Source organism: Cobetia sp. PDI-12MA (assembly GCF_059507695.1).
Genome location: NZ_CM183351.1, coordinates 3908113 through 3965783 on the forward strand (window position 1 = coordinate 3908113; position 57671 = coordinate 3965783).

Sequence of the window (57671 nt, forward strand, 5' to 3'; positions counted from 1 at the left end):
GTCGGCAATCTTGTCCGGATGCCCTTCGGACACGGACTCGGATGTGAAGAGTGAGTATTCGCTCATTGGTCCTCGACCCTCTTTTCGGATGCGGGGATGATTCGGCCACTGACGGCAGACTGCGTTGACGACCGAGTAGAAACACGCTTGCGGCGCACGATGAAGCTCAACACGGGCGGTTGAGCCTCGGGGGGGCGAGTTTACACGCCACTTATGTGAGTTCCTAGCGTATTGGGGCGCGTGGGGGCGTCCAATCGAGACCTTTTTGCGACAAGCGCTGCACACAGGGTAATAAGCCATTGCCACCTTTGGACGAGCACACATCCCGGATGCGATTTGCCGCGCCCTGTCATCTCGGTGACAATACCCGCCCGGAGATCACGCTCGGACGCGAGTCCGCGCGTACAAGGTTCACGCGACGCACTGTCCTTTCCGGCGCACTGTTTCAGGCGCACAGTCCTGAAGGAGACCCAGGCAGCAGCATGCCCTGGCTCTCGGGATGCACTGGGCGTCCGGCGCAGCACGCCGTGATTCATTGCCCCACTCTTGACGCCCGCAGGCGAGGAGCTACTGCATGCCTTCCCGTTTAGACCTGGCCAACGCCATCCGTGCACTTTCCATGGACGCCGTTCAGAAGGCCAAGTCCGGCCACCCCGGCGCCCCCATGGGCATGGCCGACATCGCTGAGGTGCTCTGGAACGACCACCTCAAGCACAACCCGGCCAACCCGAACTGGGCCGATCGTGACCGCTTCGTGCTGTCCAACGGCCATGGCTCCATGCTGCTCTACTCCCTGTTGCACCTCTCGGGTTATCAGCTGAGCCTTGAAGACCTGCAGAACTTCCGCCAGCTGCACGCCAAGACCGCCGGCCACCCGGAATACGGCTACGCACCGGGCATCGAGACCACCACCGGCCCGCTGGGTCAGGGTCTGGCCAATGCCGTCGGCATGGCGATCGCCGAGAAGACACTGGCGGCGCAGTTCAACCGTCCGGGCCACACCGTCGTCGACCACACCACCTGGTGCTTCCTGGGTGACGGCTGCATGATGGAAGGCATCTCCCACGAGGTCGGCTCACTGGCCGGTACCCTGGGTCTGGGCAAGCTGATCGCCCTGTATGACGACAACGGCATCTCCATCGATGGCGAAGTCGAAGGCTGGTTCACCGATGACACCGCCAAGCGTTTCGAATCCTACGGCTGGCACGTCGTCTCCAACGTCGACGGCCACAAGCCGGAAGAGATCAGCGCCGCCATCGCCCTGGCCAAGAGCCACGACGACAAGCCGAGCCTGATCATCTGCAAGACCGTGATCGGCTTCGGCTCCCCGAACAAGGAAGGCACCGAGTCCTGCCACGGCGCGCCGCTGGGTGACGACGAAGTCGCCGCCACCCGCGAGAAGCTGGGCTGGGCCCACGCGCCCTTCCACATCCCGGAAGACATCTATCAGGGGTGGGATGCCAGCGAGCGCGGCGCCAAGCTCGAGAGCGACTGGGATACGCGCTTCGCCCGTTACGCCGAAGCACACCCGGAACTGGCCGCCGAGTTCACCCGTCGTCTGGAAGGCAAGCTGCCGCACGCCCTGACCAGCGAGAAGATGATCGAGGATGCCCAGGCCGCCGGCGACAGCCCGGCCTCGCGCAAGGCCTCCTTCGAGTGCCTGAACCAGCTCGGCCCGCAGCTGCCGGAACTGCTCGGCGGCAGTGCCGACCTGGCCCCGTCCAACCTGACCTTCTGGAAGGGCGCCCAGGCGATCACCCGCGAAGACTTCAGCGGCAACTACCTGCATTACGGCGTGCGTGAGTTCGGCATGGGCGCGATCATGAACGGTGCCGGTCTGCACGGCGGCTTCATCCCGTACGGCGCGACCTTCCTGATTTTCATGGAATACATGCGCAACGCCGTTCGCATGGCCGCCCTGATGGGTCAGCAGGCCGTCTATGTCTTCACCCACGACTCCATCGGTCTGGGCGAAGATGGCCCGACGCACCAGCCGATCGAGCAGCTGACCAGCCTGCGCACCACGCCGAACCTGTCCACCTGGCGCCCGGCGGATGCCGTGGAGACCGCGGCGGCATGGGATGCGGCCATCAAGCGTCACTCCGGTCCGACCGCGCTGATCCTGTCGCGTCAGAACCTGCCGCACCAGAACCGCGACAAGGCCCAGCTGGCCAACATCAGCCGTGGTGGTTATGTGCTGAAGGACGCCGCCAACGGCCAGCCGGAAGTGATCCTGATCGCCACCGGCTCCGAAGTCGGCCTGGCGATGGATGCCGCCGCCGAGCTGGAAGCCGCCGGCCGCGCCGTGCGTGTCGTGTCCATGCCGGCCACCGACCTGTTCGATGCGCAGGACGCGGAATACCGCGAATCCGTGCTGCCGTCTTCCGTCACCGCGCGCGTGGCGATCGAAGCCGGTCATCGTGACTACTGGTTCAAGTATGTCGGCCTGAACGGCGACATCATCGGCATGGAGACCTTCGGGGAATCCGCGCCGGCCGGCGACCTGTTCAAGCACTTCGGCTTCACGGTCGAGAACGTGGTCGAACGCGCCAACAAGCTGCTGGGCTGATCACCGCCTGAGCCACCCCGTCGATGACGGGGTGGGATGCAGATCGACGCCGCCGCCTCCCACTGGGAGCGGCGGCGTTTTCGTCTGTGCGACACTCGGGAAGACCTCAAGCGTCACCGGCTGTCGCCTGTAGTCGACGTGGCTCACACGAGTCGCGGTCGTGATGACACGATTCATCCTGCATGAGCGGTCATTCTCCAGCGACCGTACCCATGAAAGACAGCGCAGACGGCGACTACACAACCCCACCAGTTGGGTAGTGTGACTACGTGTCCTTAGACGAAAAAAACCAGAAATCAGGCGCTTGCGCGCCTTTCGCTCCCTCCGCCCAGCAAAGCGATGCGCTACCATGGACCCCCTGAAAAATACTCGGAACACGACATCCTTGAACCACCAGCCGCCTCTGTCCACCGCCGACGCTCCCCAGGGAGACAAGGCGTCCCGACGCCAGGGAAATGCTCCCTTGCGAGTGGCCATCAATGGCTACGGACGCATCGGTCAGTGTGTGCTGAGAGCGCTGGTAGAACGTGAAGCACGCGGTGAGTCACTGCCGTTGGAAGTGGTCGCGATCAACGAGCTGTCAGATCTGGACACCATCACCTACCTGACCCGCTACGACACCACCCACGGCCGCTTCCCCGGCACGGTGGAACAGCGCGACGGCCAGCTGATCGTCAACGGCCATGCGATCAGCATCCTGTCCGAGGCCAATCCAGATTGCCTGCCCTGGCGGGCATTGGGGATTGACCTGGTGCTGGAGTGCTCCGGCAGCTTCAAGGACCGCGCCACCGCCGAGCGGCATCTGGCAGCAGGCGCCGGACGACTGCTGTTCTCCCAGCCCGGCGATACCGACGCCGATGTCGATGCCACCATCGTGTGCGGCATCAACCAGTCGGCGCTGGCCCCCGCCGAGGCGGGGCAGGCAGGCAGCGGCATGCGCATCGTCTCGGCGGCGTCGTGCACCACCAATTGCCTGATTCCGATTCTGACGGTGCTGGAAGAGGCCTTCGGTCTGGAACGCGGCGTCACCACCACGGTGCACTCGGCGATGAACGACCAGCCGGTGATCGACGCCTACCACCAGACGGACCTCCGACTGACGCGCTCGGCGATGAGTTCGATCGTGCCGGTGGACACCGGCCTGGCCAAGGGCATCAACCGCCTGATGCCGCACCTGGAAGGACGCTTCGAATGTCTGCACCTGCGCGTGCCGACCATCAATGTGTCCTGCATGGACATGTCCATCGAGGTGAAGCGCGACGTGAGCGCGGATGAGGTCAATGACCTGCTGCGCGAGGCCTGCACACAACGCCTGCAGGGCCTGATGGGATTGAGCGAGGAGCCGACGGCTTCCATCGACTTCAACCACGATCCGCGCTCGGGTATCGTGGATGCGACCCAGACCCGTGTTGCCGGCGGCCGGCTGATCAAGATGCTGTGCTGGTTCGACAACGAATGGGGCTTTGCCAATCGCATGCTGGACGTCGCCACCCATTGGCACGCCTGCGAGATGACAACGCCTCTGGCGAGGGAAGCTCTCTCCACCGATTCACGACCAAGGAACCCGTCATGAACGTGCAAACGATGACCGCCCTCGACCTGTCCGGAAAGCGTGTGCTGATCCGCGAAGATCTCAACGTGCCGATCCGCGACGGTCAGGTGACCAGCGACGCGCGCATCCGTGCCAGCCTGCCGACCATCAAGGCGGCACGTGACGCCGGCGCACGCGTGATGCTGATGAGTCATCTGGGCCGCCCTACCGAGGGTGAGCCGGAAGATCAGTTCTCGCTGGCACCGGTCGCGGCACATCTGGGCGAGCTGCTGGGCAGCCCGGTGCGCCTGATCAACGACTATCTCGACACGGCACCGGATATCGCCGAAGGCGAGGTCGTGCTGCTGGAGAACGTGCGCTTCAACAAGGGCGAGAAGAAGGACGAGGAATCCCTGTCCCGCGCCTACGCCGCGCTGTGCGATGTCTACGTGATGGATGCCTTCGGCACCGCGCACCGTGCCCAGGCCTCGACCCATGGCGTGGCACGCTTCGCGCCAAACGCCTGCGCCGGCCCGCTGCTGGCCGCCGAGCTGGAAGCCCTCGAGAAGGCAATCGCCGCACCGCGTGCGCCGATGGTCGCCATCGTCGGCGGCTCCAAGGTCTCCACCAAGCTCGACGTGCTCAAGGCGCTGTCCGACAAGTGCCATCAGCTGATCGTCGGTGGCGGCATCGCCAATACCTTCATCGCGGCGGCCGGTTACAACGTCGGCAAGTCCCTCTACGAGGCTGATCTGCTCGATACCGCTCGCGCGCTGATGGACAAGGTCGAGATTCCGCTGCCGACCGACGTCGTCGTCGCCACCGAGTTCTCCGACAAGGCCGAAGCCGTCGTGCGTGCCGTCGCCGATGTCCAGGACGACGAGATGATCTTGGATATCGGTCCGGAGACCGCCTCACGCTTCGGTGCGCTGCTCAAGGATGCCGGCACCATTCTCTGGAACGGCCCGGTCGGCGTGTTCGAGATCGAACAGTTCGCCAACGGCACCGAGCAGCTGGCGATGGCCATCGCCGAGAGCGATGCCTTCTCCATCGCCGGCGGTGGCGACACCCTGGCGGCCATCGACAAGTACGACGTCGAGTCGCGCGTCTCCTACATTTCCACCGGTGGTGGCGCCTTCCTCGAATACGTGGAAGGCAAGGTACTGCCGGCCGTTGCGGCATTGGAAGCCGCAGCAAGCTGAACCCGCCTGTGTCCTCATTGGCGCAGGCTTAGAGTCACGGCCACAAGGTCGCCCCCCGTCAGCTGACGGGGGGCACCTGACGCTTCTCCACTCGATTCCTCAAAAAGACAGGTGATGTCATGGCATTGATCAGCATGCGCCAGATGTTGGACCACGCAGCCGAGTACGGATACGGCATCCCGGCGTTCAACGTCAACAACCTCGAGCAGATGCGCGCCATCATGGAAGCCGCCGACCACACCGATTCTCCGGTGATCGTCCAGGCCTCCGCCGGCGCACGCAAATACGCGGGCGCGCCGTTCCTTCGCCACCTCATCCTGGCTGCGGTGGAAGAATTCCCGCATATCCCGGTGGTCATGCACCAGGATCACGGCACCTCGCCGGCAGTCTGCCAGCGCTCCATCCAGCTGGGCTTCAGCTCGGTGATGATGGACGGCTCGCTGGGCGAAGACGGCAAGACCCCGACCAGCTACGAATACAATGTCGATGTGACCCGTCGCACCGTCGAGATGGCCCACGCCTGTGGCGTGTCCGTCGAAGGCGAGCTGGGTTGCCTCGGCTCGTTGGAAACCGGCATGGCCGGTGAAGAAGACGGCATCGGTGCCGAAGGCAAGCTGGACCACGACCAGATGCTGACTGACCCGGAAGAAGCCGCCGACTTCGTCAAGAAGACCCACGTCGATGCCCTGGCCATCGCCATCGGCACCTCCCACGGCGCCTACAAGTTCACCAAGCCGCCGACGGGTGACACCCTGTCCATCCAGCGCATCAAGGAAATCCACGCCCGCATCCCGGAGACTCACCTGGTGATGCATGGCTCTTCCTCCGTGCCGCAGGACTGGCTGGAAATCATCAACGAATACGGCGGCAAGATTCCGGAAACCTACGGCGTGCCGGTCGACGAGATCGTCGAAGGCATCAAGCACGGCGTGCGCAAGATCAACGTCGACACCGATCTGCGCCTGGCCTCTACCGGTTCCATCCGTCGCTTCATGGCCCAGAACCCGTCTGAATTCGACCCGCGCAAGTACCTGAAGGAATCCGTGAAGGCGATGCGCGACATCTGCATCGCCCGCTACGAAGCCTTCGGTGCCGCCGGTCATGGCAGCAAGATCGACCCGATCAACCTCGAAGCGATGTTCGAGCGTTACAACCGTGGCGAGCTGGACCCGAAGATCAACTGATCGGACGGCCCCCGCCTGCCCCCTACCCGCACGCGGGCAGGCAGGGAAGGAAGAGAAAGGCGACCCTTCGGGGTCGCCTTTTTTATGCGCCTCAGGGTGCCAGCCTCTCGCGCACGCAGGTATCCTTTCGAGATTCCGTTTGGCATTGATCATTCATCACCGTATCGCAGGAGACATCATGGCCTCGCTCAAGGATCAACTGTCCGGGCTTGTCTATTCCACCGAACATGGCGCAACCTGCCCTGAGTGTCGGCGTGCCGAAGCCGAGTGCGAATGTGCCGACCTCGCCGAGCGTGAACGCCTGGCAAGCCTCGATGGCGTGGTGCGTATCCGTCGCGAGACCAGCGGTCGCAAGGGCAAGGGCGTGACCACCGTGAGCGGGATTCCGCTCGCCGAGAAGGAACTCAAGGCCCTGGCCAAGACTCTCAAGCAGCGGTGCGGCACTGGCGGCAGCCTCAAGGATGGCATCGTGGAGATCCAGGGCGATCACCGCGAGACGCTCAAGGCGGAACTCACGCGGATGGGCTATACCGTCAAGCTGGCCGGTGGCTGAACGCCCGCTGCGCGCACCATTGCCTTCCATCTCGCTGCACAAGGGATTTCCATGCTGAACTTCATCACGCCACGCCGGCCTTCGGCTCGCACGCTCTCGCTCTCTGGCCTGCTGCTGGCCACGCTCGGGCTGGGTGGCTGCATGACCGGCCCGGACTTCACGCAGCTGGAGGCGCGCGTGGTGCCACAGCAGGCCTTTACCGCACCGCCGGATGCGATGCTGGAAGTGCGCCTGGTGGATGTCTCCCGCGCCGATGCCGAAGCTGGGCTGATTGCCAGTACCCGCTATGGCGGCCTGCGTGAAGGGCCTTTCCCGGTCAGCCTGCAATACGATCGCAATGCCATCGAGGAAGGCCATCGCTACGCGCTGCAAGCCGATGTGCGCAGCGAAGGGCGTCTTTATTGGATCAATGACAGCGCAGTGCCGGTGCTGGGTGACGGCAGCGTCTCACAGGGCGAGGTCGAGATCCCGCTCACGCCACTGCCGCGTGCGCTGGGCCACTGATGGCGCCTACGCCCGGCCCGATCAGCACGTTCGGCTTGACCTGTACGTTCGGCTTGATCAGCAGGCCCGTCTCTCACCGATAGGACACCCCAATGGATTGGCTGGAATACCTGTTACCTGTCTTCTTCCTTACCCCTCTGGGTGCCATCGCGCTGGTGGTGCTGGGCATGCGCGGCCTGCATGAGCGGCGCATCCAGTCGCCACTGACCCGCCGTCAGCTGCGCGAGCCGGGCCAGAGCCTGCGCGATCGTCTCGATGAGGCCTTCCAGGCGCTGTTTCTCGACGGGGCGCTCGGGCCGCTCATCACCTTGAGCCCGCTGGTCTACGGCATGGGGCGCATGGTGTTCGGTGAAGAGCAGAACTGGCTTGAGTGGGCCGCCTATGGTCTGGCCTGTGCGCTGTTCGTGCTGATCTTCGCGCTGCGCCTGACGCGTCACTTCCAGCGTATCCGCAAGCTCAAGCTGGGGCTGGCCTGCGAGCTGTCCATCGGTCAGGAACTCGACCAGCTCATCCGCCCGGAGCAGCTGACCAGCATGGTCTATCACGACGTGCCTGCCGAGGGCTTCCATATCGATCATCTGGTGGTCACCCCCGCTGGTGCCTACGCCATTCGCACCAAGGCGCGCTCACGGCCGTTGGATGCACTGGGCGCACTCAAGGATGAGGTCAAGCTCAAGGATGGTCGCCTGTACTTCCCGGGCTATCGCGAGCGCAAACCGCTGCGCGAGACACGTACCGCACGCGACTGGACGGCCGCCTGGCTGAAGCGTGAGTGCGGTGTCGAGGTTCCGGTACATGGCATCCTGGCCCTGCCGGGCTGGAAGATCATCCGCGAGGGAACACAGCGTGCCGAAGACCCGGATGTCGTCAATGGCGAGGGCCTGGCCGAGTGGCTGAGCACCCATTGCATGGCTCCCGAAGAGGGTTGCCCGACCCTGGATGACGCCCTCAAGCAGCGCATCAACGAAGCGATTCTCGACCGCGTTCAGGCCGAGCGCCTCGCCATAAACTGATCCTCCGCCATGCTCCGGCCCCTCGGAGCATGGCAGCGCCAGACAAAGGCTTGCCAAGGCGCCCCGCCCGGCGTTAAATACGCGCCGGTCCAGCCTTGGCAACCTTATCGCGCTATCGCAATGATGGCGCTCTTGACGACATATCCCGCATGAAACTCATCACCTTCGACGCTTTTCGTACCCTCGGCATCCCCGGTGTTCGTTATATCAAGCCGGAGCGCATGCTGGATCACCTCGACGAGATCCGCGCCGCCGACATCTTGCTGTTTCCCGAATACTGGCAGATCACCACTCTGGTCTACGGCCTCGGCAAACGCATCTTCCCCAGCCTGCCCAGCTACGCGATCGGCCACGACAAGGTCGAGCAGACGCGCGTCTTTCAGGCCATCTGCCCGGACAATGTGCCGCCGACCGAGATTCGCGGCGCCAGCCGTCAGGCAATCGATGATATCGAGGCGCGCTTCGGCTACCCGCTGATCGTCAAGGAAGTCAAAAGCTCGATGGGTGTCGGTGTGAAGCTGATCCAGTCGCGTGGCGAACTGGAAGCGCATGCGGCGGAGCATCCGGTGCTGTATGCCCAGCCGCGCCTGGAGATCGACCGCGACCTGCGCATCGTGGTGGTAGGTGGCGAAGTCATCACCGCCTACTGGCGCGTCACGCCGCTGGGCGGCTATCGCTCCAATGTCAGTCAGGGTGGCGAGACGGACTACGACAATATTCCGGCCCCCGCCATCGCCCTGGCCCTGCACCTGGCCGAGGCATTGAGTGTTGATCATGCCGGCTTCGATATCGCGATGGTCGATGGCCACCCGATGATCTTCGAGTTCAACCGTCTGTTCGGCAATCAGGGCATCCAGGATAGCTCTCGACGCATCGGTGCCGCCATCGGTCGCTATCTGGCCCTCGACAATGACGACAAGGAACCGACGCCGCCGATCCTCACACCACGCCGCGTGCGCCGCGCGACACTCAAGGAAACCGGCTGACATCTTGCGGGCGCACGCCCCTGCCTGCCCTGAACGACAAGACGCCGCCCAATGGGCGGCGTCTTGTCGTCTGGTACTGGCCGCTCAACTGGCCAGCTGGCTCATCTCCTTACAGGCGCGAGGGGCGGCTGTGCGGGTCGCCTTCGATATGATCCTTGGGCGGGTCCTGCCGCGGCTTGCCTGCTGCCGGCACATCCTCGTCGGGGATTTCCCAGGTGCCTTCTTCGGTCCAGGGGTCATCCGCCGGGAATTCCTCGATATTGATTTCCTTGACCGTGTAATCCGGCTGGTAGCGCAGGTCATAGTGCGCGGCACGCACGATGGAGATGCACAGCATCAAGGCCACTGCCAATAGCGGCACCCCCCCGATGATGGAAGCCGTCTGCAGGGTCTCCAGCCCGCCGATGAACATCAGCACGATGGGCATGAACGACAGGGCGAAGGCCCAGAACAGGCGGTTCCAGCGCATCGGCTCTTCATCGACTTCCTTCTGGACCACAGCGGCCAGAATGTAGGAGATGGAGTCGAAGGTGGTCGCGGTGAAGATCAGCGCCAGCAGCGTGAAGGCGAAGATCACCACGTAGTCCAGCGGCAGCGTGTGCAGCATCGCGAAGATGGCCGCGGTCGGGCTCTGGTCATTGAGGATGGTGACCACGTCCAGCTCACCGGACAGCTGCAGGTAGAGGCCGTAGTTGCCCATCACCATGAAGAACAGGAAGCAGCCCATGGTGCCGAAGAACATCGAACCGGCGACCATGGCGCGGATGGTGCGGCCCCGCGAGATACGCGCGATGAACAGCCCCACGCTGGGCGCGAACACCAGCCACCAGGCCCAGTAGAAGATGGTCCAGTCCTGCGGGAAGTGCGTGTCCTCGAAGCCCTTGAACTCAGCGAACGGCTCAAGCCAGGTGGCCATGTGGATCAGATTGCTCATCACGCGGCCCAGCGCATCCAGACCGGTATTGGCCATGAACAGGGTCGGCCCCACGATGAAGATGAACAGCAACAGGCCGACCGCCAGCCAGAAGTTGATGTCTGACAGCAGCTTGATGCCCTTCTTGAGGCCCACGTAGGCGCTGTAGCCGAACAGGGCGGTACACACCAGCAGCACCACGATCTGCGTGGTCAGCGACTTGGGCACCCCGAACAGCTCGTGCACCCCCTCGTTGATCATCGGTGCCGCCAGCCCCAGGGTGGTCGCGCCGCCGCCCAGCATGCCGAAGACGAAGCTGATATCGATCAGCTTGCCCAGCCAGCCATGTGCCAGCTTTTCGCCCAGCACCGGCATCAGCGCCTCGGAAATCTTCAACACGCTGTGGTGACGCACGTAGTAGAAGTAGGCGATCGGCACGGCGGGGATCAGGTAGATCGCCCATGCCAGCGGGCCCCAGTGGAAGATGCCGTAGGCCGCGGCCCATTCCGCTGCCTCCGGTGTCTGGCCTTCCACATGGAATGGGGGCGACTGGTAGTAGTAGACCCACTCGATCATCGACCAGTACAGGATGGAGGCCCCGATGCCGGCGCAGAACAGCATCGCCGCCCACGACACGATGGAGAATTCAGGCTTCTCCTCGGCATCACCGAGCTTTATCTGACCGATGTCGCTGAAGATGATGTAGATCATGAAGCCGCCGGCCCCCACGCCGAGCAGCAGATAGAGCACACCGAGCTTGCTGGTGACGAAGTTCTTGGCCGCCGATACCCACATCGCGCCCTGCTCGGGGAAGATGACCAGGGGTAGCGTCACTGCCAACAGCAGGAAGATCGAACCGAAGAAGGTCGGCTTGTCGATCATGTCGAAGGGCTTTTCGGGCCGATCCCCCGCCGCCTTGGCGGATACCTTTCGGGTTTCCTTGCTCATATATAAGCCTCATTTATCGTTGTTGCCATGCATGATAACAGCTTATCATGAGTGATTGCGATACACGCATCCCCACTGCGTACAATCCTAGTACAACGATCCAAGCGCCTACGTAAAGATAATTTAACGCAAGCAAGTCATTTATTAGCGCCTGGCAGGCCTTGGCGCTCAGGGCCCAGAGAGGAACAGGAAGCACGACGACAGGGCTGGCAGCGACAGGCAAATCAGCAAGGAAGACACAGTCAGAACAAGCAGCACAGAGGTGGGCAGCCACAGAGGGGGAAGACGCAGAAAAGGCGCAGAGAAGGCAGCAGATGTCAGGCCGGACCGCAGGCATCCACCAGGGAACGGCACATCGCCGCTACCGCTCCCTGGCGGGAAATGATGAGGCTGAAAGTGATGAAGCCTGCAGTGGTCAAGCTTGGGTGAATAGGCATGAAGAGATCAGGCTTGAGATGATCGGGCTGATGGCGCCTCGCTCTCAGTCACCGCGCAGGCGCCCGCCCATCTCCTGGGCGAGGTCCACCGCGAAGTGGTCCGTCATGCCGCCGATGAAGTCGAGCATGCGCCGATAGCTGCGGTAGAGATCCCAATCCTTGGTCGGCGTGTTCTCGCCGATCAATGCCAGCACACGTTGATGCTTGAAGCTGGAACGCCCCGTGGTATGCAGCTCATGCGCAGCGCCGATGAAGGCCTCGAGCAGGATGCCCAGCGTGGTGTAGGCGCCGATCTCCAGCTTGGCCTTGCGCTCGTTACGGAAGATCTTCTGGCGCGCCAGATTCTTGGCTTCCCGCACGCCCCAGCCGAGGTCGGGGTGGCACAGGTCGAGCAGGTCTTCGCTGAGCGTACCGGCCAGCAGTTCCGTCTCGCGCTGGACGAAAGCCTCGGCGACATCATTGACGGCACGCTCCATCGCCGCGCCTCTCAGCGCCGCCACCTTGCGCCGCTGGGAAGTGCCGCGGGCGACCATCTCCTGATATTCGCGCGGCTCGCCACCGCTGATGCCGGTGAGAATCTCGAATACTTCCTCGAATTGCAGGATGCCCATCTCGAGGCCATCTTCCAGGTCCAGCAGCGCATAGCAGATGTCATCGGCGGCCTCGACCAGCCACGCCAGCGGGTGACGGCACCAGCGTCCATCGGCCCGTGCCAGCAGACCGCAACGCTCGGCGACCTGATCCAGCAGCACGCGCTCGCTCTGATAGCAGCCGAACTTGCCGCCCGCCGTGGCGTGCTCCACCGTCCACGGGTACTTGAGCAGCGTGCCCAGCGTCGCTGCCGTCAGGCGCATGCCGCCATGGAACTGGTTGTATTCGATCTGGGTGACGATGCGAAAGCCCTGGGCATTGCCTTCGTAGGTGAGCAGGTCCTCGCGCTCGGCATCGCTCAGCCCGGCCAGCCGACCGTGATCACTGGCGGCCTCGGCGGCGAACCAGTCACGGATGGCGTACTCCCCGGCATGCCCGAAGGGCGGGTTGCCGATGTCATGCCCCAGGCAGCCGGTCTGGACGATGACACCGAGATCCGACGGCGTGATCCAGTCGGGCAACTGCTCCTTGAGCTTCTCGCCGACCATCATGCCCAGCGAGCGGCCGACGCAGCCGACCTCCAGCGAGTGGGTCAGGCGCGTGTGGATGTGGTCGTTGTCGGTCAGCGGATGAACCTGGGTCTTGCGCCCCAGGCGACGGAAGGAACCCGCGAACACGATACGGTCGTGGTCCTTGTGGAAGGGAGTCCGCCCCATCTCACGCGATACGGTGCCCGGTGCGTCATGCAGGCGACTCGGTTCCAGCAGTCGCTCCCAGCTCATTGATGACATCAGGCAACTCCTTGGCAGGCGCCGAGTGCTGGCGCCGGCGAGCAGATAACAGGTGAATGACGCGCATGAAAAAAGAGAACAGGGATTGTGGCACCCTGTTCTCCTTGTCTCCAGCCCGCTCAAGTCATCCTCAGCTCGCCAAGATTGCCCTCGAACCCGCTCAGGCTATCCTCAGTCCTCGGCCAGCGCCGGCAACAGCACCTTGAGCTTGCGGGTCAGGGTGTTGCGCCCCCAGCCCAGCAGCTCGGCGGCTTCGCCCTTGCGACCACCGGTATGCTTGAGGGCCGTCTCGATCAGAATACGCTCGAAGTCGGGCACCGCTTCTTCCAGCAGATGGGTATGACCGGCGGCAAGCGCGCGGTCTGCCCACTCGCGGAAGGCACCACGCCAATCGCCGGAGGCCGCCTCGGTGCCGCTGGCATCTCGCAGCTCCGGCGGCAGGTCCTCGATCATCACTTCACGCCCCGAGGCCATCACCGTCAGCCAGCGACAGGTGTTCTCGAGCTGGCGCACGTTGCCCGGCCAGTCGAAGCGCGTCAGGTGTTTCTCCGCGGCCTCCGTCAGCACCTTGGGCTCGGTCGACAGCTCACGCGCGGCCTCGCCCAGGAAGTGACTCATCAGACGCGGGATGTCTTCGCGGCGCTCCGACAGGCGCGGCAGATGCACGCGAATCACGTTGAGGCGGTGGAAGAGATCCTCACGGAAACGCCCATCCTCGACCAGCTTTTCCAGGTGCTGGTGCGTCGCGGCGATGATGCGCACGTCGACCTTGACCGGCGTGATGCCACCGACACGATAGAACTCGCCATCGGCCAGCACGCGCAGCAGGCGAGTCTGGGTCTCGGCGGGCATGTCACCGATCTCATCGAGGAACAGCGTGCCGCCATCGGCCTGCTCGAAGCGCCCGCGGCGCAGCGCCGTGGCGCCGGTGAAGGCGCCCTTCTCATGGCCGAACAGCTCCGATTCCATCAAGTCCTTGGGAATCGCGGCCATGTTGAGTGCGATGAACGGCTTGGCGGCGCGCGGCGAGTGCTGATGCAGCGCCTGGGCCACGCGTTCCTTGCCGGTACCGGACTCGCCGTTGATCAGGACGGTGATATGCGACTGTGACAGGCGGCCGATGGCGCGAAAGACTTCCTGCATCGCCGGCGCTTCGCCGATGATTTCCTTGGTCAGTCCTTCCGGCACGGCGGCGGGTGCCTTGGATTCACGGGCATGTGCCACGGCGCGCCGTACCAGCGCCAGCGCTTCATCGACATCAAACGGCTTGGGCAGGTATTCGAAGGCGCCGCCCTGATAGGAAGCCACGGCGCTGTCGAGGTCGGAATGCGCCGTCATCACGATGACGGGCAGGTCCGGGTATTTCTCGCGCACGCGCGCCATCAGGTCGAGGCCATCGGTTCCGGGCATGCGGATATCGGTGATCAGGACATCCGGACACTGACGCATGATGCTGGCTTCGGCCTGGTCGGCACGCTCGAAGGTTTCCACCTCGAGGTCGGGTTGTGCCAGAGCGCGCTCCAGCACCCAGCGAATGGCGCGGTCGTCATCGACGATACAGACGCGGGCAGTCTCGCTCATGTGTGATCTCCAGAAGTGCCGGCTAGCGGAATGAGTAAACGGAATTCGGTATGGCCGGGGCGCGAGTCACACTCGATCAGCCCCTGATGCTGGTGCAGGATGCCCTGGGCGATCGACAGCCCGAGCCCTGAGCCTTCGGCGCGCCCCGAGACCATCGGGTAGAACAGCGTCTCGCGCAGGCTCTCCGGGATGCCGGGGCCGTTGTCGATGATCGCCAGCTCGCACACCAGTCGGTGGCGCTCATGGCCCAGCGTGAACTGACGACGAGCGCGGGTCCGCAGCGTGATCTCCCAGGGCGCCTCTTCGCCCTCGTGCGTATCCGGACGGGGCTGCTCGTTGAGCGCCTGGGTCGCGTTGCGTGCGATGTTGAGTACCGCCTGGATCAGCTGTCCTTCATCGCCGATGACCTCCGGGAGGCTCGGGTCATAGTCGGCCGTCAGCTTGATGTGATGCCCTTCCGCCGCCAGCAGGGAGCGCACCCGCTCGGTCACCGAGTGGATGTTGACCGGTGACTGCAGCGGTGGCCGGTTCGGCCCCAGCATGCGGTCGACCAGATCACGCAGGCGGTCCACCTCCTCGATGATGATGCGCGTGAATTCCACCATCTGCGGTTCGGGCAGGTCACGCTCGAGGAGCTGGGCAGCGCCACGAATGCCGCCGAGAGGATTCTTGACCTCATGCGCCAGCCCGCGTGTCAGCACCTTGACCGCCTCCTGGCGGGCGATCAGCGCTTCTTCGCGCGAGATCTGCATCAGGCGGTCACGCGGTTCTATCTCGACCAGCAATTCATCGGCGCTGATGGGCGTCGCGGTGAAATCCACCGTCAGCGCTTCATTGGCCGCGTTGATGATCTCGGCCTCACGCTGAGTGTAGGGATGCTGTTCCTCCAGCGCCTTGCGCAGCACATTGACCAGGGTGTCATCCAATCCGGACATGTTGTCGGGCGTACTGCCCTTCACGCGCACCAGACTCACCGCCAGCAACGTCTCCGCGGCGGGATTCATCCAGACCATCTGCAGTTGTGAGTCCAGCACCACCACGGCAGTGTTGAGGTGTTCGAGCAGTCGTTGATGCATGGGTTTGTTCGCCATCTGCAGTACGTCTCCCTGTTCTGCAATAACCGCGCCAGTCTGGTGCAGGCACCGAGAACACGGCGTCCGATGCTGTGCAACCATTTCGGCCCCCTCATATTGGCACCAAAATGGTGCAGGCGAGAAATCGCGCTCGAGCTCGTGTTGCTTCACTCCGCCATCAGGCAAACCGATATCGACTGGCCCAGACACGAAAAAGCCGCCCGAAGGCGGCCTGTCAGCCAAGGAGAAACGCGAGATGAAAGAAGGCCGCCCAGACGCTGCTAGCCTCCGCCAGCATTGGCAGGATTGTTGGGATTGCGAGGCAGATTGACGCTGGCGCGTTGCACATAGACCACCTTCGGCTCGCTGGTCTGGCGTACGCGGCCGGTGGAATCCAGCAACTCCGCCTGGATGACATGCTTGCCACGCTCCAGCGCCGGCACCATGAAGACGGTACTGTGCATGGCGGATTGAGACGGCGCGCCATCCACGGTCACGCGCACCTTGTCTTCCGGACGCAGCTTGGGCTCGATCCCCAGGCGTACCGCCAGATTGCCCGCCTGCCCGGTCTGCAGCGTTTCCTCGTTGGACGGGCTCTGGATGGTGAAGGTGGTATAGCCACGGAAAGCCACATCCACCGCAGGCGCCCGGGTGCGGGTGCTCTCGCTGGATGAGGAAGAGCTCACGCGCGACGGCGTGCTGCGCCGCGGCGGCAGGGATTCTGTCGACGGCACCACGCTGAGCGGCGTCAGCTGCACCTTGCTGCCGCCCGCAGGCTGATCACTGAAGACCACGTTGCCGTTGGCATCGACGTGGCGATAGACCTGGGCCGCCTGAAGATCGAACGACAGGCTCGTCAGCATCAGCGTCGCTGCCAGCAGCAGGCACTGCAGTGGCTCGGGGCGCGCTGCTGGCAGTGCACGCGAGTCCGTCGCGGGGTTCGCGACGCGCAGGGAGGATACGAAGGGCCACATCCGAAGATTCCTGAAGAGAGTCATGGGAGGCCAGAAGCCGCAGGCAGCTCCAGCGGGATTGGGTCTATCGGCAGGCGATCCTGCTGCCTGATGACAAGGCTAACAAGTTACAAAGCTTACCGCGTTGATGCCAGCATTTGGGGCCCTCGACAAGACGCCTGTGGGCATTGACTGTCACGCAAGGCTACCACCGCGCCCTGCAGGTCTGTCATCAGCATGGCCGATATCAGGGAAAAGGATCAGAGCAAAGAGTCAGAACGAAAAACAGGGCCACACCTGTCGGTATGGCCCTGCTGTCGTCATCGTCCGGGGCTTGCCTCCACCTGGAAGGCACCCCGTCAGATGGCGTGGCTAGCGAATGGCTGCCTCAACCTCTGCAGCGCCTGGACGCTGCTGTACTTAGGCGTTGCAGTGCTTAGACGCTGTAGTACATGTCGAATTCGAGCGGGTGAGTCGCCATGCGCAGGCGCTGGACATCTTCGCCCTTCAGCTCGAGGTAGGCATCGATCATGTCGTCGGTGAAGACGCCGCCCTGGGTCAGGAACTCACGATCGCCGTCCAGCGCGGTCAGGGCCTGTTCGAGGCTCTCGGCCACGGTCGGGATGGACTTGGCTTCTTCGGCCGGCAGGTCGTAGAGATTCTTGTCCATCGCGTCGCCCGGGTGGATCTTGTTCTTGATACCGTCGATACCGGCCATCAGCATCGCGGAGAACGCCAGGTACGGGTTGGCCGTCGGATCCGGGAAACGCGCCTCGACACGCTTGCCTTTCGGGCTGGCAGTGTACGGAATGCGGATGGAAGCGGAACGGTTGCGGGCAGAGTAGGCCAGCATGACCGGCGCTTCGAAGCCCGGCACCAGACGCTTGTAGGAGTTGGTGGACGCATTGGTGAAGGCGTTCAGGGCACGAGCGTGCTTGATGATGCCGCCAATGTAGTAGAGGGCCATTTCGGACAGACCCGCGTACTCGTCACCGGCGAACTGGTTGTCGCCATCCTTCCAGAAGGACTGGTGAACGTGCATGCCGGAACCGTTGTCACCGACCAGCGGCTTGGGCATGAAGGTCGCGGACTTGCCGTAGGCGTGAGCCACGTTGTGGATCACGTACTTGAGTTCCTGAACCTCATCGGCCTTCTTGACCAGGGTATTGAACTTGACGCCGATCTCGTTCTGGCCGGCGTTCGCCACTTCGTGGTGGTGAACTTCGACTTCCTGACCGATGGCTTCCAGGGTGTTGCACATGGCAGCACGGATATCGTGGAAGCTGTCGATCGGCGGGACCGGGAAGTAGCCGCCCTTCAGACGCGGACGGTGACCCAGGTTGCCGCCTTCCGGCGTGGAATCGGTCGCCCAGGCACCTTCTTCGGAAGAGATCTTGAACATGGAACCGTTCATCTCGTTCTTCCAGTGCACTTCGTCGAAGATGAAGAATTCCGGCTCCGGACCGAAGAAGGCGGTGTCGCCCAGACCGGTAGACTTCAGGTATTCCTCGGCGCGCTTGGCGACGGAGCGCGGATCGCGCTCATAGCCCTGCATGGTGGCCGGCTCGATGACGTCGCAGCGCAGCACCAGGGTGGTGTCTTCGGTGAACGGGTCGAGGAAGGCAGTGCCGTCGTCCGGCATCAGGATCATGTCGGATTCGTTGATGCCCTTCCAACCTTCGATGGAGGAACCATCGAACATCTGGCCGTTCTCGAAGAATTCCTCATCCACTGCACGCGCCGGGATGGAGACGTGCTGCTCCTTGCCCTTGGTGTCGGTGAAGCGCAGATCAACCCACTTGACTTCGTGTTCTTCAATCAGGGCAAGTGTCTTCTCAGCCATGGTAATTCTCCGATGGAGCCGGCGGCTCTGGTTACAGTTGGTGTCAGCGTTGTCTGGGGTTATTGCTCTATTTTGTAAGCCTTTTCTCTCATGGTCGGCGTCGTTATGCCAGCCATCAGACAGGATGCTCTAACAATGCAGCGAGCGTGCCAGAATGGCGCACGCCGCATCGTCGATTTCAGTAAGATCATGAATATGCTGAAAAAAAACATCATCATCTTCATGCATGCAGCACGAAAACCCGACCAAGGATGGGCCGACAAGGTGCAAAAATTCTTGCCGCGCAGTGCAGATTCATCATTTGGGTGCACCAAAAAACGTCATTGCTCCACGATGGTGCAAAATACTGGATCTCAAGTATTTCTCCGCTCACACCCGATGATCACGTCAGCATCACATTGCGGTCATTTCTTCCTTTCCTCCTGATGTCGGCCTCGACTCACAAGTTTTTTTCATGCGCGACAGGGGGGCGGAAAAGACTTGAGAGACAATCATTTGGGCACTTCAGACCAATTGAAGGCACTCGCTGACTCGCCTCGTGAATGCACGATGCTGGCAGGAGGCATGCCATGCCCCCTATAATGCGCCCCAAATCACAAGCGCCCGGTACGCGAGCGCCCATTTTCCGCACAGGTTCCCGTCGTGATCGAGAAACTTCGCAACATAGCCATCATCGCCCACGTTGACCACGGTAAAACTACCCTGGTCGACAAGCTCCTGAGTCAGTCCGGCACCCTGGACCGCAAGGCCGAGGGTCAGGAACGCATCATGGATTCCAACGACCAGGAAAAAGAGCGCGGCATCACCATTCTCGCGAAGAACACCGCGATCCAGTGGAACGACTACCACATCAACATCGTGGATACCCCCGGGCACGCTGACTTCGGTGGCGAAGTCGAGCGCGTGATGTCCATGGTCGATTCCGTGCTGCTGCTGGTCGATGCCGTCGATGGCCCGATGCCGCAGACGCGCTTCGTGACCCAGAAGGCATTCGCCCAGGGCCTGAAGCCGATCGTCGTCGTCAACAAGATCGACCGTCCGGGCTCTCGCCCTGACTGGGTCGTTGACCAGATCTTCGATCTGTTCGACAACCTGGGCGCGACTGACGAGCAGCTCGACTTCCCGATCATCTACTGCTCTGCCCTCAACGGCATTGCCGGTATGGACCCGGAAGACCTGAAAGACACCATGGACCCGATGTTCCAGTCCATCGTCGACATCGTCGAGCCGCCCAAGGTCGAGCTGGACGGTCCGTTCCAGATGCAGATCTCCGCACTGGACTACAACAGCTACGTCGGCGTCATCGGTCTGGGCCGCATCAAGCGCGGCGCCGTCAGCCCGGGTCAGCAGGTGTCCATCATCACCAAGGAAGGCGCTGTCCGTAAGGGCAAGATCGGCCAGGTCATGACTCACATGGGCCTGGACCGCGTGCAGACCGACAAGGCGACTGCCGGCGACATCGTCTGCATCACCGGTATCGAGAACCTCGCGATCTCCGACACCATCTGCGACACCGCCACTGTCGAAGCGCTGCCGCCGCTGACCGTCGATGAGCCGACCGTCTCCATGACCTTCCAGGTCAATGATTCTCCGTTCGCCGGTCAGGACGGCAAGTTCGTCACCAGCCGCAACATCCGTGAGCGTCTGGACCAGGAACTGATCCACAACGTCGCACTGCGCGTCGAACAGGGCGAGACTCCGGAGAAGTTCGTCGTCTCCGGGCGTGGTGAGCTTCACCTCTCCGTTCTCATCGAATCCATGCGTCGTGAAGGCTTCGAGCTGGCCGTGGGCCGTCCGGAAGTCATCATCAAGGAAATCGACGGCAAGAAGCAGGAGCCGTACGAAGAAGTCATCATCGACTGTGAAGAGCAGCACCAGGGCTCCATCATGGAAGAGCTGGGCTACCGCAAGGGCGAGCTGACCAACATGAACCCGGATGGCAAGGGTCGTGTGCGTCTGGACTTCATCATCCCGTCTCGCGGTCTGATCGGCTTCCGTGGCCAGTTCCTGACCCTGACCTCCGGTACCGGTATCCTGACCAGCCGCTTCGATCACTACGGTGACCTGAAGGAAGGCGCAGGCGTCGAGCGTCGCAACGGCGTCATGATCTCCATGGTGCCGGGCAAGGCGCTGTCCTACGCCCTGTACACCCTGCAGGAACGTGGCAAGCTGATCATCGGTCACGGTACCGAAGTCTATGAAGGCATGCTGGTCGGTATCCACAACCGCGCCAACGACCTGGTCGTGAACCCGACCAAGGCCAAGAAGCTCGATAACATGCGTTCTACCGGCAACGATGAAAACATCGTGCTGACGCCGCCGATTCGCTTCACCCTGGAACAGGCGATCGAGTTCCTGGATTCCGATGAGCTGGTGGAAGTCACTCCGCTGCACATCCGTATCCGCAAGAAGCACCTGAAAGAGAACGAGCGCAAGCGCGCCAGCAAGTAAGCTGGCCCAGCCCGCCCCCTGTCTGATGGCAGGGGGCATCGTGCTCAAACGCAAAAGACCCGCCAACTCGGCGGGTCTTTTGCGTTTGAGCACTTTTCGCTGTTGCCGCAAAGGGCAGCATGACCATCTCTCTAATACTTATGAATGTCATTGCAGGAAGTGCGTCGCTATTAGGGCTCGCAGAATAAGGCAACTTTGCGCGATACCTTGGCCTGAGGCATCTCTAACACTTAAATGAGGGTTATATGAGGCATATTTGTGTTGTGCATATAGCGTCTTCATCCAGAGCATGCCACACGCGGCCAATGCCACTGCGCAACGTAATGTCTTGATGTATTGATAGTGCGCAATCACACACCACAGAGCGAAGATAAATCGTCAAATTCTAATGATGCGTCGCGTTTGGACGACGCAAAAACGAGACGTCGATGCGCGGTCACTAGGGTCAACGCAACGGAGCAGGTATCTTCTGCCGGAGCTTTCTTCATGCATATCCTGCAGTTAACGAAGACTTGTTCACCACACGCCACCCGGAGCAGGGTCCTCTTACCGATCCTCGTGAGCACTCGCCATGTGTCGCCATTGCCACGCCAGGTGTGTGCAATGCGTCACGAATACGCTCCAGAAGACCCGTATGAAAGGATTCAGCAATGAGCATCAAGCAACGCCTCGAAGTCCTGCCATGGGACACGCTGGCGCGTTACCGCCTGATCGAGATCATCGCCTTGTGGGAGGGGCGCGTCACTTCGCGTCATCTGGGCAACGCCTTCGGTATCGCCAGACAGCAAGCCTCGCGCGTCATGAAGACCTACCGCGAGACGGTCGCCGAGAACAATCTCGAGTATGACCCCGTCATCAAGGGCTACCGTCCGTCGGCGAATTTCTGCCCCATGCTGACGCGGGGTGAGGTCGATGAATACCTGCAATTGCTGGGCAATCACGACAATCTGAATCCGCATTTCACCGGGTTGGGGCTAGGGCAGGCAAATACCGAGGCCCTGCGCCTGCCGTCGCGCAGCGCCAGCCCACCTGTGGTCAGGGCCTTGATCGAGGCCGCCAGTCAGGGCGCGCGTCTCGAGGTGACCTATGCCTCTCTCAACTCCCCCCAGGGGGAGGAGCGCATCCTGTGCCCGCACACGCTGGTCTACGCCGCTGGCCGCTGGCATGTGCGAGCCTTCTGCGAGAAGAACCGCGCTTTTCGCGACTTCGTGCTGTCTCGATTCCGCGCGGTGCCGGAGCTGTTCGGTGAAGCCCTGGAAGGTAGCCAGCGCGAGTGCGATGAAGGCTGGGAGACGCGAGTCACCTTGAAGCTGGGCGCCGACCCACGCCTGACACCCGCCGAGCGCGGCCTGATAGAACAGGACCACGGCATGGTGGATGGTGAGCTGCACTTGCCGACACGCGGTGCACTGGTGCAGTACGTCCTGCGCGAGCTGGGCATCAATCCGGACCATCTGGAAGAGTCTCCGCGCGCCCAGCAGCTGGTCGTGCTCAATCGCGACGAGATCACTGACTGGCTGTTCGTCAGCTCCAGCGCCTGACGCGGGAGTGAGCGGGTCTGCCCCTTGCTCTCTCCTGGCTCTTCCAATGCCCGACCACTGTCCAGCCATAGCTCAGTCATAGCCCTCGCGCTGACCTCAAGTTGCCTGAATGGACTATCCATCGCCGAGCGAAGTTTATATGATGACTTCTGCACACAGTCCTTCGCCCTTCCCGGCGGAGGGCTGTTTTTTTGGTGTCCAGCAAGGCCTTGCTCACAAGGGGCTGACACCACGACTGACAGGAGGTCTCATGGCCACACTTCCCTCGATCATCATCAATCGTCTGGACGCCGAACGCCTCGAGCGCCTGATTGATCGCGTTGCCGCCGCCGACCGTCAGGTGGCAGAACAGCTTGAGGACGAGCTGGAGCGCGGCGAGGTCGTCGAGCCTCACGAGGTGCCCGCCGATATCGTCAGCATGAACAGCCGCGTGGAGTTCACGGACCTGACCCGCCAGCAGACTCTGGTGCGCACGCTGGTCTATCCGCATGCGCTGCCCGGCCAGCAGGATGGCCTGTCGGTGCTGGCGCCACTGGGGGCTGCCCTGCTCGGCCTCAAGGTCGGCAGCCTCATCGAGTGGCGGCTGCCGGATGGCAGCCTGCATGAGGTGCGTATCGAGGCGCTGCATTACCAGCCGGAAAGTGCCGGCGACCTGCACCGCTGAAACGCCTAGCGCATCAGCAGGCGGCGGATAAGACCATGGATGGCGCGCGCTGTCGGCCCGTCGGCATAGGGCGGATACATCAGCCGCGCGCCATTCATGCGCCCCTTGGCGAAGACTCCCTTGGCCTTGCTGAGCGTCTGGAAACCTTCCCTGCCATGATAATGCCCCATCCCGGACGGCCCGATGCCGCCGAACGGCATGTCATCCTGCGCCACATGCAGCAGGGTGTCATTCAGACACATTCCGCCCGCATGCGTGCCCTCGGTGACCCGCTGCTGTTCTTGCTTGTCGTGGCCGAAGTAATACAGTGCCAGCGGCCGGGGCCGGGCGTTCACATAGGCCATCGCGACGGATAGCGTATCCGCCGGTGCATCCAGCAACGTGCCCTTCACGCTCGTCTCGCCTTCCACCTCATTCGAAGCTCCCGGGGCCGACAGGCCGACGATCGGCAGCAGCGGGCCGAAGATCTCTTCCTGCATCACGCGCATCTCATCCGTCACATCGAGCAACGCCAGCGGCGGCATCAGACGCTTCTCGACCAGCTCCGGGTCATCCCAGTCGGGGCTGTCGACCAGAGGCCTGAGTGTCGCCCCCTTCGCCAGGGCATCCTCGAGCACCTCTCGCAAGCGCTGGTACTGACGCTGATTGATGATGCGCGAATAGTCCTGCGTCTCGCAGAAGCGCGGATAGAAGCGCTGGAATGCCTCGCCCAGCGCCGTGACCAGCAGCGGGACCTGGTCCTCACTGCACAGCACATAGTCCGGCGCGACGCAGGTCTGGCCGGCGTTCATGCCCTTGCCGAAGGCCAGCCGCCCCGCCGCCTCACGACGCTGCGCCTCATCCGCCATCAGCTCACGCGACATGATCACCGGCGACTTGCCGCCCAGCTCCAGCGTCACGGGAGTCAGGTTGTCCGCCGCGGCACGCATCACATGCTTGCCGACCGCCGTGCTGCCGGTGAACAGCAGGTGGTCGAAGGGCAAGGCCGAGAAGGCCGCCGCCACATCGGCCTCACCGATCACCACGGCCACCTGCACCTCATCGAAGGCATCGAGCAGCATCACGCGCAGCGCCTCGGCGGTCTCGGGGGTGAACTCGCTCATCTTGATCATCACCCGATTGCCGGCGCTCAGGGCGCTGATCAAGGGGCCGAGCGCCAGATAGAGGGGATAGTTCCAGGGCACGATGATGCCGACCACGCCCAGCGGCTGATAGACGACACGCGCAGAGGCCGGCTGGAAGGCGGCGCTGACATGGCGCTTCGAGGGCTTCATCCAGCCCTTCAGGTGACGGCGCGCATGACGAATGCCTTCGTAGCTCGGCACCAGTTCGGCCAGCCGCGTCTCATGGGCGCTGCGGTGGCCGAAATCGGCGCTGATCGCCGCGACCAAGACCTCCTCGTGCGACTTGAGCGCATCACGCAGCGAAGTCAGCCAGGCCAGGCGCTCGTTGGCGCTGGGCATAGGCGACAGGCCATAGGCGGCGCGCTGGTCTTCCAGCAGCGCCTGCATGCGCGTGATTTCCCGAGTGGCAGCCTCGCTGCTCTCAGTAGACGAGCCAGCAGGCGAGGCAGCAGATTCAGTCGAGGTAGCAGGCTCAGGCGAAGCAGGATCAACAGGGGCGGCAGTCGTCATGAGAACATCCAGTGAGGGCCGGCGGAGCCAGCAGCGAAGGCAGACAGCCACAAGTATGGCGTACCAGCCGATAGCGACCGGCGCGAGGAGGATCGCCGGCGTGGTTCACCCCGTTTTAGAACACTCGTTTGATGACGTCAAAGAAAGTCGCCTGCGCCGCTGCCGCACGCCGCAATGCAAAAAGCCCCCGCACCGTGAGGTACGAGGGCTTTTCGGGTGTCGACCGGCGATGGCGCCGGTGACGGGAATCCGTTGGCGCGCCCAGCAGGATTTGAACCTGCGACCCCTGCCTTCGGAGGGCAGTACTCTATCCAGCTGAGCTATGGGCGCGCATGCCAGGGTTGCAGTGAACCGAGGCGCGCTTATGGTAACGTCTTGATTCTACGATGTCGAGATATCCCGCCAGCCATGCGGTTGCTGCCCCTCCGGCGAGCGCTATACTGGCTCGATACACAGCCCCAAAAGGTGCACGCCATGCAAGCTCGCCGGCCAGCTGCTTTTCCCCTCAAGCGCTCTCCCCTGTCATTCTCATTGAGCGCGATGCTGTTCAGCGTGCTTGTCAGCGCATCCGCACAGGCCGCAGACAACTCCCGCGAGGCGATTGCCGAGCGACTCAAGCCGGTGGGCGAGCTATGCGTGAAGGGCGACGCCTGCGCCGGTGATGCCTCGGCAGCGAGCTCACAGCCGGCGGACAGTGGCGCTGGCGGGCAAGCCAATGCCGCCAGCGCGATAGACGGCGAGAAGGTTTACGGTGGCATCTGCATGGCCTGTCACACCACTGGTGCCGCCGGTGCCCCGCGCCTGGGCGAGGCCGGCGACTGGGAAGGCCGTCTCTCCAAGGGCGACGAGACGCTCTACACCCACGCCATCGAAGGCTTCAATGCCATGCCGGCCAAGGGCGGCAATCCGGCGCTTTCCGATGAGGAAGTGAAGGCCGCGGTGGATTACCTGCTCGATTCCGTGCGCTGAACCTCAGCGCACAGCACCCGACGGTAAACATCAGCCCAGCAACGAACGCAGGCCCGCGATGGCATCCCGCCCGCGGGCCACTTTCTTCTCCTGATCCTGCGGCTTGTCGGCCCGCCCTTCCCACTCGAGGTCTTCCGGCGGCAGCTCGTCCAGGAAGCGGCTCGGCACGCAGTCCATCATCTCGCCGTAGGTCTTGCGCTGGCGCGCCAGCGTCAGCACCAGAGTACGGCGCGCCCGCGTGATGCCCACGTAGGCGAGGCGGCGCTCCTCCTCCACCGTGTCCATCTCGATGGAGTTGCGGTGCGGCAGCAGGTCTTCCTCCAGCCCCAGCACGTAGACATGCGGAAACTCCAGGCCCTTGGAGGCATGCAGCGTCAGCAGCTGCACGCGGTCGGAGTCATCCTCCTCGGCCTGCTGCTCGAGAATGTCGCGCAGCACCAGGCGTGAGATGGCCGCCGCGACATCGCCGGTCTCGGTATCGCCGATCATCGCCTCGCTGCCCTCCAGCTCCTCCACCTCTTCCTGCGGATTGCCGCTGATCGACTTCTCGAGCTGATCGATCAGGATCCAGACGTTGGCCATGCGCCGCTCGGCGATCTTGGGCGCACTGGCGTTCTGATACAGCCAGCCTTCGTAATCCACCTCGCGGAACAGCTCGCGGATCGCGCTGATCGACTGGCCGGCGTCCATCTCGCGGCGCACGCGGTCCAGCGTGTGGGTGAAGCGGCCGAGGCGGTCCAGCGCCCGCTCGCTCAGCTGCTCACGCAGGCCCATCTCGCTGCAGGCGGCGTAGAGCGACACGCCACGCCCGGTGGCGTAGTTGGCCAGCTTCTCCAGCGTGCCCGGCCCGACTTCCCGCCGCGGCACATTGACGATGCGCAGGAAGGCGTTGTCGTCCGCCGGGTTGATCAGCAGACGCAGATAGGCCATCGCGTCCTTGATCTCGTTGCGCCCGAAGAAGGAGGTGCCGCCGGAGAGCTTGTAGGGAATCTGGTAGTGCTGCAGCTTCAGCTCCAGCAGGCGCGCCTGGAAGTTGCCGCGATAGAGCACCGCGAAGTCACGCCATTCGGCGCCTTCCTTGATGCGCCGCGTGAGAATCTCGCCCGCCACGCGCTCGGCCTCGGCCTCTTCGTTGCGATTCATGATGATGCGGATCGGGTCGCCATCGCCCATCTGCGACCACAGCGTCTTGTCGTAGACGTGCGGGTTGTTGGCGATCAGGGTGTTGGCCGCGCGCAGGATGATGCCGGTGGAGCGATAGTTCTGCTCCAGCTTGATCAGGTTCAGGCGCGGGAAGTCCTCGCCGAGAGTGACGAGATTCTCGGGGCGCGCCCCGCGCCAGGCGTAGATCGACTGGTCATCGTCGCCCACCATCGTGAAGGTCTGGCGCTCCTGCATCAGCATCTTCACCAGCAGGTACTGACTGATGTTGGTGTCCTGATACTCATCGACCAGCATGTAGTGGATGCGCCGCTGCCAGCGCGCCAGCACCTCGGGGTGATCACGGAACAGCACCACCGGCAGCAGGATCAGGTCATCGAAGTCCACCGCGTTGTAGGCCTTGAGATGCCGGTTGTAGGCCTCGTAGATCACCGCGGCGTACTGGGCGTCTTCATCCTCGGCATGCGACAGCGCCGCCCCGGGCAGGACCAGGTCATTCTTCCAGTTGGAAATCTGACTCTGCACCGCGTTGATCTGCTCGGCGTCGGTGTCGGCTTCCTTGTGCATCAGCTCCTTGATCAACACCTTGGCGTCATCGGTGTCGAACAGCGAGAAGCCCGGCTTGTAGCCCAGCGTCTTCAGCTCGCCGCGGATGATGGTCAGTCCGAGAGTGTGGAAGGTCGAGACGATCAGCCCGTGGCCCTCGCGGCCCTTGAGCATCTTGCCGACACGCTCCTTCATCTCGCGCGCCGCCTTGTTGGTGAAGGTCACGGCGGCGATGTTGCGTGCCTTCATGCCGCATTCCTGCACCAGATAGGCGATCTTGGTCGTGATCACGCTGGTCTTGCCTGATCCGGCACCGGCCAGTACCAGACAGGGGCCATCGATGGCGCGCACGGCTTCCTGCTGGCGGGGGTTGAGCTTGGCGAGGCGATCACGGATCTCGGTCATCACGGTGTCCTGCTGGGCGAAGAAAGGGAGCGAAAATGCATCTCACGCGGAGCGATGGTCGATCAATCGCGTGCTGGACGATCAATCAAGAATTGCGGCGCCGGCGAAATCGAGCTGACGCCAGCTTTCATAGACGACCACGGCGACGGCATTCGACAGGTTCATGCTGCGGCTGTCGGCCAGCATCGGCAGGCGCAACACCTGCTCGCGGGGCAGGCTGTCGAGCATCGCCTGTGGCAGGCCACGTGTCTCGGGGCCGAATACCAGTGCATCACCGGCCTGGAAGCTGGCCTCATGCGGCGCGGTGCGACCACGCGTCGAGAGCGCGAAGACCCGCGAAGGCCTCACGCTCGCCACGAAGTCATCGAGGCTGGCATGGCGCTGCACACGTGCCCACTCATGATAATCGAGACCGGCACGGCGCAGGCGCTTGTCATCCAGCTCGAACCCCAATGGCTCGATCAGATGCAGGCGGTAACCGGTGTTGGCACACAGGCGGATGATGTTGCCGGTATTGGGCGGAATCTCGGGCTGATAGAGCACGATATCGAGCATGAGCAGACTCGCGGCAGAAGGCGAAAACAGGGGGCTGCCCGGCGATGATCACCTGGTCATGACAACGCAAAGCGGGCCCCGGAGGGCCCGCCATCTTACCGCAATGCGTGACTCACGCGGAGCACGCGTTGCCGAGAACCATGCTCAGAACTGCAGACGCATACCGACCAGCGGGCCGGAATCCAGTGTGCGTTCGTCACGGTTCTCGAAGTCGGCCTTCACCTTGCGGTAGCCGACATAGCCTTCGACGTTGTCGATGACCTGATAGCGTGCGCGCAGGCCGTATTCGTAGCTGTGCTCGAGGTCGTTGCTGGTCGCGACGTCCGGGGTCACGTAGCCGTAGCCACCCAGCGAGACGCGCGGTGCGCCCGGCAGGTAGTAGTAGCCGTAGCCGCCGAGGCCCAGACCGCCGCCGTCACCGTGGTCGGTGTCGTACTGGCTCCAGCGTGCGCCGAGGCCCACGTCGTATTCGCTGGTGCGCTCGGTGCCCAGCAGCTGGACGTGGCCAGCCGTGACGTCGTCATGGTCATCGCTGGACAGGATACCGCCGCCGAGCTGGACGCCATTGCTGATCTCGCCATTGATTTCGCCCTGAACGGCTTCACTATTCAGGTTGAGGTCAGCGTTGCCGGCCATGGCCGGGGCGGACAGACTGGCAGCGAGGATGGCTGCCGAAAGGCCGAGAATGTTACGGTGAGCTGTCATGTATGCACCTCTGTACGTGACTGGGAAGGTAATGCTGCGCGGGTCATGAACGCTCTCAGGCGCCCTGGAGACCGTATTGCGCACGGTAGTCGCGAATCGCGACCGCATGCCCAGACAGTTCCTGCTGTGCGTATTGTTCCAGATATTCGAGCACCTGGTCGAGCGTCACGATACTGACCACGGGCATGGAGAAACGTGCCTCCACTTCCTGAATGGCGCTGTTCGCCTTCAGGCCTCCCTGACCATCGGGAGCGCGCTCCTGGCGGTCCAGTGCGATCACGACGCCCGCCGCCTTGGCACTCTCGGCGTGGATGATCTCCATCACTTCGCCGATGGCGGTGCCGGCGGTGATGACATCATCGATGATCATCACGCGGCCTTCGAGGGGCGCGCCGACCAACGAGCCCCCTTCACCGTGGGTCTTGGCTTCCTTGCGATTGAAGGTGAACGGCATGTCACGATCATGATGGTCAGCCAGCGCCACGGCCGTCACGGCACCCAGCGGGATACCCTTGTACGCCGGACCGAACAGCACATCGGCCTCCAGGCCTGATTCGACGATGGCACGCGCATAGAAGCGTCCCAGACGTGCCAGGGCCTGTCCGGAGCGGAATAGACCAGCATTGAAGAAGTAGGGGCTCACCCGCCCGGACTTGAGCGTAAACTCGCCAAACCGCAGCACGTCCTGCTCGATGGCAAACTCAATGAACTCCCGCTGGTAGTCCTGCATCCGATATCACCTTTGAATTCGTTAGCCATTTACCAAATCGTCTAAAGCTCGGGTATCATACAGGCGCGACGAACCAGGGACCACGTATGAAAATCGCTACAGTTAACGTCAATGGTATTCGAGAAGCGGTCAGCCGCGGCTTCCTCGACTGGCTTGCCAGTCAGGACGCCGACGTCGTCTGCATCCAGAACCTCAAGGCCAAGAGCTTCGAGCTCGACGACAGCATCCTCTACCCGGAAGGGTACGAAGGCTACTTCCTGGACGCCGAAAAAGACGGCTTCTCAGGGGTTGGCCTCTATTGCCGCCAGATTCCCAAGGCCATCATGTATGGACTGGGCTTTGAGCAGTGCGATAACGAAGGCCGTTACCTGCAGGCCGATTACGACCGCTTCAGCATCTGCTCTTTCCTGATGCCTGATGGGAGTGATCCGGCTGCCAAGGGCGCCTTCATGGAGCAGTACCAGGAATACCTCAGCAAGCTGCGCCGCAAGCGTCGTGATTACATGATCTGCGGCACCTGGCATGTGGCCCACAAGACTGTCGACCTCGCCAACTGGTCCGACAATCAGATGACGCCGGGCTTCAAGCCGGAAGAACGCGCATGGATGGATCAGGTCTTCGGCCCGATCGGCTTCATCGACGCCTTCCGCGAAGTCAATCGCGATGCCGACCAGTACTCCTGGTGGCCAGCGCTGGACAGTGACCAGCCGCGCGCCCGTCAGGAAGGCTGGCGCCTCGACTATCAGGTCATCGACCCGAACCTGCGCCGTCATATCAAGGACGCCTGGATCGACACCGATGCCACCTTCAGCGAGTTCGCACCGGTCATCGTCGAGTACGACCTCGAGCTGTGATGCACGCTGTCACCCCTTGAGCGTTCGGCCTCGGGCCTCCCTGCCAGTCGCATGATCTGCCTTCGGGCACTGACGAAAACGCCCCCATCGCGCAAGCGGTGGGGGCGTTTTCTGTCTGGCCTCAAGCGCTCATGACATCGCTCTGAAGACATGGCACACATGAAGTAGCGCCGGGCCGCAGGACTCAGGCGTCGGCCGGCATGCCGAGTGCGGCGCGCTGGGCGGCGAACAGCTGCTCACCGGTACGCTCGGCGAGATCCAGCAGGGCATTGAGCTCGGCGCGATCGAAGGCTGCGCCTTCTGCGGTGCCCTGCACCTCGATCAGCCCCTTGCCTTCAGCCATCACGACATTCATGTCGGTATCGGCCTTGCTGTCTTCCGGATAGTCAAGATCGGCGACTGGCACGCCCTTGTAGATGCCGACCGACACGGCACTGACCAGACTCACCAGCGGGTCGGTCTTGATCTTGCGCTCACGCTGCAGGCCCTGCAGCGCATCGACCAGTGCCACACAGCCACCGGTGATCGCCGCGGTGCGCGTGCCACCATCAGCCTGCAGCACATCGCAATCGATGGTGATGGTGTATTCGCCCAGCTTCTTGAGGTCCACCGCGGCGCGCAGCGCACGGCCGATCAGACGCTGGATCTCCACCGTGCGGCCACCCTGCTTGCCACGCGCCGCTTCACGATCATTACGGGTATGGGTCGCACGCGGCAGCATGCCGTACTCGGCGGTCAGCCAGCCCTTGCCGGACCCACGCAGCCAGCGCGGCACGCCCGCCACGACAGAGGCGGTGCACAGCACGCGGGTCTCCCCGAACTCCACCAGCACCGAACCCTCGGCGTGACGAGTGAACTCACGGGTCAGGCGGATCTCGCGCGGCTGCTCCGGGGTACGGCCACTGGGACGGATCACGTTGGCTTCGCTCATGGGGATTCCTTGTTGCAGTATTCGGGAGGCCAGAGTCTACACGCCGCAGCCACGGGCGACGACCTTCGCGCCGCGCGGGCCAGACCCGCTCCTGATCACTGGGCGCTCAAGAGCGGCACGCGTACACTTCAGGCTATCAGCGCGGTCGCTCATGCACCGCCTCTCTCGACAGCCAACCGACAAGGAGCACGTCATGGTCCACAGCATGACCGCCTTCAGCCGCCAGACCCATGAAGCCGACTACGGCACCCTGACGCTGGAGCTGCGCTCGGTGAACCAGCGCTATCTCGAACCGCACTTCCGCCTGCCCGACAGCCTGCGCGAACTCGAAAGCACCTTCCGCGAAGGCCTGCGCAAGCGCCTCAATCGCGGCAAGGTCGAACTCTCGCTGCGCTTTGACGCCGAAGCCGGTGCCGACAGTCTCGCCGTCGATGCCAGACGCCTGGGTGAACTCAGCCGCGTGCTTGCCGAAGTCGGCCAGCACTGCCCGGACGCCCCGCAGCCCTCACGCCTCGCCCTGCTCGACTACCCCGGCGTGCTGGTACGCGAAGGCGCCGATCAAGAGCGCATCAAGGCCGATGCCCTCAACCTGTTCAAGCGCGCGCTGGACGAGCACATCGAAGGCCGCGCCCGCGAAGGCGAACGCCTCGCCGAGCTGATCAGCGCACGCCTCGATGGCGTCGATACCCACGTCGCCGAAGTCCGCCGTCTGATGCCGGACATCCTCGCCCGACAGCGTGAAACCCTGCTCGCCCGCCTCGAGGAAGTCCGCGCCACCCTCGACCCGCAACGCCTGGAAGCCGAACTGACCCTGATGGCCCAGAAAGCCGATGTCGATGAAGAACTCGACCGCCTCGACACCCACGTCAGCGAAGTCCGTCGTCAGCTCACCCAGAAGGGCCCCATCGGCCGCCGCCTCGACTTCCTGATGCAGGAACTCAACCGCGAAGCCAACACCCTCTCCTCCAAATCCGTCGTCGCCGACACCACCCGCTGCGCCGTCGAGCTCAAGGTACTGATCGAACAGATGCGTGAGCAGATTCAGAATATCGAGTGATATCCCGCCAAAGGAGTTAGCAGGATGAGCAGACCCGAACCATGGAGTGGTGAAGAAGTCACAGCGATTGTCGAAACGTACAAGAAGATGCTGATTGCAGAGCTTTGCGGTCAGCATTACGTGAAAACGGACCACAATCGTGAGCTTGCCGAGAAATTAAATAATCGCTCAAAGGCTTCTATCGAATTTAAGCATCAAAATATCAGTGCCGTACTGCGTGATGCCGACTGCCCCTATATCAACGGCTACAAGCCGATGAGTAACTATCAGGGCATGCTGGTCGATGTTGTTGAGCGCCACCTGCTGCGTACTGAGCTATTCGATCAGGCAGCACGCAATGCAGCAGACCGGCCGGTCATTGATGCACCGGCCCCCAAAGATACTTCCATCATTGTCACACCACCGGAGTCCAAGACGCCTCAGACCAGCGTGCAGGAGGCCAAGCAGCGTTACGCGACGCCCACACCGGTTAAGCGCGACTACTTGGCACGAGAAGCCCGCAACCATGCTCTAGGGAGTGCTGGCGAACGCTTTGTGGTGGCCTTTGAGAAGATGCGCCTCAGAAAAGAAGGCCGCACATCGCTAGCCGAGAAGGTCGAACATGTGGCGGAAACCCAGGGCGACGGCTTGGGCTATGACGTCCTGTCCTTTGATGTGGATGGACGAGAGCGTTGGATCGAGGTGAAGACGACGGCATTTGCCAAAGAGTGCGCTTTTTTCATCACGCCAAATGAACTCAAGTGCTCGCAAGCCAATCCTGAGCATTACCATCTTTTCCGCATCTTTAGCTTCTTAACCCAACCCAACATGTACTGCTTAAGGGGAGACCTCTACCCGCAATTGACGCTCAACCCACAGAGCTATCGCGCACATCTGCTATAAATGTCTGGCCCCGTCCGTCAACAATTGAAACTCTGCCCGACAAGCGCCATCTTGTTTCCATCCCTCGACTGAGGGCTTTTCCGCTCAAGGAGTCAGGCATGCCTATCGAACAAGTGCTGTACCGTGCAGAAGCCACTACCACTGGGGGTCGTGAGGGCAAGTCGCGTTCTTCCGATGGGGCGCTGGATATCACCCTGAGCACGCCGAAGGAGCTGGGCGGTGGTGGCGGTGAAGGCACCAACCCGGAGCAGCTGTTCGCGGCGGGCTACTCTGCCTGCTTCATCGGTGCCATGAAGCATGTGGCCAGCACTGACGGCGTGGCGCTGCCGGAAGGACTGGAGATTACCGGCAAGGTGGGCATCGGCCAGATTCCGGCCGGTTTCGGTATCGAGGTGGCGCTGGATATCAGTCTTCCGGGCATGGACAAGGCCGAGGCGGATGCGCTGGTCGAGAAGGCGCACCAGGTGTGCCCATACTCCAACGCGACGCGTGGCAACATCGATGTGACGTTGAACGTCAGCGTCTGATGACTGATCGCTAGACACGAAAACGCCGCCCCTCGGGGCGGCGTTCTTGATGGTGCGAGACGCTCGTTAGTTGCAAGCGTGTGAGCCGATCAGACGCCCTGCTCGCGCGCCATGCGGCGGGCAATCAGCGGAGCGTTCCACAGGCTGGGCAGCAGAATCAGAGACACCGGCACGGCGGTGACGACGATGAAGGATTGCAGCGCATTGATGCCGCCATCACCCATCGAGATCAACAGCGCCGCGACCACGCCCATCATCAGGCTCCAGAACACGCGCACGCCGCGCGGCGGATTGTCGTGGCCGCTCATCACCATCGAGACTGCATAAGTCATCGAGTCACCGGTGGTGGCGACGAACAGCGTGGTCAGCACCAGGAACAGCACCGAGATGGTGAAGCCGAACGGCAGCTGCTGGGTGATGGCAATCAGCGCTGCCGGCAGATTGAAGCCGGTGAACGGGCCGGAGACGCTGCCCGGGTTGCTCAGCTCGAATGCCAGGCCGCTGCCACCGATGATGGTGAACCACAGGCAGGTGACCAGTGGCGAGATGACCGCGATCAACAGCACCATCTGGCGCAGGGTGCGGCCACGCGAGATACGCGCGACGAACATCGCCATCAGCGGGCCATAGCCGATGAACCAGCCCCAGAAGAACAGCGTCCAGCCATTCAGCCAGCCATCATCACCCCGGAAGGAGGACATGGCGACGAAGTCACCGACGTAGCGCACCAGGCCCTGCGGGAAGGCTTCGAGCAGGAAGCCGGTCGGGCCCATGATCAGGATGAACAGCAGCAGCGCGCCGCCGAGCAGGACGTTGGTGCTGCTCAGGAACTGGATGCCACGGGTCACGCCGCTGACGGCGGACAGGGTGTAGATGACGGTCAGCAGGAGCAGCAGCGTGAGCTGGGTCGCGTAGGTATCGGGAATGCCGAACAGCGCATTGAGGCCATAGCTGACCTGTAGACCGAGGAAGCCGATGGGGCCGACGGTACCGGCGACCACGGCCAGCACGCAGCAGGCATCGACCAGCGCACCGATGGGACCACGCATGACGCGGTCGCCGAACAGCGGATAGAGCAGCGTGCGCGGCTTGAGCGGCAGGCCCTTCTCGTAATGCAGGTACATGAAGATGATGCCGGTCAGGCTGCCGAGCATCGCCCAGGCCAGAAAGCCCCAGTGCATGAAGCTCTGCGCCAGCGCGTTGTAGGCGGCATCGGCATTGCCCGTCGGGGCGTCCACGCCGAACACCGGCGGCGGTGAGGTGAAGTGAGCGATCGGCTCTGCCGCTGCCCAGAAGACACCACCACCCGCCAGCAACGTGCACAGGATGATGGCCATCCAGCGCAGCGTCGAGATATCCGGCGCTGCCAGCCCGCCCATGCGCACCCGTCCGGTACGGCCGATGGTCAGCACGATGGCGATGACGAAGGTCGCCAGCATCAGCGCTTGCCAGTAGGCACCGAAGTATTGGGTCGAGACACCGAAGGCACTCTGGATGAGCGCGGAGACAGCGTCGAGATCCACCAGTGCGGCGATGGCGAACAGTGCCAATACGCCACCACTGATGATGAAGACGGGCCAGTCGATACCTTGCGGGGTGTGTGCGGGTTCAGCGGGGGGATTTACCGGTGTGGCGGAGCCGGACGAAACAGTCCGGGAAGAATCCGTCATTAGTCAGCCTCTGGGCATGATCTGAGTGACGGGGCAGTGTATCAGCCGTATAACGCTGAACTGTGACACAAGCGGTTGTTTTTACACCCATGTAACGCGACGTATCACCAAGCCTACAGCTGTTTTACATCCGGGCATCGGTGATAACAACTCATGACCTGCCCTGACCTGCTTCGGCTGCCATCTTCGGGCCATGCCAGACTGATCCGTGCATGACGACACGCAAAGGCCCCCCTGGTGGACGGCCTTTGTCACATCAGCCAGTTACAGCCCTTGCTCGCGCGCCATCTGCCGCGCGATACGTGGGGCATTCCACAGACTGGGCAACAGCACCAGCGAGACAGGCACCGCGGTCACCACGATGAAGGATTGCAGCGCATTGATGCCGCCATTGCCCATCGAGATCAGGATGGCTGCCACGACACCCATGATGAGGCTCCAGAACACGCGCACGCTGCGTGGCGGATTGTCATGCCCGCTCATCACCATCGAGATGGCGTAGGTCATCGAATCCCCGGTCGTGGCCACGAACAGCGCCGACAGAATCAGGAACAGTACCGACATGATGAAGCCGAACGGCAGCTGCTGGGTGATGGCGATCAAGGCCGCCGACAGATTGAAGCCGCTGAACGGGCCCGATACGCTGCCCGGGTTTTCCAGCTCGAAGGCCAAGCCGCTGCCGCCGAGAATGGTGAACCAGACACAGGTGGCGAGCGGCGACAGGATGGTGATCAACAGCACCATCTGACGCAGGGTGCGCCCCCGCGAGATACGCGCGACCAGCATCGCCATCAGCGGCCCGAAGCCGATGAACCAGCCCCAGAAGAACAGCGTCCAGCTATCCAGCCAGCCGCTGTCGCCGCGGAAGACCGCCATCGGCACGATATTGTTCAGGTAGTCGACCATGCCCAGCGGGAAGGCCTTGAGCAGGAATTCGGTCGGCCCGAAGAGCACGATGAAGAACAGCATCGCGCCGCCGATCAGCACGTTGGCACTGCTCAGGAACTGGATGCCGCGCATCACGCCACTGACGGCCGACAGGGTGTAGACGAGGGTCAGGATGGCCAGCAGCACCAATTGCGTCGCATAGGTATCGGGAATGCCGAACAGCGCATTGAGCCCGTAACTGACCTGGATACCGAGGAAACCGACCGGCCCCACGGTGCCCGCGATGACGGCCAGTACGCAGCAGGCATCGACCAGCGCGCCGATCGGCCCACGCATCACACGCTCTCCGAGCAGCGGATAGAGCAAGGTGCGCGGCTTGAGCGGCAAGCCCTTCTCATAGTGCAGGTGCATGAAGACGACACCCGTCAGACTGCCCAGCACTGCCCAGCCGAGAAAGCCCCAGTGCATGAAGCTCTGCGCCAGCGCACTGTAGGCCGCATCGAGATTGCCGACCGGCGCCTCCGGCCCGAAGACGGGCGGCGGCGAGGCGAAGTGCGCGATGGGCTCTGCGGCGGCCCAGAACACGCCACCACCGGCGAGCAGGGTGCACAGAATGGTCGCCATCCAGCGCGGCGTGGAGATGTCAGGCGTCGCCAACCCGCCCAAGACCACGCGCCCCGTGCGCCCGAAGGTCATGCCGACGGCGACGAGAAAGGTCACGATCATCAAGCCCTGCCAATAGGCACCGAAGCAGGTGGTCGAGAAGTCGAAGGCGTGATTGATCAGGGCCGACACGCCGTCCAGGTCGATGAGCGCGGCGGCGACGAACAGCGCCATCACGCCTCCACTGAGGAGGAAGACCGGCCAGTCCAGACTGCGGGAGCTGTTGAGCGCTGTGAGCTCGGAATCAGGAAGTGATGTGGCTTGATCAGAAGAGGATGTGGTGTGATCAGCAAGAGATACGGCGTGATCGGGAAGGGGAGCTGCTTGGATTGCGGAGCCGGACAAGGCAGTCCGGGAGGTATCCGTCATTAGTCAGCCTCGAGGCATGATCTGAGTGACGGGGCAGTCTAACAGGCGAGAAAGCGTCGAATATGGCACAAGTGATTGTTTTTACACCCATGTAACGCGACGTATCATCAAGCCAACAGCTTCATTACATGCCTGCCATCCCGTAACCGCCAGCGAGAGGCTCGCCGCGGAAGCGCGCAGCTGCGAGGATGGAGTCTCACGGTGGCCCGCCCTGCCGGTCGCCTTCGATTCACTGCCGCTCGCGGCCCCTGCAACGAACGCAAGCCATGACCTCGCCCCGCCGCCGCGACTTCACCCCCGCGATGAAGCGTCGCAACCAGCATCTGCTCAAGGACGTGACCTGTGCCCAGAGCGCACCGCTCAATGTCGCCTTCATTCTGTTGGAGCATTTCTCGATGCCCGCCTTCACCAGCGCACTCGATGTGCTGGTCACGGCCAATCTGCTCAGAGACGTTCCCTTCTATCGCATTCACACCTTCGGGGTGACGGCGGGCAGCGTGCGCAGTGATCTGGGCATCGACATCATGGCCAGCGCCGGGCTCGAGTCGCTGGGGCAGGCGCAGATCGACATGATCATCGTGTGTGGCGGCTACCGGGTGCAGCTGGACGAGATTCCCTTGCTGAGCGAGGTCTTGCGCCGAGCCGATCACCAGGGTTGTCGCCTCGGCAGCCTGTGGAATGGCAGCTACTTCCTGGCGGCCGCCGGCGTGATGGCGGGCCATCGCTGCACCATCCATCCCGAGAATGCGGCGCTGTTCAGCGAGTCATTCCCCCAGCTGGAGCTGTCGCGTGCCCCGCTGGTGGTGGAAGCGGCGCGCTTCAGCTGCACCAATGCCGGCAGCGCGCTGAACATGATGCTGGAAGCCATGCGCCAGCGTCACGGCGATGACCTGGCGCGCAGTGTCGAGGAAATCCTCGCCTGCGAGCGCCCCGCGACGCCCAGCCCTTGGCACCCGGACCAGACGCTGCCCGCGCCGGACAGCCAGCACCCGGAGGCACTTCGCACCATCCTTGAGCTGATGAGCAACAACCTCGAGGAGCCTTTGAACATGAGCGAGATCTCGCGCTGCGTGACGCTGTCACGCCGCCAGATAGAGCGCCTGTTCACCCGCCATCTGGATACCACGCCCTCGCGCCATTATCTGGAACTGCGCCTTACCCGGGCTCGCCAGCTGCTGACACAGGGCAGCGCCAGCATCACTGAGGTCACCGTAGCCTGTGGCTTCGTCAGCACGACCCACTTCAGCCACTGCTTCCGCGATTACTTCGGCATGTCGCCGACGCGTGCGCGTCAACAGCGCTGACAGTGCCCTGTTGCTTACGTGCCGGTGCCGCTACCAAGACAGCCCTGCACAGACTGCCTTCCACAGACTTTTCGCCACGCAAACGCAGAACGCCGCCCCGAAGGGCGGCGTTCTTTCGTTGCGGCTTGTGCTCACGAGACTCTTTCTTGCCTCACTTTCCTGGCCTCGCGCTCACGACCTCGCTTCAGGCCCACATCAGGCAGAAGCCGTCTGCAGCTCGCGGCGCTCATGACGCTGACCAAGCAGGAAGACGATCAAGCCCGCGATGGCCATCGCCACCCCGACCAGGCCGATGGAGGAATGCGACGGGCCATAGGCGAAGGCCATGCCACCACACCAGGCGCCCAGCGCATTGGCGATGTTGAAGGCCGCATGATTGAGCGTCGCCGCCATGGTCTGGGCGTCTTCCGCCACATCCATCAGGCGCATCTGCAGCGCCGGCGCCAGACCGATACCGGTACCGACCAGCCCGACGAACAGGATGCCGCTCCAGACACCATCGGCGGCGAAGTAGAAGCCGCCCTGCACCAGCGCGCTCCAGATCAGCACGGCAGGAATGGTACGCATCAGGTCGATGTCCGCGGCACGGCTACCGATCAGGTTGCCGATGATGGTGCCTACCCCGAAGACGGCCAGCACCATCGGCACCAGATTCTGGGACAGCCCGGCCTGGACATTGAGCGTCTCCACCGCATAGCTGTAGACGCTGAACATGCCGCCGAAACCGATGCAGGCGATGCCGAGGGTATAGAGCACCCGCGGCTTGATCAGAGCGGCCAGCTCGGTCAGCGGGGTCGCGTCCTGATTGCCGGCCTGATAGGGCACGAAGCCGCGCACCAGCAGCGCCGTGACCAGTGCCAGCAGGCCGACGACGAGGAAGGCGGAATGCCAACCGAACAGGCTGCCGAACCAGGTCGCCGCTGGCGCCCCGATCAGAATCGCCACCGTCAGGCCCAGCATCACGCGACCGACGGCCCGCCCGCGCTCACCGGCCGGGGCAGCATCCGCCGCCACCAGGGCCGCAACGCCCAGATAGACACCATGCGGCAGGCCGGCGATGAAGCGCAGCGCGGCAAAGCTGGTCAGCGACGGTGCCAGCAGGCTGGCCACGTTACTGACCGCGAACAGCAGCATCAGGCCGATCAGCAACCCGCGACGCGGCAGGCGTGCGCCCAGCGCCGAGATCAGGGGCGCACCGACCACCACGCCCATCGCATAGGCACTGATGGCGTAGCCGACCTGCTGCGAGGACACATTGAAATCCGCCGCGATGTTGGGCATCAGGCCCATGATCACGAATTCGGTAGTGCCGATGGCAAAGGCGCCGAGCGCCAGCGCCAGTTCGGCGATGCGCGGATGGCGCGCAACGGGGGAGGCAGACATGTCCGGGTCTCCTGAAACTTGAAAAGGGGGGTATCACCCGTGGCCGTACTCAGCCATGGCGCCACTGTCAGGGGCAGGTCACGGCTGACATTGCCCGCGCATGGCTGGCGCTACACAGGGCAAAAGACCGCGCGCCATTCATCATCAGCCGGAAGGCGGGAATGAATGGCGCGCGGGACAGGTAACGGGTGATGCGCTCGTGCGCGGCCTCTCTGGCGGAGGCCTGCGGCACGTCTGGCGCTGCTCTATCGACTTATGTACGCGTCTGGCAAGGCGCGTCGGGAATCACGGGAGTGCGCAAGCTCAGGCCAGCATGGCGAGGCGGTGGCAAACCGCGTGTCCCTTCAAGACCCCAGGCCGGCGCGAGAACTGGCTGACGCGAGAACTGGCCGACGCTTGAGTGATAACTGAAATATACGACCATTGTTGCAGATAACGCCACGCCAACCCAGCCACTTCGCGACGACAACTGTGATGCCCGAGCTGCAACATTGCATCGCGGGACTGTCATGCGCGCGTGCAGCCCAAGCGGGGTGGATTATGCGATAATGCCGCGATTCAGCGACAGCAAGCGGATCACTTCCATGTCTTCGACTTCTTCAGCATCTTCCTCGGCGGCCAGCAACGCACGTGGCACGCTCTACATCATTTCCGCGCCGTCCGGCGCCGGCAAGACCACCCTGGTCAAGGCACTGCTGGAGCGCATGGACGGTATCGGCGTATCCGTCTCGCACACCACCCGCGGCCAGCGCCCGGGCGAGCAGGACGCCGTCAACTATCACTTCGTGGACGTCGATCACTTCAAGACCATGATCGAGCAGGGCGACTTCTTCGAGCACGCCCAGGTCTTCGACAACTTCTATGGCACCTCGCGCCCGGCGGTCGAAGCTCGCCTGAGCAAGGGCGAGGACGTCATCCTCGAGATCGACTGGCAAGGTGCCCAGCAAGTGCGCGCCCAGGTGCCGGAAGCCGTCTCCATCTTCATCCTGCCGCCGTCGCGTGAAGCGCTGCTCGAGCGTCTGTCCGGTCGCGGTACCGATGGCGAGGACGTGATCGCGCGTCGCATGCGCGATGCGGTCAGCGAGATGTCCCACTACGACGAATACGACCTGATTGTCATCAATGATGACTTCGAGCAGGCCCTCGACGAGCTGTGCGGACTCGTCAATGCCCAGCGTGCGCGTCTGCCACGCGTGCAGCATCGCCACGCGGCACTGCTCGATTCCCTGCTGGCCGACTGATGACGGCGTCGGGAATCCGCCTGCTCAGTCAGCCGAGGCTGGCCCGACAACCGGGCAGGACTTGCCGGCTTTCGTCCTGATCATGCGCGCTGTGGTCGCGTACGCCGCCGACAGACGCGCCGGGCGAAGGAGTTGATCGCGCCTGACTTGTCATGTCACGACGGCGTCGAGTAGACTCGATTCCCTTTCAGAATCATTGGCCGCTGAGCCGTCTCGCCCCTGGCGGGCCGGCTCAGCGGCATTGTGCTTGCGTCGTGTGCGAGATACTGTCAGATGATCAGGGTAAGTGGCCCCTAGCGGTCGCGGCACTCTGCGCTGATTACACGCCGACAGCGAACCCCGAATATCCCGCTATTGATAGGTGCACCGCCATGGCTCGCGTAACCGTAGAAGATTGCCTCGAGAACGTCGACAACCGCTTCCAGCTGGTGATGATCGCCACACGTCGTGCCCGTCAGCTGTCACGCGGCAGCCGCAACGCCCAACTGCCGTGGGAAAACGACAAGCCCACCGTCCTCGCCCTGCGCGAAGTGGCGGCAGGTCTGGTCGGTCGTGACATCCTGAACGAGCCGGTCGAAGCTCCGATCCAGCGCAAGCCGGTAATGCCGCAGATCGAAGACTGAGCCCACGCTCAACCTGCCGACTGCATGTGTGCTTCCGCACCTCTGCCACTCCCGCCCTCGTGGCCGGAGCACGGGGTGCGGGCCCGGAAACACTCTGAGCCAAGGCCGCTGAATGTTCACGATCGATGACCTGGCAGACCGCCTGGGCGGTTATCTTCCCGAGGAAGAGATCCGTCAGGTTAGGCGCGCCTTCTATTACGCCGAGCAGGCCCACGATGGCCAGCGCCGGCGTTCCGGTGAACCCTATGTGACCCACCCGCTGGCGGTGGCGAACATTCTCGCCAACATGCACATGGACCATCAGAGCCTGATGGCCGCCATGCTGCACGATGTCATCGAAGACACCAGCGTGACCTTCGAGGCACTGGCAGGCCAGTTCGGCGAACCCGTCGCCCTGCTGGTGGATGGCGTCTCGAAGCTGACCCAGATCACCTTCGAGGACAAGGCCGTCGCCCAGGCCGAGAACTTCCAGAAGATGGTGCTGGCGATGTCCCAGGACATCCGCGTCATCATCGTCAAGCTCGCCGACCGTCTGCACAACATGCGTACCCTCGGCGCCCTGCGCCCCGAAAAGAAGCGTCGCATCGCCCGTGAGACGCTCGAGATCTACGCCCGCGTCGCCAACCGTCTCGGTATCAACACCATTCGCGTCGAGCTGGAAGACCTCTCCTTCCAGGCGCTGCACCCGATGCGTTCCGAACGCATCAAGCGTGCCGTCACCGCCGCGCGTGGCAATCGCCGTACCCTGATGCGCGAGATCCAGGCCAGTCTGCAGAACGCGCTGGAGCGCGATCAGCTGCCCGGCTCGGTGATCGGTCGTCAGAAGCATCTGCTGTCCATCTATCGCAAGATGCGTGACCAGCAGAAGCCCTTCAATGAATTGATGGACGTGTTCGGCTTCCGCATCATCACCGATGATGTGGACAGCTGCTATCGCATCCTCGGCGTGGTTCACAATCTCTACAAGCCGGTGCCGGGTCGCTTCAAGGATTACATCGCGATCCCCAAGGCCAACGGCTACCAGAGTCTGCACACCACGCTGTTCGGCATGAATGGCATGCCCATCGAGGTACAGATCCGTACCCGCGAGATGGAAGCGATGGCCAACAACGGCATCGCGGCGCACTGGCTGTACAAGGCCGGCCAGACCGACCGCCCCATCGGTGCCGGCAGCCATGCGCGTGCCCGCGAATGGGTGCGGGGTCTGCTCGAGATGCAGCGCCATGCCGGCAACTCGCTCGAGTTCATCGAGCACGTCAAGAACGACCTCTTCCCCGACGATACCTACGTGTTCACCCCCAAGGGCGACATCATGGAATTGCCGCGCGGCGCGACGGCGGTCGATTTTGCCTATGCGGTGCACACTGATGTCGGCAACAGCTGTATCGCCTGCCGCATCGATCGTCATCTGGCGCCGCTATCCTCGCCGCTGGAGAGTGGCCAGACCGTCGAAGTCATCACCGCGCCGGGCGCCAAGCCCAATCTGGCGTGGCTCAACTTCGTCACCACAGCCAAGGCGCGCTCTGCCGTGCGTCATTACCTCAAGCATCAGCAGCGCAGCGAATCCGTGACCTTGGGTCAGCGCCTGCTCAACAAGGCGCTCGCCGGGCTGGACGCCTCCCTCGAGCAACTGCCACCCAGGCGTCTCGATACGCTGGCCGCGGAGCTGGAGCTGGAAGGCGGGCGTGATGATCTGCTCGAGTCCATCGGGCTTGGTACCCGCGCCGCCTACAGCGTGGCCCAGAGCCTTCTTAGCGACACGACCAGCGCCACGGCGCAGCAGCCCAAGTTCTCGGCCAAGGACGGCAATGTCCAGGCGGAGAACAGCGGCAACAGCCCGATGCAGGTCAGCGGTGGCAACAGCATGGTCACCAGCTACGCGCGCTGCTGTCACCCGCTGCCCGGCGAGCCGATCATGGGCCATCTGTCGGCCGGCAAGGGCCTGGTGGTCCATCGTCAGGAATGCAGCAACATCACCGAACTGGCCAGCGATCCGGAACGCGTCTTCCCGCTGACCTGGGCCGATCAGGTCGAAGGCGACTTCACGGTGGCGCTGCGTATCGAGGCACAGACCCAGCGCGGCCTGATCGCCGAGCTGGCAGAGCTGGTCACCGATGCCGAAGCCAATATCGAGCGCATCGGCATCGAGGAACGCGACGCCCATCTGGCCATCGTCAATCTGACGCTGGCCGTGCGTGATCGCATTCATCTGGCGCGTATCATCAAGCGCATGCGCAACCTGTTGCACGTGGAGCGAATCACCCGCGTCCTCAGCTGATCCAGCGTACTGGCCGCGTCGTCCGCCACTGGCGGGCGGCGCGGTTTTTGTTTTCAAGGCTGCCGCAGAGTAGCCATCGGACACGTTCTTCTTGAACACCCGTGTCGCGGCCAAGGCCATGCACGTCAGCTCGACGGCAGTGCATGACCTTGACCGCGGCCGAACTCGCCGTGGACGGCGAGCCCCTATAACCACAATCGTAACCCGCTGCTGAAGGCCGCCACCGCACAACACTCGCAACCGGCAAGGCTTGAGCGCAGTCACAAGGAGCATGTCATGAGCAATCGCGCGATCATCAACACCGACAAGGCCCCTGCTGCCATCGGTCCGTATTCCCAGGCGATCAAGGCGGGCAACACCGTCTATCTGTCCGGCCAGATTCCGCTGGACCCGCAGACGATGGAAGTCGTCGAAGGCGGTATCGAGGCGCAGGCGCGTCAGGTCTTCACCAACCTGAATGCCGTGTGCGAAGAAGCGGCCGGCAGCCTGGGCGACATCGTCAAGCTCAATCTCTACCTGACCGATCTGGACGACTTCGCGCGCGTCAACGCGGTGATGGAAGAGTTCTTCACCGCGCCCTTCCCGGCGCGTGCCGCGGTCGGCGTCAAGGCGCTGCCCAAGGGCGTGGCCTTCGAAGCCGAAGGCGTGATGGTCATCGGTGACTGAGCACCCGCTCACTGACGATGGCAGGTCACCCGCAAGGAGTGCCTGACGCAGAGACGACAGTGCCCGCCCCGGGATTCCGGGGCGGGCACTGTCAGTTGGCGCTTCATCTGGGCACTGCGTCACTCAAGAACTGGCCGCTCCTCAGCCAGTCTCGGCGAGCAACTTATCCACACCCGGTCTGGCGGCTCGACGCGCAACCGCATGTGGACAAGTGAAAGATCAGCGGCCCGACAATTCGCCCTTCGGCACCGTCACGCCGTGCTCCTTGAGCACTTCGGCATAGCCTTCGCGGAAGGTCGGGTAACGGAAGGTGTAACCGCTCTCGAGCAACAGGGCGTTGCCACAGCGTTTGCTGGAACGACGTCGCAGCGGTGACTGGATCACCTCGGTGGACTCGACCTTGAGCTGACGCGCCAACCAGGCCATCACTTCGTGCAGCGGTGCGCCATCGCAGTCGGTGGCCAGATAGATCGGCTCGACCGGCTTGCCCTCGAGGCTCAGCGCGATCAGGTGCGCCAGTACGCCCGCGCAGTCGTCACGATGGATGCGGTTGGAGTAGAGTGGCGGGTTGCTGCCGGCGATGCGACCATCACGCGCCTGGCGGATCAGCATGTCGCGGCCCGGCCCGTAGATGCCGGAAAAGCGCACCACGGTGCCGTTGAGCGAGGAGTCGAGCAGCGCCTGCTCGCCTTCACGCATCAACTGGCCCGAGAAGCTGGTGGCATCGGTGGGCGACTGCTCGTCGACTTCCTCGCCATCCTTCTGGGCGTAGACGGAGGTCGAGGACACGAACAGCACGCGGGTCGGCGGATTGGCGCGCGACTCGAGCTCCGTCACCAGCGCCCGAATGCCGTCGACGTATGCGGCGCGATAGGCCTCTTCGTCGAAACGGTCGGCACTCAGCACATGTACCACCGTGTCGGCATCTGGCAAGCTGGCCAGTGCACCTTCGGCAGTGATGTCCAACGCCAGCGTCTCGATGCCGAGATCCGCGAGCCTGGACACATCGCGCCTGACACCAATGACGTGCTGACCGGCCTTGAGCAGTTCGCGTGCCAGCGCGCTGCCAACGTCGCCACAACCGAGGATGAGACTCGTCTTCTTCACCTTTGCCGTGCTCCTTGGTAAAACGAATCGGTACCCACCGCATCCCAGGATGCCAGTTCCGGGCAGGAATCATGACTCTAACAGAACTCCGCTACATCGTAACCTTGGCCCAGGAGCGCCATTTCGGACGCGCCGCAGAGCGCTGCTTCGTCTCGCAGCCCACCCTGTCGGTGGCCGTCAAGAAGCTTGAGGAAGAGCTGGGAGTCGCACTGTTCGAGCGTTCCAAGTCCACCGTACAGGTCACACCGCTCGGCGAGAAGATCGTTCAGCAGGCCCAGCGCGTGCTGGAGCAGTCCAGCGTGATCAAGGAACTGGCCAATTCCGGCAAGGATCAGCTCTCCAGCCCGCTGCGCATCGGCGCCATCTATACCATCGGACCGTATCTTTTCCCGCACCTGGTGCCGGAACTGACGCGGCGTGCGCCGAAGATGCCGCTCTACATCGAGGAAGGCATGACCGGCGATCTGCGTCGCAAGCTGCGCAATGGCGAGCTGGACGTGATCATCGTCGCACTGCCGTTCACCGAGACCGACGTGCTGACGAAGACCCTCTACGAAGAGCCCTTCGAAGTCCTGTTGCCGGCCGGCCACCCCTTGCTCGAGCAGGACAGCATCGCCAAGGAGCAGTTGATCAACGAGCGTCTGCTGATGCTTGGCGAGGGCCACTGCTTCCGTGATCAGATTCTCGAGGCCTGCCCGGCCATCGGCAATCAGATCAACAACCCCGAGAATACGCTGATCGCCGAAGGCGGCTCGCTGGAAACCATCCGCCACATGGTCGCTTCCGGCCTCGGTATCACCGTGCTGCCCTACTCGGCCACCGGGACCGGTCATTACGAGAGCGGCGTGCTCGAGACGCGCCCCTTCAAGGGCCCGGCGCCCAGCCGCAGCGTGGCCCTGGCATGGCGTGCCAGCTTCCCGCGCCCCAAGGCCATCGACGTGATCAGCCAGGCGATCGCCGAGTGCTCCAATCGTGCCCGCCAGAGCAATGAGAACGGCATGCAGGGCTCCGCTTCCCAGAGCCACGAACCGGCATGAGCAGGGCGGGCACGGAAGCCTCATCTGCCGGGCCCGCCAGCGCCGGTGTCTTCGCCACCGGCGCGCTGGCCCAACCGCTGGACAGCCTGAGCGGCGTCGGCCCCGCGCTGAGCGAGAAGCTGTCGCGCCTGGGGCTGGAGCGCGTCGCAGACCTGCTGTTCCATCTACCGCTGCGCTATCAGGACCGGACCCGCGTCACGCCCATCGGCACGCTCAAGAGCGGCATGGAGGCGGTGGTGGAAGGCGAGGTGACGGCCTGTGACATCGTCAAGGGCCGCCGCCGCAGCCTGCTGGTGCGTCTGCGCGATGGCAGCGGCATTCTCAGTCTGCGCTTCTTCCACTTCTCCCCAGCCCAGCAGCAGCAATTCCAGCGTGGCCATAGCGTGCGCTGCTTCGGCGAAGCACGCGCCGGGGCCACCGGTCTCGAGATCTACCATCCGGAATACCGCCTGCTTGGCCAGGGCACCGCACCGGTGGAAGACCACCTCACGCCCATCTATCCGGCCACCGAAGGCCTCAACCAGGCGCGCCTGCGTGCCCTGATCGCCCAGGCGCTCAAGCAGCTCGAGGAGACGCCCCACGAGCTGCCGGACCTGATCCCCGAGGCGCTGCGCACGCGCTTTCGCCTGCCCGGCGTGATCGAGTGTCTGCGCTTTCTGCACGAGCCGCCGCCGGATGCGCCCGTCGATCAGATGAGTGACGGCGTGCACCCGAGTCAGCGCCGCCTCGCCCAGGAAGAATTGCTCGCCCACCAGCTGAGCCTGCGTCAGGTGCGCGCGCGTATCCAGCAGGATGGCGCGCCCTCGCTGAGCGCCAGTGGCGGCCTCAGCACGCGCTTTCTCACCCAGCTGCCCTTCTCGCTGACCGGCGCCCAGCATCGTGTGCTGGAAGACGTGCGCCGCGACCTGGCGCGCGAAGTGCCGATGCTGCGTCTGGTGCAGGGCGATGTGGGTTCGGGCAAGACGGTGGTCGCCGCGCTGGCGGCGCTGATCGCGATCGGCGGCGGCTGTCAGGCGGCCTTGATGGCGCCCACCGAGATTCTCGCCGAACAGCATTATCGCAACTTCCGCGAATGGCTGGAGCCATTGGGCATCGAGGTAGCGTGGCTGGCCGGCAAGCTCAAGGGCAAGGCGCGGCTGGATGCCAAGGCCGCCATCGCCGATGGCCGGGCCCGCATGGTGGTCGGCACGCATGCACTGTTTCAGGCCGACGTGACCTTCCAGCGCCTGGGGCTGGCGATCGTCGACGAGCAGCACCGCTTCGGCGTGCATCAACGTCTCGCTTTGCGGGCAAAGGGGGAAGTCGGTGGTCTGACGCCGCACCAGCTGATCATGACCGCGACGCCGATTCCACGCACCCTGGCGATGAGCGCCTACGCCGACCTCGACCTGTCGGTGATCGACGAGCTGCCGCCGGGACGCACCCCGGTGCAGACCGTCGCGGTAGCCGACCCGCGCCGTCCCGAGGTGGTCGAGCGCATCCGCGCCGCCTGCTCCGAGGGCCGTCAGGCCTATTGGGTATGTACGCTGATCGAGGAATCCGAGGTGATGACCTGCCAGGCCGCCGAGGTGACGCGTGACGAGCTGACCGAGGCGCTGCCGGAGCTGTCCATCGGCCTGGTCCATGGCCGCATGAAGGCGGCCGAGAAGGCCGAGGTGATGGCGGCATTCAAGGACGGCGAGCATGACCTGCTGGTGGCGACCACGGTGATCGAGGTCGGGGTCGATGTGCCGAATGCCAGCCTGATGGTGATCGACAATCCCGAGCGTCTCGGCCTGTCGCAGCTGCACCAGCTGCGTGGCCGAGTCGGGCGTGGCAGCACCGAGAGCTTCTGTGTGCTGCTCTATCATCCACCGCTGTCGCAGCACTCCAAGCAGCGCCTGGCAGTGATGCGCGAGACGACGGATGGCTTCAAGATCGCCGAGAAGGACCTGGAGCTACGCGGACCCGGCGAAGTGCTGGGCACGCGCCAGACGGGGCTGGCGGGAATGAAGATCGCCGATCTAGAGCGTGACAGTGACCTGATCGCCCCGACCACCACACTGGCCGATGCCATCCTCAGCGAGGCCCCGCAGGCCGCGGAGCCCTTGATTCGCCGCTGGCTGGGCGAGGCGGCCGGGCAATACGGCGCCGTCTGAGCCGCCGCGCGCCAGCGACTCAGCTGGCGCGGCTGGCCTTGATCAGCTGGGTGCCGGCGCTTTCCAGCGGCTGCAACAGCCGCAGCACCAGAATCAGCTGCGACAGCGCCAGGCGTCCGGTGGTGGATTCGACCTGCTCGACCTCAGCTTCCAGCGCCGCTATCTCGTCTTCGCTGTCCAGTGTGACGGCGATCTCACCGCCCGACTCCAATTGCTCCCCCAACGCCGTCAGCTGCTGACTCAGGCGCTCGCCATGGCGCAGCAGCGTCTCGATGCCGCTGCTGGCCGAGGCGGTGGATTCCAGTTCGCCGCGATGCGCTGCCAGCGCCGAGAGATAGCCGAGCACGGTGTGCGCGTGGAGCAGGAAGCCGAAGCCCGGCTCGACATCGCGCCGGAAGTGCCCGGGCTCCTTGCGGGCCGTGGCCAGCAGATTGGAGAAGGCCGCGTCGGCGTTGTGGGCATTGCGCCGCGCCAGACGGTAGGCCAGATCATCGCGCTTGCCATGGCGGTACTGGGACAGCACCTCGCCCAGATAGCGGCCGCTGGTCTTGAGGCTGACGCCGGCATGACGATAGAGCTTGCGGCCCTGCCAGTCAGGCAGGATCAGCACCACCGACAGCCCGGCCAGCAGGCCACCGACCAGCGTATCGAACAGGCGTGGCCAGATGAGATCGAAACCATCGCCGACCTGGTTGAAGCACGCCAGCACCATCAGTGTGATGGCGGCGGTGGCCAGGGTGTAGCGCGAGCCACGGGTGGCGAAGAACAGCACCCCCGCGACCACGGCGATACCGGCCTGGATCGTGGGCGCCGGGAAGAGGCTGATCAGCGCCCAGCCGGCGACCAGACCGATCAGCGTGCCCAGGATCCGCTGCGCCAGCGTACGGCGCGTATCACCATAGCTGGGACGGCACACGAACAGCCCGGTCAGCAGAATCCAGTACCCCTGGGTCGGGTGCACCGCCAGCAGCACACCATAGCCGGCCACCAGCGTCGCGGTCAGACGCAGCGCATGGCGGAAGATCGGCGAGCGCGGTGTCAGGTGGCTGCGGATACGCTCGAACATGTCGCGCGTGCCGTGGGGCGAGCGGTCCAGCAGGCTGTTGTCGCTTTCATTGCTGACGGCTTCGAGATCATTCAGGCGCGCGATCTGGCCTTCGATCAGGCGCAGGTTGCTGGCGAGGGCTTCCAGCGCCTGCATCAGATGGTGCCACTCGGGCCGCTGCTGTTGCTTGAGATAGACGAGCGAGGCATTGAGGTCTTCCAGCGCCTGCTGGCTGTCACTGGCATCGAAGGGCTGGCGCATCAACAGCGCCTTGCCGAGCCCGCGACAGGCGCGCCCCTGCTGCTCCAGCAGGCGCTGACAGCGGAACAGGATATCGTGATGAAAGAAGGCGTCGGTGAGCTGGCCATAGGGATAATGGCTAGAGCTGGCGCGCTCGTGGAGGTCCTGGGCAATGAAGTAGAGGCGCAGGTAGCGGTCGAGCTTGGTGGTATCACGCCGTCCGGCAAGGCGCCGGAAGACCATCTCCTTGGTCTGGTTGAGCGCCACCACCACGCGGCCGTTCTGCTCGGCCAGCGCCAGGCGGCGGGCGGACTGGTCGACATTGCGCAGCGGCTCGAACAGCTGCGCCTTGAGAATCAGATAGCGCCCCAGCTCACGGTAGAGCGTCGCCATGCTGTGCTTGAGTGGCTGGCGCGAGAACAGCGCACACCACACGACCGAGAGCAGGCCATACCAGGACGCCCCCACCACCAGCAGCAACGGCTGGACCAGATTGATGCCCAGCCCCGGTTCCCGCAGCCAATCGGGCAGGCTGCGCTCCAGCACCGCGATCTGACCATCACCATGCTGCTGCTCGAGGCTGATCATGGTGTAGACGGCCAGAATCAACGAAGCGCGCGCGATGGCGCCGTAGCGGGCATCGATGGCGCCCAGCATCGGCATCGCGAAGGTGGCCAGCGCCAGCCCGATCACGAAGGGCAGCGGCATGCCGAACAACAGCTCCACCGAGACGGCAGCGATGCTGAAGCAGGCCAGCGTCATGCCCAGAGCGCGCAGTCGACCGCGCCAGTGATCATCGGTTTCCGCCAGCCCCGAGGCGATCACGCCCAGAAACAGCGGAATCACCACCGCCATCTCGTCAAGCCAGAACCCCACCGCCATCACGCCACCCAGCGCGATCAACATGCGTAGCGAATAGCTGAAGGCATCCAGCGTCCACAATCGACGCAGAGAGTGCATGAGGGAGTCCAGGAGAGAGCGTGTCATGAAGTGTTCCGTGACCAGGGCGCCGGGCAGCGCATTAGACTTTAGATTTATATCGCTAGCATAACACCCCGTTCTGCCGTGTCCGATAGCCATGGCGCATGCAAGCGTTGGCAGGCGCGTCGAACGTCGAGTCGCCGCGACGTGCCACTCTGAAGACTCCTGACCTCATTGGCTTTCATGGAGAATACCGATGCATCCTCTTATCGAACGCGTCACTGGCTCCCTCGGGCTGTCACCGGAAATCGCCGAGCAGGCGGTCGGCATGGTTCTCAAGTTCGTGCGTGAGCAGGGGCCGGATGGCCCGGCCGCCTCACTGCTGGGCGCCATTCCGGGGGCGGAAGGCCTGATCGGCAGCGCAGGCGAGGAAGCCGCCGAGTCCGGTGGCGGTGGCCTCATGGGCGGCCTGATGGGCGCCGTCAGCGCCTTCACCGGCGGCAGCGGTGGCGGCGCGCTGGAACTGGGCCAGAAGCTGATGGGGCTGGACCTGAACATGGACCAGGCGCGCGGCGTGGCCGAAGAGACGCTGAGCTATGCCCGCGAAGAAGCCGGCGATGGCGTGGTCGATCAGGTGCTGGAAGGCATTCCGGGCCTCAGGCAGCTGCTGTAACGCCCCCCCAAGAGAGGCTCGCGACAAAAGAAAAGCTCGTGACAAAAGAAAGGCGCGTGACGAAAAGACGCCCCGCTGATTCTCTCAGCGGGGCGTCTTTCGTTCATGCAGGCACGGCACAGGGACATTCAGCGAATGCGCTTGAGCAATGACTGCAAGCGGTTGAGCTGAGCCGAATCGCCGACCAGTCGCACGCGCTGGTCCATCAGGCCTTGCAGGAAGGCACGCGGCGAGGGCTTGAGCAGAAAGGCCACCGCACTGTCGCTATCGGCGAAGCGCAGCTCAAGCTCGGTATCCACCGGCAGGCCACTGCCCGTGGTGACGCCCGCGTGGGACATGCGGTAGTGACGCGCGATGCTCATGTCTTCGGTCGCGACACCCCAATCCAGCGGACGCTTTTCCAGCTCGGCACGAAATTCGGGGTCACGCTTGAAGGCCCGCTTGAGCAGCAGACCCAGCACCCACAGCAATATCTTGAGCTTCATGGTGTCATTCCTTGAATCGCGAAGCATCGTTCACGCAGGCCATATGAAAATGCCACCGGCCCCGCAGGGCGGAACCGGTGGCATCAGCATGACAGCCGACAGGGCTTTGGATGACGACGATTGAAAGCCATGGCGACAGTCACCCCGGGTCTGCGCTGAAGCATGCGCCGAGGTTACTTGGTCACTGCATCCTTCAACGACTTGCCGGGTTTGAAGGCAACGGTCTTGCTGGCCGGGATGGTCAGCGGCTTGCCTGTCTGGGGATTCTTGCCGGTACGCGCCGCACGCTGGCGCACGGTGAATGAACCGAAACCGATCAGTGAGACGTCATTGCCTTTGGCCACGGTATGAGTGATCTCGTCGAGAATCACGTTCAGTACCTGACTGGCCTTGTCCTTGGATAGATCCGCACGCTCGGCGATGGCCGCAGCGAGTTCTGGCTTGCGCATGAAAAGCCCTCCTGGTTTGGCATTCTGCACGGGCGGCCAAGCCGCCGTTTCCATTGTTGTTCTTGCACTTGCTAGCGGTGGCGTATGGCGGCGACGCAATCCGCTCTCGGCAAGCTTTGCCGTATCAAACCTGTCGATGGCAGCAATCTGTCAGACCACGCCCGCCGAGCAGCATGTCTGACGGAGCATTCACTATCGTGCCTGACCGCGCTGGCAGCAAGGGATTTACGACCATCGATCATGGCATCGCCTAGCCTAGCAACGGCGGCGCCTGCCGCGCTAGCTCGACTTTCCTGCGAACGGCGGCGCCTGTCAACGCATATCCAATCAAGCGTTCGTTCATATCCAGTGCACGCGCTTCGAGATCATCGCCGTCACCATTGATTTCCCAGCGCGCCACGGCCGAACGCGGCGGATAGGCCACCACCGGCAAGACCGGTGTCTTGACCAGCACCGGCCACGCCTTCCAGTCGAGCACGCTCGGCTCGCCACACAGGTTGGCCGCCAAGGTGCGCGCAGCCATCTGCAGCGGCTGGACATACATGGCATTGACGCCCTCGACACTGACGCAATCGCCCAGCGCCCAGATATACGGCTGGGAGGTGGCCAGGTGGCGGTCGACACGGATGCCATCGCCGCCGGCACTCAGACCCGCGGCCTGCGCCAGACGAATGCGCGGCGCCAAGCCGGTCGCCAGCAGAACCACGGAGCCCGTCAGGCGACGACCGCTCTGCAGGCGCACCTCGACTGGCGCAGCCTGGCGCTCGGCCTCCTCGCCTGAGCTGGCGGCGATGGTCTCGACCATCTCGCCCTGGCGACGCGTCACACCGAGCCCATCCAGCGCCGCACCCAGACGCTGCCCCAGTGCTTGCGGCAGCAATCCATCCAGCGGAGTTTCCTCCGGCGCGACCAAGGTGACGCGGTGGCCGGCCGCCGTCAGATCATTGGCGTATTCACAGCCGACCAGTCCGGCACCGACAATCACCACATGCCCGTCTTCTCCGCGCTCGCGGGCCCTCGCCAGCGTCGCGCAGAAGGCCGCATAGTCATCGAGGTCATTGATGCTCTGCACGCGTGAGGCCACTTCCGCGGCGACGGGGAAGGGACGACGCGGCGCCGCGCCGAGTGCCAGCACCAGCTCGTCATAGGCCAGACACTCCTCGCCCAGCCATAGCTGGCGGGCATCACCGTCGATGGCAGTGACGCGTTGATGGGTACGCAGCTCGGCATTCAGCTCGTCTGCCAGCGCCACCGGCGCCTGACGCGACAGGTCGGTGGCCGACATCTTCTTGGCGAAGGCGGTGGACAGCATCGGCTTGGCATAATCGTGGCCACTGTCCTGGCTGATGAGGATCAGCCGGCTATCCTTGTCACGCGCACGCAGCGCGCGCGCCAGACCAATGCCCGCCATGCCGGTACCAATGATGACAAGGGTGCGAGGGTCGCGCATGGCACCATCTCCTGAGATCGATCCGAGGGAAGCGCTGATGAAAGAGCGCCAGCAGCGTCCGTCATGAACGCCGATGAATGCGCCCAGCATACCAGCCCGCCTGCAGTGCAGGCATGCCTGAGCGGGAGGCCTTGCCGCTCGGCCATGCTAGACTCGCCATTTCGTCATCCTGACAGGGAATTCACCGTGGTCCGATGCCCAGCAGGCGAGCCTCATCGCGCAGCGCTCACGCCACAGACCTCCACCTGTGAGGCACCTCATTCGTCAGCCGAGAACCCGTACCAACCTGTGCCTCGCTGGCCTTCGCCCACGCGCGCCGTACCCACGGCTTCGGCGGCGGTGCGCCGTCATTGGCAGCCGGCTGCCGCGCTGCAGGGTGTCATGCCGGCCGGCTGGTGGGCGTGGCTCTCCTCGACGGACTCGCTGACACAGCGCCTTGCCAGCGCCATGCAGCAGCAGGATGAACGCGCAGGTCAGCCCATCCAGGGCCTGCGCGTGCGCCTGCTGCTTCAGGACACCGGCCCCGCGCGGCTTGATGAAGCACGCCTGCTGGGCATCGGCCCACGCCGGCATGTCTGGCGACGCGAAGTGGCGCTCTGTCATGGCGATACGCCATGGGTGATCGCACGCTCGCTGGCGGCGCTGGACCTGGCCCACGGTCATCGCCTCTCGACGCTGGGCGAGCGCTCGCTGGGCCATTGGCTGTTTCGCCAGCCCGACCTGATACGCAGCGCCATCGATATCAGCCGCGCCCCGCTGGTGCTTTCGAGCTCCAGGCCGCTGGCCCGCACCACCAGCCTGTGGATGCGCCGCTCGATGTTCTCGCATGGTCGCTTCAAGGTGCTGGTGCAGGAGGGCTTCACGCCAGCCTTCCAGCACGCGCTGCAACTGACCTGAGCCGTGCGGCCGACTGGCCTCGTTTCCCTCTCTTCCCTTGCCCACTACCACCCGCCCAGGAGCCCCGATGACCGCGTCATCCACTTCCGCCGCTTCGCGTCCTTCCAGACTGGCCGACTACCTCGCCCTGACACGGCTGGACCGCCCCATCGGCACCTGGCTGCTGATGTGGCCGACCCTATGGGCACTGTGGCTGGCGGCAGATGGCATCCCCGAGCGCACGACCCTGCTGATCTTCATCGCCGGGGTCTACCTGATGCGCGCCGCCGGCTGCGTGATCAACGACTACGCCGATCGGCATTGGGACAAGCATGTCGAGCGCACGCGTGACCGACCGCTGACCTCGGGCCGCATCTCGGAGCGCGAGGCGCTGACACTGTTCGGGGGGCTGGTCGCGGCCGCCTTCGTGCTGGTGTGCTTCACCAACCTGACCACGGTGCTGCTGTCGATCGTCGCCGTGCTGTTGGCAGCCAGCTACCCATTCATGAAGCGCTTCCATCATCTGCCCCAGGTAGTGCTGGGCGCCGCCTTCGGCTGGGCGATTCCGATGGCCTTCGCCGCGACGCTGGAGGAGGTGCCGACCTACGGCTGGTGGCTGTTCGCGGCCAACCTGATGTGGACGGTGGCCTACGACACCGCCTATGCGATGGTCGATCGCAACGACGACCTCAAGGTGGGCATCAAGTCCACCGCCGTGCTGTTCGGGCGTGCCGACAAGCTGATGATCGGCCTGTTGCAGCTGGGCATGCTGGTGGTGTTGATCGGCATCGGCCTGCAGCTGGCGCTGGGCATCTTCTACTGGCTGGGGCTGGCTGCCGCCGCCGTCACCTTCGTCTGGCAGCAACGTCTGATCCGTGAGCGTGAGCGTGCGCCCTGCTTCCAGGCGTTCCTCAACAATCATTGGACGGGGCTGCTGATCTTCGCCGGTATCGCCCTGGCGACCTGGCCGATGAGCTGACTCCTGCATAAATATTCGCATTATTTAATTTAAAGCTATCCCTGCCCCCGGTTGCTCCCCAGCCCACGATTCATGCCTGCCTGCCGCGCCTCCAAGGCGGCTGGCAGGCTTGCGTGCAAGCTGCCATGCTGGCAGTTGTCATCTGGTTGTCATATAAGCGGGTTGTAATCGTCATCGACTTGTCATTCTGGCGCGTGCGCCGACTGCTGCATGGGATCTAGCGATGAGCTCCAAGACCGTACTGATTGTCGACGATGAATCCTCGATTCGCGAGATGATCGCCGTCGCCCTCGAAATGGCGGATTACCGCGTGCTGGAGGCAGACAATGCCCAGGACGCCCACGCCATCGTCGTCGATGAAAAGCCCGATCTGCTGTTGCTGGACTGGATGATGCCGGGCACCAGTGGCCTGGAGCTCGCGCGGCGTCTCAAGCGAGACGAGACCACCTCGGAACTGCCGATCATCCTGTTGACCGCCAAGGGCGAGGAAGACAACAAGATTCAAGGCCTGGAAGCCGGTGCCGACGACTACATCACCAAGCCCTTCTCGCCACGCGAGCTGGTCGCCCGTCTCAAGGCCGTGCTGCGTCGCACCACCCCCAAGGGGGTCGAGGAGGCAGTGGAAGTCGAAGGCTTGATGCTCGACCCGGCCAGCCACCGCGTCACCGCCCACGGCAACTCACTGGATGTCGGCCCGACCGAATATCGCCTGCTGCAGTTCTTCATGACGCATCAGGAGCGTGCCTACACCCGCAGCCAGCTACTCGACCAGGTATGGGGGGGTAACGTCTATGTCGAGGAGCGCACCGTGGACGTGCACATCCGCCGCCTGCGCAAGGCGCTGGGCACAGGCCATCAGCATCTGATCCAGACCGTCCGTGGCACCGGTTACCGCTTCAGCG

Annotated in this window: 49 protein-coding genes and 1 tRNA gene (2 of these 50 only partly in view); 28 read left to right on the forward strand and 22 right to left on the reverse strand. The window is 63.5% G+C overall.

Going from position 1 to position 57671, the window contains the following annotated elements:
* Positions 1–66: the start of a methionine adenosyltransferase gene (gene metK, locus AC5WNI_RS16555; RefSeq protein WP_175090641.1), read on the reverse strand. Its footprint begins 1155 nt before the window's first position; only the first 66 of its 1221 coding nucleotides appear in the window; it begins with the start codon at positions 64–66; its stop codon lies beyond the left edge, outside the window.
* A gap of 508 nt (positions 67–574) precedes the next feature.
* Between metK and tkt the strand changes: the two genes are divergently transcribed.
* From tkt to AC5WNI_RS16595, 8 genes are all read left to right on the forward strand, one after another.
* Positions 575–2569 (forward strand): transketolase, encoded by a 1995-nt coding sequence (gene tkt / locus AC5WNI_RS16560; protein WP_175090640.1) that lies wholly within the window; start codon positions 575–577, stop codon positions 2567–2569.
* Positions 2570–3032: 463 nt separating this feature from the next.
* Positions 3033–4142, forward strand: coding sequence for a type I glyceraldehyde-3-phosphate dehydrogenase (locus AC5WNI_RS16565; RefSeq protein WP_254627214.1), 1110 nt, complete (start codon positions 3033–3035; stop codon positions 4140–4142).
* Positions 4139–5302 carry a phosphoglycerate kinase gene (locus AC5WNI_RS16570; RefSeq protein ID WP_175090638.1) on the forward strand — a complete coding sequence of 388 codons (1164 nt, stop codon included), beginning with the start codon at positions 4139–4141 and terminating at the stop codon, positions 5300–5302. The genes AC5WNI_RS16565 and AC5WNI_RS16570 overlap by 4 nt, the downstream gene beginning before the upstream one ends.
* A gap of 119 nt (positions 5303–5421) precedes the next feature.
* Positions 5422–6486: a class II fructose-bisphosphate aldolase gene (fba, locus tag AC5WNI_RS16575; protein ID WP_043335741.1), complete on the forward strand. Its 1065-nt coding sequence runs from the start codon at positions 5422–5424 to the stop codon at positions 6484–6486.
* A 178-nt stretch (positions 6487–6664) separates the two neighbouring features.
* On the forward strand, positions 6665–7039 hold the full coding sequence (locus AC5WNI_RS16580; RefSeq protein ID WP_043335744.1) for a translation initiation factor Sui1: 375 nt from the start codon (positions 6665–6667) through the stop codon (positions 7037–7039).
* 51 nt (positions 7040–7090) lie between these two features.
* Positions 7091–7543, forward strand: coding sequence for a YbaY family lipoprotein (locus AC5WNI_RS16585; protein WP_175090637.1), 453 nt, complete (start codon positions 7091–7093; stop codon positions 7541–7543).
* Between the two features lie 92 nt (positions 7544–7635).
* Positions 7636–8556, forward strand: coding sequence for a nuclease-related domain-containing protein (locus AC5WNI_RS16590; protein ID WP_175090636.1), 921 nt, complete (start codon positions 7636–7638; stop codon positions 8554–8556).
* 149 nt (positions 8557–8705) lie between these two features.
* Positions 8706–9542 (forward strand): ATP-grasp domain-containing protein, encoded by an 837-nt coding sequence (locus tag AC5WNI_RS16595; RefSeq protein WP_285460727.1) that lies wholly within the window; start codon positions 8706–8708, stop codon positions 9540–9542.
* Positions 9543–9651: 109 nt separating this feature from the next.
* Here AC5WNI_RS16595 and AC5WNI_RS16600 read toward each other — a convergent pair whose 3' ends face one another.
* The 6 genes from AC5WNI_RS16600 to glnA all read right to left on the reverse strand — a co-directional run bounded on the left by AC5WNI_RS16600 (position 9652) and on the right by glnA (position 18672).
* On the reverse strand, positions 9652–11403 hold the full coding sequence (locus AC5WNI_RS16600) for a BCCT family transporter (protein ID WP_175090634.1): 1752 nt from the start codon (positions 11401–11403) through the stop codon (positions 9652–9654).
* Positions 11404–11884: 481 nt separating this feature from the next.
* Positions 11885–13222, reverse strand: coding sequence for a deoxyguanosinetriphosphate triphosphohydrolase (locus AC5WNI_RS16605; RefSeq protein WP_175090633.1), 1338 nt, complete (start codon positions 13220–13222; stop codon positions 11885–11887).
* A 171-nt stretch (positions 13223–13393) separates the two neighbouring features.
* On the reverse strand, positions 13394–14803 hold the full coding sequence (ntrC, locus tag AC5WNI_RS16610) for a nitrogen regulation protein NR(I) (RefSeq protein WP_043335756.1): 1410 nt from the start codon (positions 14801–14803) through the stop codon (positions 13394–13396).
* Positions 14800–15894 carry a nitrogen regulation protein NR(II) gene (gene glnL / locus AC5WNI_RS16615; RefSeq protein ID WP_282627967.1) on the reverse strand — a complete coding sequence of 365 codons (1095 nt, stop codon included), beginning with the start codon at positions 15892–15894 and terminating at the stop codon, positions 14800–14802. The genes ntrC and glnL overlap by 4 nt, the downstream gene beginning before the upstream one ends.
* Before the next feature lie 263 nt (positions 15895–16157).
* On the reverse strand, positions 16158–16850 hold the full coding sequence (locus AC5WNI_RS16620) for a DUF4124 domain-containing protein (protein ID WP_254627213.1): 693 nt from the start codon (positions 16848–16850) through the stop codon (positions 16158–16160).
* Between the two features lie 415 nt (positions 16851–17265).
* Positions 17266–18672, reverse strand: coding sequence for a glutamate--ammonia ligase (gene glnA / locus AC5WNI_RS16625; protein ID WP_175090632.1), 1407 nt, complete (start codon positions 18670–18672; stop codon positions 17266–17268).
* A gap of 135 nt (positions 18673–18807) precedes the next feature.
* Between glnA and AC5WNI_RS16630 the strand changes: the two genes are divergently transcribed.
* From AC5WNI_RS16630 to rnk, 4 genes are all read left to right on the forward strand, one after another.
* Positions 18808–19098 carry a hypothetical protein gene (locus AC5WNI_RS16630; protein WP_285460724.1) on the forward strand — a complete coding sequence of 97 codons (291 nt, stop codon included), beginning with the start codon at positions 18808–18810 and terminating at the stop codon, positions 19096–19098.
* Between the two features lie 216 nt (positions 19099–19314).
* The gene (gene typA, locus AC5WNI_RS16635) at positions 19315–21123 is read left to right on the forward strand and encodes a translational GTPase TypA (protein WP_175090631.1); all 1809 of its coding nucleotides are present in this window, start codon (positions 19315–19317) and stop codon (positions 21121–21123) included.
* Between the two features lie 650 nt (positions 21124–21773).
* A complete protein-coding gene (locus tag AC5WNI_RS16640) occupies positions 21774–22664 on the forward strand; it encodes a WYL domain-containing protein (RefSeq protein ID WP_043331776.1) in 891 nt (296 codons plus the stop codon).
* A gap of 250 nt (positions 22665–22914) precedes the next feature.
* Positions 22915–23328 (forward strand): nucleoside diphosphate kinase regulator, encoded by a 414-nt coding sequence (gene rnk, locus AC5WNI_RS16645; protein WP_175090630.1) that lies wholly within the window; start codon positions 22915–22917, stop codon positions 23326–23328.
* A 5-nt stretch (positions 23329–23333) separates the two neighbouring features.
* On the opposite strand, the gene AC5WNI_RS16650 is transcribed toward rnk, so the two are convergent.
* Positions 23334–24839: a coniferyl aldehyde dehydrogenase gene (locus AC5WNI_RS16650; RefSeq protein WP_175090629.1), complete on the reverse strand. Its 1506-nt coding sequence runs from the start codon at positions 24837–24839 to the stop codon at positions 23334–23336.
* A gap of 376 nt (positions 24840–25215) precedes the next feature.
* A tRNA-Arg gene (locus tag AC5WNI_RS16655) sits at positions 25216–25292 on the reverse strand.
* 144 nt (positions 25293–25436) lie between these two features.
* On the opposite strand from AC5WNI_RS16655, the gene AC5WNI_RS16660 reads away from it, so the two are divergent.
* Complete coding sequence (locus tag AC5WNI_RS16660; RefSeq protein ID WP_175090628.1) at positions 25437–25931, forward strand: c-type cytochrome; 495 nt, start codon at positions 25437–25439, stop codon at positions 25929–25931.
* A 30-nt stretch (positions 25932–25961) separates the two neighbouring features.
* Here AC5WNI_RS16660 and rep read toward each other — a convergent pair whose 3' ends face one another.
* The 4 genes from rep to pyrE form a co-directional block, all read right to left on the reverse strand.
* On the reverse strand, positions 25962–28043 hold the full coding sequence (gene rep, locus AC5WNI_RS16665; protein WP_495928562.1) for a DNA helicase Rep: 2082 nt from the start codon (positions 28041–28043) through the stop codon (positions 25962–25964).
* An 81-nt stretch (positions 28044–28124) separates the two neighbouring features.
* Positions 28125–28598, reverse strand: a complete 474-nt coding sequence (gene trmL / locus AC5WNI_RS16670; RefSeq protein ID WP_175090626.1) for a tRNA (uridine(34)/cytosine(34)/5-carboxymethylaminomethyluridine(34)-2'-O)-methyltransferase TrmL — start codon at positions 28596–28598, stop codon at positions 28125–28127.
* A gap of 144 nt (positions 28599–28742) precedes the next feature.
* Positions 28743–29303 carry a YfaZ family outer membrane protein gene (locus AC5WNI_RS16675; RefSeq protein WP_175090625.1) on the reverse strand — a complete coding sequence of 187 codons (561 nt, stop codon included), beginning with the start codon at positions 29301–29303 and terminating at the stop codon, positions 28743–28745.
* A 55-nt stretch (positions 29304–29358) separates the two neighbouring features.
* Positions 29359–30033: an orotate phosphoribosyltransferase gene (gene pyrE, locus AC5WNI_RS16680; RefSeq protein WP_107335804.1), complete on the reverse strand. Its 675-nt coding sequence runs from the start codon at positions 30031–30033 to the stop codon at positions 29359–29361.
* 86 nt (positions 30034–30119) lie between these two features.
* On the opposite strand from pyrE, the gene AC5WNI_RS16685 reads away from it, so the two are divergent.
* Positions 30120–30887, forward strand: a complete 768-nt coding sequence (locus AC5WNI_RS16685) for an exodeoxyribonuclease III (protein WP_043331765.1) — start codon at positions 30120–30122, stop codon at positions 30885–30887.
* A 184-nt stretch (positions 30888–31071) separates the two neighbouring features.
* Here AC5WNI_RS16685 and rph read toward each other — a convergent pair whose 3' ends face one another.
* A complete protein-coding gene (gene rph / locus AC5WNI_RS16690) occupies positions 31072–31818 on the reverse strand; it encodes a ribonuclease PH (RefSeq protein ID WP_175090624.1) in 747 nt (248 codons plus the stop codon).
* Between the two features lie 193 nt (positions 31819–32011).
* Between rph and AC5WNI_RS16695 the strand changes: the two genes are divergently transcribed.
* From AC5WNI_RS16695 to AC5WNI_RS16705, 3 genes are all read left to right on the forward strand, one after another.
* Complete coding sequence (locus tag AC5WNI_RS16695) at positions 32012–32875, forward strand: YicC/YloC family endoribonuclease (RefSeq protein WP_175090623.1); 864 nt, start codon at positions 32012–32014, stop codon at positions 32873–32875.
* 24 nt (positions 32876–32899) lie between these two features.
* Positions 32900–33757, forward strand: coding sequence for a protein NO VEIN domain-containing protein (locus tag AC5WNI_RS16700; RefSeq protein WP_368447857.1), 858 nt, complete (start codon positions 32900–32902; stop codon positions 33755–33757).
* Positions 33758–33855: 98 nt separating this feature from the next.
* Positions 33856–34284, forward strand: a complete 429-nt coding sequence (locus AC5WNI_RS16705; protein WP_175088871.1) for an organic hydroperoxide resistance protein — start codon at positions 33856–33858, stop codon at positions 34282–34284.
* 89 nt (positions 34285–34373) lie between these two features.
* Here AC5WNI_RS16705 and AC5WNI_RS16710 read toward each other — a convergent pair whose 3' ends face one another.
* Together AC5WNI_RS16710 and AC5WNI_RS16715 are read right to left on the reverse strand one after the other, a co-directional pair.
* Positions 34374–35954, reverse strand: coding sequence for a BCCT family transporter (locus AC5WNI_RS16710; RefSeq protein WP_175088872.1), 1581 nt, complete (start codon positions 35952–35954; stop codon positions 34374–34376).
* A gap of 264 nt (positions 35955–36218) precedes the next feature.
* The gene (locus tag AC5WNI_RS16715; protein ID WP_438940916.1) at positions 36219–37835 is read right to left on the reverse strand and encodes a BCCT family transporter; all 1617 of its coding nucleotides are present in this window, start codon (positions 37833–37835) and stop codon (positions 36219–36221) included.
* A 305-nt stretch (positions 37836–38140) separates the two neighbouring features.
* Between AC5WNI_RS16715 and AC5WNI_RS16720 the strand changes: the two genes are divergently transcribed.
* The gene (locus AC5WNI_RS16720; RefSeq protein WP_175088874.1) at positions 38141–39178 is read left to right on the forward strand and encodes a GlxA family transcriptional regulator; all 1038 of its coding nucleotides are present in this window, start codon (positions 38141–38143) and stop codon (positions 39176–39178) included.
* A 195-nt stretch (positions 39179–39373) separates the two neighbouring features.
* Here AC5WNI_RS16720 and AC5WNI_RS16725 read toward each other — a convergent pair whose 3' ends face one another.
* The gene (locus AC5WNI_RS16725; RefSeq protein ID WP_175088875.1) at positions 39374–40561 is read right to left on the reverse strand and encodes an MFS transporter; all 1188 of its coding nucleotides are present in this window, start codon (positions 40559–40561) and stop codon (positions 39374–39376) included.
* A gap of 584 nt (positions 40562–41145) precedes the next feature.
* Between AC5WNI_RS16725 and gmk the strand changes: the two genes are divergently transcribed.
* The 4 genes from gmk (at position 41146) to AC5WNI_RS16745 (ending at position 45369) form a co-directional block, all read left to right on the forward strand.
* Complete coding sequence (gene gmk, locus AC5WNI_RS16730; protein WP_052384319.1) at positions 41146–41802, forward strand: guanylate kinase; 657 nt, start codon at positions 41146–41148, stop codon at positions 41800–41802.
* A 371-nt stretch (positions 41803–42173) separates the two neighbouring features.
* Positions 42174–42425 carry a DNA-directed RNA polymerase subunit omega gene (rpoZ, locus tag AC5WNI_RS16735; protein WP_175088876.1) on the forward strand — a complete coding sequence of 84 codons (252 nt, stop codon included), beginning with the start codon at positions 42174–42176 and terminating at the stop codon, positions 42423–42425.
* A gap of 112 nt (positions 42426–42537) precedes the next feature.
* The gene (locus tag AC5WNI_RS16740) at positions 42538–44703 is read left to right on the forward strand and encodes a RelA/SpoT family protein (protein WP_175088877.1); all 2166 of its coding nucleotides are present in this window, start codon (positions 42538–42540) and stop codon (positions 44701–44703) included.
* Positions 44704–44979: 276 nt separating this feature from the next.
* Entirely contained in the window at positions 44980–45369 is a 390-nt protein-coding gene (locus AC5WNI_RS16745) for a RidA family protein (RefSeq protein ID WP_043331752.1), read from the forward strand.
* Between the two features lie 219 nt (positions 45370–45588).
* Here AC5WNI_RS16745 and AC5WNI_RS16750 read toward each other — a convergent pair whose 3' ends face one another.
* On the reverse strand, positions 45589–46476 hold the full coding sequence (locus tag AC5WNI_RS16750) for an SDR family oxidoreductase (RefSeq protein ID WP_175088878.1): 888 nt from the start codon (positions 46474–46476) through the stop codon (positions 45589–45591).
* Positions 46477–46547: 71 nt separating this feature from the next.
* On the opposite strand from AC5WNI_RS16750, the gene AC5WNI_RS16755 reads away from it, so the two are divergent.
* Positions 46548–47513 carry a hydrogen peroxide-inducible genes activator gene (locus AC5WNI_RS16755; RefSeq protein ID WP_175088879.1) on the forward strand — a complete coding sequence of 322 codons (966 nt, stop codon included), beginning with the start codon at positions 46548–46550 and terminating at the stop codon, positions 47511–47513.
* Complete coding sequence (gene recG / locus AC5WNI_RS16760) at positions 47510–49651, forward strand: ATP-dependent DNA helicase RecG (RefSeq protein WP_175088880.1); 2142 nt, start codon at positions 47510–47512, stop codon at positions 49649–49651. Before AC5WNI_RS16755 ends, recG begins: the two co-directional genes overlap by 4 nt.
* Positions 49652–49670: 19 nt before the next feature.
* On the opposite strand, the gene yccS is transcribed toward recG, so the two are convergent.
* Positions 49671–51923: a YccS family putative transporter gene (gene yccS / locus AC5WNI_RS16765; RefSeq protein ID WP_175088881.1), complete on the reverse strand. Its 2253-nt coding sequence runs from the start codon at positions 51921–51923 to the stop codon at positions 49671–49673.
* A 190-nt stretch (positions 51924–52113) separates the two neighbouring features.
* Here yccS and AC5WNI_RS16770 point away from each other — a divergent pair, with 190 nt between their 5' ends.
* Positions 52114–52530, forward strand: coding sequence for a DUF2780 domain-containing protein (locus AC5WNI_RS16770; RefSeq protein WP_175088882.1), 417 nt, complete (start codon positions 52114–52116; stop codon positions 52528–52530).
* Positions 52531–52658: 128 nt separating this feature from the next.
* Here the strand turns inward: AC5WNI_RS16770 and AC5WNI_RS16775 are convergent, their stop codons facing one another.
* From AC5WNI_RS16775 to AC5WNI_RS16785, 3 genes are all read right to left on the reverse strand, one after another.
* Positions 52659–53015: a hypothetical protein gene (locus AC5WNI_RS16775; RefSeq protein ID WP_054556348.1), complete on the reverse strand. Its 357-nt coding sequence runs from the start codon at positions 53013–53015 to the stop codon at positions 52659–52661.
* 173 nt (positions 53016–53188) lie between these two features.
* Positions 53189–53464 carry an HU family DNA-binding protein gene (locus AC5WNI_RS16780; RefSeq protein WP_024952843.1) on the reverse strand — a complete coding sequence of 92 codons (276 nt, stop codon included), beginning with the start codon at positions 53462–53464 and terminating at the stop codon, positions 53189–53191.
* Between the two features lie 250 nt (positions 53465–53714).
* Positions 53715–54914 (reverse strand): NAD(P)/FAD-dependent oxidoreductase, encoded by a 1200-nt coding sequence (locus AC5WNI_RS16785; protein ID WP_175088883.1) that lies wholly within the window; start codon positions 54912–54914, stop codon positions 53715–53717.
* Between the two features lie 288 nt (positions 54915–55202).
* On the opposite strand from AC5WNI_RS16785, the gene AC5WNI_RS16790 reads away from it, so the two are divergent.
* The 3 genes from AC5WNI_RS16790 to phoB form a co-directional block, all read left to right on the forward strand.
* Entirely contained in the window at positions 55203–55811 is a 609-nt protein-coding gene (locus tag AC5WNI_RS16790) for a chorismate--pyruvate lyase family protein (protein WP_348994698.1), read from the forward strand.
* Between the two features lie 67 nt (positions 55812–55878).
* Positions 55879–56769 (forward strand): 4-hydroxybenzoate octaprenyltransferase, encoded by an 891-nt coding sequence (gene ubiA, locus AC5WNI_RS16795; RefSeq protein ID WP_175088885.1) that lies wholly within the window; start codon positions 55879–55881, stop codon positions 56767–56769.
* A 223-nt stretch (positions 56770–56992) separates the two neighbouring features.
* Positions 56993–57671: the 5' portion of a phosphate regulon transcriptional regulator PhoB gene (gene phoB, locus AC5WNI_RS16800; protein ID WP_043331741.1), read on the forward strand. Its footprint extends 11 nt past the window's final position; 679 of the gene's 690 nt are visible here — the first part of the coding sequence; it begins with the start codon at positions 56993–56995; its stop codon lies beyond the right edge, outside the window.

What these genes read in the sequence shown, in the direction of transcription:
- AC5WNI_RS16775 (WP_054556348.1), bottom strand. Translation starts at nt 53,015, where the DNA reads ATGAAGCTCAAGATATTGCTGTGGGTGCTGGGTCTGCTGCTCAAGCGG.
- recG (WP_175088880.1), top strand. Translation starts at nt 47,510, where the DNA reads ATGAGCAGGGCGGGCACGGAAGCCTCATCTGCCGGGCCCGCCAGCGCC.
- rph (WP_175090624.1), bottom strand. Translation starts at nt 31,818, where the DNA reads ATGAGCGAAGCCAACGTGATCCGTCCCAGTGGCCGTACCCCGGAGCAG.
- rnk (WP_175090630.1), top strand. Translation starts at nt 22,915, where the DNA reads ATGGCCACACTTCCCTCGATCATCATCAATCGTCTGGACGCCGAACGC.
- AC5WNI_RS16570 (WP_175090638.1), top strand. Translation starts at nt 4,139, where the DNA reads ATGAACGTGCAAACGATGACCGCCCTCGACCTGTCCGGAAAGCGTGTG.
- glnA (WP_175090632.1), bottom strand. Translation starts at nt 18,672, where the DNA reads ATGGCTGAGAAGACACTTGCCCTGATTGAAGAACACGAAGTCAAGTGG.
- AC5WNI_RS16630 (WP_285460724.1), top strand. Translation starts at nt 18,808, where the DNA reads ATGCAGCGAGCGTGCCAGAATGGCGCACGCCGCATCGTCGATTTCAGT.
- AC5WNI_RS16725 (WP_175088875.1), bottom strand. Translation starts at nt 40,561, where the DNA reads ATGTCTGCCTCCCCCGTTGCGCGCCATCCGCGCATCGCCGAACTGGCG.
- AC5WNI_RS16710 (WP_175088872.1), bottom strand. Translation starts at nt 35,954, where the DNA reads ATGACGGATTCTTCCCGGACTGTTTCGTCCGGCTCCGCCACACCGGTA.
- pyrE (WP_107335804.1), bottom strand. Translation starts at nt 30,033, where the DNA reads ATGCAGGACTACCAGCGGGAGTTCATTGAGTTTGCCATCGAGCAGGAC.
- AC5WNI_RS16580 (WP_043335744.1), top strand. Translation starts at nt 6,665, where the DNA reads ATGGCCTCGCTCAAGGATCAACTGTCCGGGCTTGTCTATTCCACCGAA.
- AC5WNI_RS16620 (WP_254627213.1), bottom strand. Translation starts at nt 16,850, where the DNA reads ATGTGGCCCTTCGTATCCTCCCTGCGCGTCGCGAACCCCGCGACGGAC.
- AC5WNI_RS16745 (WP_043331752.1), top strand. Translation starts at nt 44,980, where the DNA reads ATGAGCAATCGCGCGATCATCAACACCGACAAGGCCCCTGCTGCCATC.
- rep (WP_495928562.1), bottom strand. Translation starts at nt 28,043, where the DNA reads ATGACCGAGATCCGTGATCGCCTCGCCAAGCTCAACCCCCGCCAGCAG.
- AC5WNI_RS16770 (WP_175088882.1), top strand. Translation starts at nt 52,114, where the DNA reads ATGCATCCTCTTATCGAACGCGTCACTGGCTCCCTCGGGCTGTCACCG.
- AC5WNI_RS16705 (WP_175088871.1), top strand. Translation starts at nt 33,856, where the DNA reads ATGCCTATCGAACAAGTGCTGTACCGTGCAGAAGCCACTACCACTGGG.
- AC5WNI_RS16675 (WP_175090625.1), bottom strand. Translation starts at nt 29,303, where the DNA reads ATGACAGCTCACCGTAACATTCTCGGCCTTTCGGCAGCCATCCTCGCT.
- AC5WNI_RS16695 (WP_175090623.1), top strand. Translation starts at nt 32,012, where the DNA reads ATGGTCCACAGCATGACCGCCTTCAGCCGCCAGACCCATGAAGCCGAC.
- AC5WNI_RS16600 (WP_175090634.1), bottom strand. Translation starts at nt 11,403, where the DNA reads ATGAGCAAGGAAACCCGAAAGGTATCCGCCAAGGCGGCGGGGGATCGG.
- fba (WP_043335741.1), top strand. Translation starts at nt 5,422, where the DNA reads ATGGCATTGATCAGCATGCGCCAGATGTTGGACCACGCAGCCGAGTAC.
- AC5WNI_RS16640 (WP_043331776.1), top strand. Translation starts at nt 21,774, where the DNA reads ATGAGCATCAAGCAACGCCTCGAAGTCCTGCCATGGGACACGCTGGCG.
- AC5WNI_RS16650 (WP_175090629.1), bottom strand. Translation starts at nt 24,839, where the DNA reads ATGCAGGCGCTGCTGGAAGACCAGCGCGCCGCCTATGGCCTGTCGCCT.
- AC5WNI_RS16605 (WP_175090633.1), bottom strand. Translation starts at nt 13,222, where the DNA reads ATGTCATCAATGAGCTGGGAGCGACTGCTGGAACCGAGTCGCCTGCAT.
- ntrC (WP_043335756.1), bottom strand. Translation starts at nt 14,803, where the DNA reads ATGAGCGAGACTGCCCGCGTCTGTATCGTCGATGACGACCGCGCCATT.
- ubiA (WP_175088885.1), top strand. Translation starts at nt 55,879, where the DNA reads ATGACCGCGTCATCCACTTCCGCCGCTTCGCGTCCTTCCAGACTGGCC.
- trmL (WP_175090626.1), bottom strand. Translation starts at nt 28,598, where the DNA reads ATGCTCGATATCGTGCTCTATCAGCCCGAGATTCCGCCCAATACCGGC.
- AC5WNI_RS16595 (WP_285460727.1), top strand. Translation starts at nt 8,706, where the DNA reads ATGAAACTCATCACCTTCGACGCTTTTCGTACCCTCGGCATCCCCGGT.
- AC5WNI_RS16585 (WP_175090637.1), top strand. Translation starts at nt 7,091, where the DNA reads ATGCTGAACTTCATCACGCCACGCCGGCCTTCGGCTCGCACGCTCTCG.
- AC5WNI_RS16700 (WP_368447857.1), top strand. Translation starts at nt 32,900, where the DNA reads ATGAGCAGACCCGAACCATGGAGTGGTGAAGAAGTCACAGCGATTGTC.
- rpoZ (WP_175088876.1), top strand. Translation starts at nt 42,174, where the DNA reads ATGGCTCGCGTAACCGTAGAAGATTGCCTCGAGAACGTCGACAACCGC.
- yccS (WP_175088881.1), bottom strand. Translation starts at nt 51,923, where the DNA reads ATGACACGCTCTCTCCTGGACTCCCTCATGCACTCTCTGCGTCGATTG.
- tkt (WP_175090640.1), top strand. Translation starts at nt 575, where the DNA reads ATGCCTTCCCGTTTAGACCTGGCCAACGCCATCCGTGCACTTTCCATG.
- AC5WNI_RS16755 (WP_175088879.1), top strand. Translation starts at nt 46,548, where the DNA reads ATGACTCTAACAGAACTCCGCTACATCGTAACCTTGGCCCAGGAGCGC.
- glnL (WP_282627967.1), bottom strand. Translation starts at nt 15,894, where the DNA reads ATGGCGAACAAACCCATGCATCAACGACTGCTCGAACACCTCAACACT.
- AC5WNI_RS16785 (WP_175088883.1), bottom strand. Translation starts at nt 54,914, where the DNA reads ATGCGCGACCCTCGCACCCTTGTCATCATTGGTACCGGCATGGCGGGC.
- gmk (WP_052384319.1), top strand. Translation starts at nt 41,146, where the DNA reads ATGTCTTCGACTTCTTCAGCATCTTCCTCGGCGGCCAGCAACGCACGT.
- AC5WNI_RS16685 (WP_043331765.1), top strand. Translation starts at nt 30,120, where the DNA reads ATGAAAATCGCTACAGTTAACGTCAATGGTATTCGAGAAGCGGTCAGC.
- AC5WNI_RS16590 (WP_175090636.1), top strand. Translation starts at nt 7,636, where the DNA reads ATGGATTGGCTGGAATACCTGTTACCTGTCTTCTTCCTTACCCCTCTG.
- AC5WNI_RS16740 (WP_175088877.1), top strand. Translation starts at nt 42,538, where the DNA reads ATGTTCACGATCGATGACCTGGCAGACCGCCTGGGCGGTTATCTTCCC.
- AC5WNI_RS16720 (WP_175088874.1), top strand. Translation starts at nt 38,141, where the DNA reads ATGACCTCGCCCCGCCGCCGCGACTTCACCCCCGCGATGAAGCGTCGC.
- AC5WNI_RS16660 (WP_175090628.1), top strand. Translation starts at nt 25,437, where the DNA reads ATGCAAGCTCGCCGGCCAGCTGCTTTTCCCCTCAAGCGCTCTCCCCTG.
- AC5WNI_RS16780 (WP_024952843.1), bottom strand. Translation starts at nt 53,464, where the DNA reads ATGCGCAAGCCAGAACTCGCTGCGGCCATCGCCGAGCGTGCGGATCTA.